General features: G+C 58.8%; 49 protein-coding genes and 1 tRNA gene (2 of these 50 only partly in view). 21 read left to right on the top strand and 29 right to left on the bottom strand.

What is annotated here, in order from left to right:
• The 11 genes from pqqF to rpsU form a co-directional block, all read right to left on the bottom strand.
• Nucleotides 1-2,238 carry the 5' portion of a pyrroloquinoline quinone biosynthesis protein PqqF gene (gene pqqF, locus ACA064_RS29125; RefSeq protein WP_497671183.1) on the bottom strand. Its footprint begins 228 nt before the window's first position, so the window shows 2,238 of its 2,466 coding nt (coding positions 1-2,238); its start codon is at nt 2,236-2,238; its stop codon lies beyond the left edge, outside the window.
• A gap of 48 nt (nt 2,239-2,286) precedes the next feature.
• Nucleotides 2,287-3,081, bottom strand: a complete 795-nt coding sequence (locus ACA064_RS29120) for a carbon-nitrogen hydrolase family protein (RefSeq protein WP_497671182.1) — start codon at nt 3,079-3,081, stop codon at nt 2,287-2,289.
• 13 nt (nt 3,082-3,094) lie between these two features.
• Nucleotides 3,095-4,777 (bottom strand): flavin monoamine oxidase family protein, encoded by a 1,683-nt coding sequence (locus ACA064_RS29115; protein WP_497671181.1) that lies wholly within the window; start codon nt 4,775-4,777, stop codon nt 3,095-3,097.
• A 454-nt stretch (nt 4,778-5,231) separates the two neighbouring features.
• Nucleotides 5,232-5,693: an Lrp/AsnC family transcriptional regulator gene (locus ACA064_RS29110; protein ID WP_497671180.1), complete on the bottom strand. Its 462-nt coding sequence runs from the start codon at nt 5,691-5,693 to the stop codon at nt 5,232-5,234.
• Between the two features lie 230 nt (nt 5,694-5,923).
• Nucleotides 5,924-6,364, bottom strand: coding sequence for a helix-turn-helix domain-containing protein (locus ACA064_RS29105; protein WP_497671179.1), 441 nt, complete (start codon nt 6,362-6,364; stop codon nt 5,924-5,926).
• Nucleotides 6,365-6,369: 5 nt separating this feature from the next.
• Nucleotides 6,370-6,693, bottom strand: a complete 324-nt coding sequence (locus ACA064_RS29100) for a DUF4258 domain-containing protein (protein WP_497671178.1) — start codon at nt 6,691-6,693, stop codon at nt 6,370-6,372.
• Between the two features lie 159 nt (nt 6,694-6,852).
• Nucleotides 6,853-6,929, bottom strand: a tRNA-Ile gene (locus tag ACA064_RS29095).
• Between the two features lie 15 nt (nt 6,930-6,944).
• Nucleotides 6,945-10,688, bottom strand: a complete 3,744-nt coding sequence (locus ACA064_RS29090) for an EAL domain-containing protein (RefSeq protein ID WP_497671177.1) — start codon at nt 10,686-10,688, stop codon at nt 6,945-6,947.
• Between the two features lie 122 nt (nt 10,689-10,810).
• Entirely contained in the window at nt 10,811-12,661 is a 1,851-nt protein-coding gene (gene rpoD, locus ACA064_RS29085; protein ID WP_497671176.1) for an RNA polymerase sigma factor RpoD, read from the bottom strand.
• Between the two features lie 67 nt (nt 12,662-12,728).
• Nucleotides 12,729-14,690 carry a DNA primase gene (gene dnaG / locus ACA064_RS29080; RefSeq protein ID WP_497671175.1) on the bottom strand — a complete coding sequence of 654 codons (1,962 nt, stop codon included), beginning with the start codon at nt 14,688-14,690 and terminating at the stop codon, nt 12,729-12,731.
• Between the two features lie 486 nt (nt 14,691-15,176).
• Nucleotides 15,177-15,392, bottom strand: a complete 216-nt coding sequence (gene rpsU / locus ACA064_RS29075) for a 30S ribosomal protein S21 (protein WP_002551877.1) — start codon at nt 15,390-15,392, stop codon at nt 15,177-15,179.
• 199 nt (nt 15,393-15,591) lie between these two features.
• Between rpsU and tsaD the strand changes: the two genes are divergently transcribed.
• Nucleotides 15,592-16,617: a tRNA (adenosine(37)-N6)-threonylcarbamoyltransferase complex transferase subunit TsaD gene (gene tsaD, locus ACA064_RS29070; protein ID WP_497671174.1), complete on the top strand. Its 1,026-nt coding sequence runs from the start codon at nt 15,592-15,594 to the stop codon at nt 16,615-16,617.
• Nucleotides 16,618-16,672: 55 nt separating this feature from the next.
• Here the strand turns inward: tsaD and plsY are convergent, their stop codons facing one another.
• Nucleotides 16,673-17,242, bottom strand: a complete 570-nt coding sequence (plsY, locus tag ACA064_RS29065; RefSeq protein WP_497671173.1) for a glycerol-3-phosphate 1-O-acyltransferase PlsY — start codon at nt 17,240-17,242, stop codon at nt 16,673-16,675.
• A gap of 74 nt (nt 17,243-17,316) precedes the next feature.
• Between plsY and folB the strand changes: the two genes are divergently transcribed.
• The gene (gene folB, locus ACA064_RS29060; RefSeq protein ID WP_497671172.1) at nt 17,317-17,670 is read left to right on the top strand and encodes a dihydroneopterin aldolase; all 354 of its coding nucleotides are present in this window, start codon (nt 17,317-17,319) and stop codon (nt 17,668-17,670) included.
• Nucleotides 17,661-18,179, top strand: coding sequence for a 2-amino-4-hydroxy-6-hydroxymethyldihydropteridine diphosphokinase (gene folK / locus ACA064_RS29055; RefSeq protein WP_497671171.1), 519 nt, complete (start codon nt 17,661-17,663; stop codon nt 18,177-18,179). The genes folB and folK overlap by 10 nt, the downstream gene beginning before the upstream one ends.
• A gap of 120 nt (nt 18,180-18,299) precedes the next feature.
• Here the strand turns inward: folK and ACA064_RS29050 are convergent, their stop codons facing one another.
• The 11 genes from ACA064_RS29050 to ACA064_RS29000 form a co-directional block, all read right to left on the bottom strand.
• Nucleotides 18,300-19,523, bottom strand: coding sequence for a multifunctional CCA addition/repair protein (locus ACA064_RS29050; protein ID WP_497671170.1), 1,224 nt, complete (start codon nt 19,521-19,523; stop codon nt 18,300-18,302).
• 63 nt (nt 19,524-19,586) lie between these two features.
• Nucleotides 19,587-21,149, bottom strand: coding sequence for a SpoVR family protein (locus tag ACA064_RS29045; protein ID WP_497671169.1), 1,563 nt, complete (start codon nt 21,147-21,149; stop codon nt 19,587-19,589).
• Nucleotides 21,146-22,417, bottom strand: coding sequence for a YeaH/YhbH family protein (locus ACA064_RS29040; protein ID WP_497671168.1), 1,272 nt, complete (start codon nt 22,415-22,417; stop codon nt 21,146-21,148). Before ACA064_RS29040 ends, ACA064_RS29045 begins: the two co-directional genes overlap by 4 nt.
• Nucleotides 22,418-22,538: 121 nt before the next feature.
• Nucleotides 22,539-24,461, bottom strand: coding sequence for a PrkA family serine protein kinase (locus tag ACA064_RS29035; RefSeq protein ID WP_489358024.1), 1,923 nt, complete (start codon nt 24,459-24,461; stop codon nt 22,539-22,541).
• A gap of 298 nt (nt 24,462-24,759) precedes the next feature.
• On the bottom strand, nt 24,760-25,089 hold the full coding sequence (gene glpE / locus ACA064_RS29030) for a thiosulfate sulfurtransferase GlpE (RefSeq protein WP_497671167.1): 330 nt from the start codon (nt 25,087-25,089) through the stop codon (nt 24,760-24,762).
• A gap of 33 nt (nt 25,090-25,122) precedes the next feature.
• Nucleotides 25,123-26,004: a symmetrical bis(5'-nucleosyl)-tetraphosphatase gene (locus ACA064_RS29025; protein ID WP_497671166.1), complete on the bottom strand. Its 882-nt coding sequence runs from the start codon at nt 26,002-26,004 to the stop codon at nt 25,123-25,125.
• Nucleotides 26,004-26,384 (bottom strand): Co2+/Mg2+ efflux facilitator ApaG/CorD, encoded by a 381-nt coding sequence (gene apaG / locus ACA064_RS29020; protein ID WP_497671165.1) that lies wholly within the window; start codon nt 26,382-26,384, stop codon nt 26,004-26,006. Before apaG ends, ACA064_RS29025 begins: the two co-directional genes overlap by 1 nt.
• Nucleotides 26,385-26,506: 122 nt before the next feature.
• A complete protein-coding gene (gene rsmA / locus ACA064_RS29015) occupies nt 26,507-27,325 on the bottom strand; it encodes a 16S rRNA (adenine(1518)-N(6)/adenine(1519)-N(6))-dimethyltransferase RsmA (RefSeq protein ID WP_497671164.1) in 819 nt (272 codons plus the stop codon).
• A complete protein-coding gene (gene pdxA, locus ACA064_RS29010; RefSeq protein WP_497671163.1) occupies nt 27,322-28,311 on the bottom strand; it encodes a 4-hydroxythreonine-4-phosphate dehydrogenase PdxA in 990 nt (329 codons plus the stop codon). The genes rsmA and pdxA overlap by 4 nt, the downstream gene beginning before the upstream one ends.
• Complete coding sequence (gene surA / locus ACA064_RS29005; protein WP_497671162.1) at nt 28,308-29,624, bottom strand: peptidylprolyl isomerase SurA; 1,317 nt, start codon at nt 29,622-29,624, stop codon at nt 28,308-28,310. The genes pdxA and surA overlap by 4 nt, the downstream gene beginning before the upstream one ends.
• Nucleotides 29,605-32,403 (bottom strand): LPS-assembly protein LptD, encoded by a 2,799-nt coding sequence (locus tag ACA064_RS29000; RefSeq protein WP_497671161.1) that lies wholly within the window; start codon nt 32,401-32,403, stop codon nt 29,605-29,607. The genes surA and ACA064_RS29000 overlap by 20 nt, the downstream gene beginning before the upstream one ends.
• 130 nt (nt 32,404-32,533) lie before the next feature.
• Between ACA064_RS29000 and ACA064_RS28995 the strand changes: the two genes are divergently transcribed.
• Genes ACA064_RS28995 through ACA064_RS28985 form a run of 3 tightly spaced genes read left to right on the top strand, consistent with a single transcriptional unit; the run spans nt 32,534 to nt 34,999 of the window.
• Nucleotides 32,534-33,559 carry an aminoglycoside phosphotransferase family protein gene (locus ACA064_RS28995; RefSeq protein ID WP_497671160.1) on the top strand — a complete coding sequence of 342 codons (1,026 nt, stop codon included), beginning with the start codon at nt 32,534-32,536 and terminating at the stop codon, nt 33,557-33,559.
• Nucleotides 33,556-34,230 carry an N-acetylmuramate alpha-1-phosphate uridylyltransferase MurU gene (gene murU / locus ACA064_RS28990; RefSeq protein ID WP_497671159.1) on the top strand — a complete coding sequence of 225 codons (675 nt, stop codon included), beginning with the start codon at nt 33,556-33,558 and terminating at the stop codon, nt 34,228-34,230. The genes ACA064_RS28995 and murU overlap by 4 nt, the downstream gene beginning before the upstream one ends.
• A gap of 1 nt (nt 34,231) precedes the next feature.
• Complete coding sequence (locus tag ACA064_RS28985) at nt 34,232-34,999, top strand: TerB family tellurite resistance protein (RefSeq protein WP_497671158.1); 768 nt, start codon at nt 34,232-34,234, stop codon at nt 34,997-34,999.
• 281 nt (nt 35,000-35,280) lie between these two features.
• Here ACA064_RS28985 and ACA064_RS28980 read toward each other — a convergent pair whose 3' ends face one another.
• The gene (locus ACA064_RS28980; RefSeq protein WP_497671157.1) at nt 35,281-36,279 is read right to left on the bottom strand and encodes an alpha/beta hydrolase family protein; all 999 of its coding nucleotides are present in this window, start codon (nt 36,277-36,279) and stop codon (nt 35,281-35,283) included.
• A gap of 74 nt (nt 36,280-36,353) precedes the next feature.
• Here ACA064_RS28980 and ACA064_RS28975 point away from each other — a divergent pair, with 74 nt between their 5' ends.
• The 9 genes from ACA064_RS28975 to trpE all read left to right on the top strand — a co-directional run bounded on the left by ACA064_RS28975 (nt 36,354) and on the right by trpE (nt 47,463).
• Nucleotides 36,354-38,744, top strand: a complete 2,391-nt coding sequence (locus ACA064_RS28975) for a PAS domain-containing sensor histidine kinase (RefSeq protein WP_497671156.1) — start codon at nt 36,354-36,356, stop codon at nt 38,742-38,744.
• A 9-nt stretch (nt 38,745-38,753) separates the two neighbouring features.
• Nucleotides 38,754-39,383, top strand: a complete 630-nt coding sequence (locus ACA064_RS28970; RefSeq protein ID WP_150640372.1) for a response regulator — start codon at nt 38,754-38,756, stop codon at nt 39,381-39,383.
• A 337-nt stretch (nt 39,384-39,720) separates the two neighbouring features.
• Nucleotides 39,721-40,845 (top strand): ABC transporter ATP-binding protein, encoded by a 1,125-nt coding sequence (locus tag ACA064_RS28965; protein ID WP_497671155.1) that lies wholly within the window; start codon nt 39,721-39,723, stop codon nt 40,843-40,845.
• 50 nt (nt 40,846-40,895) lie between these two features.
• Nucleotides 40,896-41,939, top strand: coding sequence for an ABC transporter substrate-binding protein (locus ACA064_RS28960; protein WP_497671154.1), 1,044 nt, complete (start codon nt 40,896-40,898; stop codon nt 41,937-41,939).
• 179 nt (nt 41,940-42,118) lie between these two features.
• The gene (locus ACA064_RS28955) at nt 42,119-43,366 is read left to right on the top strand and encodes an ABC transporter permease (RefSeq protein ID WP_497671153.1); all 1,248 of its coding nucleotides are present in this window, start codon (nt 42,119-42,121) and stop codon (nt 43,364-43,366) included.
• Between the two features lie 13 nt (nt 43,367-43,379).
• Nucleotides 43,380-44,204, top strand: coding sequence for an ABC transporter permease (locus tag ACA064_RS28950; RefSeq protein ID WP_497671152.1), 825 nt, complete (start codon nt 43,380-43,382; stop codon nt 44,202-44,204).
• 223 nt (nt 44,205-44,427) lie between these two features.
• Nucleotides 44,428-45,102, top strand: a complete 675-nt coding sequence (gene rpe, locus ACA064_RS28945; RefSeq protein WP_497671151.1) for a ribulose-phosphate 3-epimerase — start codon at nt 44,428-44,430, stop codon at nt 45,100-45,102.
• Nucleotides 45,099-45,917: a phosphoglycolate phosphatase gene (locus ACA064_RS28940; protein WP_497671150.1), complete on the top strand. Its 819-nt coding sequence runs from the start codon at nt 45,099-45,101 to the stop codon at nt 45,915-45,917. Before rpe ends, ACA064_RS28940 begins: the two co-directional genes overlap by 4 nt.
• Before the next feature lie 70 nt (nt 45,918-45,987).
• Complete coding sequence (gene trpE, locus ACA064_RS28935) at nt 45,988-47,463, top strand: anthranilate synthase component I (RefSeq protein ID WP_497671149.1); 1,476 nt, start codon at nt 45,988-45,990, stop codon at nt 47,461-47,463.
• Between the two features lie 120 nt (nt 47,464-47,583).
• Here the strand turns inward: trpE and estP are convergent, their stop codons facing one another.
• Nucleotides 47,584-49,491 carry an esterase EstP gene (gene estP, locus ACA064_RS28930; RefSeq protein WP_497671148.1) on the bottom strand — a complete coding sequence of 636 codons (1,908 nt, stop codon included), beginning with the start codon at nt 49,489-49,491 and terminating at the stop codon, nt 47,584-47,586.
• 411 nt (nt 49,492-49,902) lie between these two features.
• Here estP and ACA064_RS28925 point away from each other — a divergent pair, with 411 nt between their 5' ends.
• The 4 genes from ACA064_RS28925 to ACA064_RS28910 all read left to right on the top strand — a co-directional run bounded on the left by ACA064_RS28925 (nt 49,903) and on the right by ACA064_RS28910 (nt 53,159).
• The gene (locus ACA064_RS28925; RefSeq protein ID WP_497671147.1) at nt 49,903-50,496 is read left to right on the top strand and encodes an aminodeoxychorismate/anthranilate synthase component II; all 594 of its coding nucleotides are present in this window, start codon (nt 49,903-49,905) and stop codon (nt 50,494-50,496) included.
• Between the two features lie 9 nt (nt 50,497-50,505).
• Complete coding sequence (gene trpD / locus ACA064_RS28920) at nt 50,506-51,555, top strand: anthranilate phosphoribosyltransferase (RefSeq protein WP_497671146.1); 1,050 nt, start codon at nt 50,506-50,508, stop codon at nt 51,553-51,555.
• Nucleotides 51,552-52,388 carry an indole-3-glycerol phosphate synthase TrpC gene (gene trpC, locus ACA064_RS28915; RefSeq protein ID WP_497671145.1) on the top strand — a complete coding sequence of 279 codons (837 nt, stop codon included), beginning with the start codon at nt 51,552-51,554 and terminating at the stop codon, nt 52,386-52,388. The genes trpD and trpC overlap by 4 nt, the downstream gene beginning before the upstream one ends.
• Nucleotides 52,389-52,457: 69 nt before the next feature.
• Nucleotides 52,458-53,159, top strand: coding sequence for a lipoate--protein ligase family protein (locus tag ACA064_RS28910; RefSeq protein ID WP_497671144.1), 702 nt, complete (start codon nt 52,458-52,460; stop codon nt 53,157-53,159).
• On the opposite strand, the gene crp is transcribed toward ACA064_RS28910, so the two are convergent.
• Complete coding sequence (crp, locus tag ACA064_RS28905) at nt 53,156-53,800, bottom strand: cAMP-activated global transcriptional regulator CRP (RefSeq protein ID WP_497671143.1); 645 nt, start codon at nt 53,798-53,800, stop codon at nt 53,156-53,158. The two genes, ACA064_RS28910 and crp, sit on opposite strands and share 4 nt — an antisense overlap.
• Before the next feature lie 236 nt (nt 53,801-54,036).
• Here crp and ACA064_RS28900 point away from each other — a divergent pair, with 236 nt between their 5' ends.
• Nucleotides 54,037-54,459, top strand: a complete 423-nt coding sequence (locus ACA064_RS28900) for an OsmC family protein (protein ID WP_497671142.1) — start codon at nt 54,037-54,039, stop codon at nt 54,457-54,459.
• Between the two features lie 237 nt (nt 54,460-54,696).
• Nucleotides 54,697-55,491, top strand: a complete 795-nt coding sequence (gene speD, locus ACA064_RS28895; RefSeq protein ID WP_497671141.1) for an adenosylmethionine decarboxylase — start codon at nt 54,697-54,699, stop codon at nt 55,489-55,491.
• Nucleotides 55,492-55,608: 117 nt separating this feature from the next.
• On the opposite strand, the gene coq7 is transcribed toward speD, so the two are convergent.
• The 3 genes from coq7 to ACA064_RS28880 form a co-directional block, all read right to left on the bottom strand.
• The gene (coq7, locus tag ACA064_RS28890) at nt 55,609-56,256 is read right to left on the bottom strand and encodes a 2-polyprenyl-3-methyl-6-methoxy-1,4-benzoquinone monooxygenase (RefSeq protein WP_497671140.1); all 648 of its coding nucleotides are present in this window, start codon (nt 56,254-56,256) and stop codon (nt 55,609-55,611) included.
• A 135-nt stretch (nt 56,257-56,391) separates the two neighbouring features.
• The gene (locus tag ACA064_RS28885) at nt 56,392-56,730 is read right to left on the bottom strand and encodes a histidine triad nucleotide-binding protein (RefSeq protein WP_497671139.1); all 339 of its coding nucleotides are present in this window, start codon (nt 56,728-56,730) and stop codon (nt 56,392-56,394) included.
• Nucleotides 56,731-56,810: 80 nt separating this feature from the next.
• Nucleotides 56,811-57,416 carry the 3' portion of an SDR family NAD(P)-dependent oxidoreductase gene (locus ACA064_RS28880; RefSeq protein WP_497671138.1) on the bottom strand. The gene runs 183 nt beyond the window's last position, so the window shows 606 of its 789 coding nt (coding positions 184-789); its start codon lies off the right edge, out of view — the gene reads right to left on this strand; it ends in the stop codon at nt 56,811-56,813.

Below are 57,416 nucleotides of genomic sequence, written 5' to 3'. Positions count from 1 at the left end.
ATTGGCGAGCGCCTGGCATTGGTTGGTCAAAGACGAATCATCGATCCCTGAGATTAGTTCAGGCAGTTGCTCAAGGAATACTTCGATGTGTTCCAGAATGTCTCTCGATGCAACGCTGGGCGACTGTACGCCGAACAGCAGCCCGGTCTGCCCGTTGATCTGCCGCACCCCGCTGAACACCCCGTAGCCAAGTTGTAGCTCGACCCGCAGGCGCTGGTAGAACGCTGATTGACTCAATTGCGCAAGCAAACGCCAGGCAGCTTCGTCGGCAATCTCCTGGGTGGACGTCGGACAAAACAGCAGCAGTGCGTGTTCGCTGGTGTCGGTCGGCACCTGGCTCCACAGGTGCTGTGAACGAATCGACAGCGGCAGTCCCACCTGAGTGTCCGCAATGCCGGGCATTTGGCTCAGGGCACCGGTGATTGCAGCTTGTGCCTTGGCCGGCAGACCGAGCGCCAGTCCGTCCCAGCGGGCGGTTGACCAGAGTAGTTGCAGGTCGGCAGCGCTGACGGGTTGCAACACTGGGGGCTGCAAACAGTCCAGACAATGCTCGGGCAATAACTTCAGTAGTTGCCGAATGGGCATCAGCGGCGCGCTCGGGGTTGGTCCATCGGTTTTTTGCCAGAAGTCGGCGGCAGGTTTTGTCAGGCGCATTAACGCCTGCTCGAGTATCACGGGCATCGGCTCATGAAGGCCGGTCATCTTCAGTAGCCATTGATTACCCACGGCGCTGAAGGAAAACTCGACTCCGGCCTGTAGGGCGTCTTCGCGCAAGTCTTTCAGGCTGCTTTCCAGTTTCGGCTGAAGGCTTGCCTGCACTGCAGAATCCAGGCGCCAGCGCAGATACACCGCGGCTTCGCCGGTATCGTCCGGCAGTTCCTGACTCACCAGCAGGCTCGAACTGTCACGGCGGCCACGCATTCGATCCTGGGCAAAGGTCCGCAGGCCACGGTGAGCACTGGTTTGCCCGCGGATCAAGCCGGTTCGGGCAGGTGCCGCGACCTGGCGCAGAAAGGGGTTGGGGGGCGGCAGTTGCCAGGTGCCTACGGGTTTATCCACAGACAGCTGCTTCAAGAGCGTCTTGAGTGCGCTTACACCTTGTTCGGGCAAGCCTGGTTCTGACTGCTCGCTGTCCAGTCGGGCCAGCTCCAGTGCGCTGCTGACCTGCTGTTTACGCTGTTGCAGCAAGGCGTATTCTTCGCGCAATTGAGGCCAGTCGCGGTTCTCGTTGAAAAAGCTCAGCCAGTCGAAAAACAGCTCTCTAATCAACGAATCCTGGCCTGAGCTGCTGGCGCTGAGTGTGAACTCGATATTCAACAAGGCCTGGCCGGCGAACCGGTAAAGCGGCGCGGCTTTCAGAGAGTCGATCAGCTGGCGGCTTTGTAACTCGGCGAGCAGCCCGCCGGGTTTCGAAGAGCTCAACCAAGTGCATAGAAAATCCAGCGCCTGGGGTGATGAGTCGGGCAGGTGCTCAAAGGCAAGCAATAGATTCAGACGGCGTTCGCCAATCTGTTGATAACTGTTCTCTGCGGTGCACATCAATGACGGCGGAGCGCTCTGCGCCACCTGCTGGCCGACGACAAGATGAGTGCCGAACCCTTGCGCCAGCGCTTTCAGCTCGGCAACGGACTGTGGCCCGGCCAGGCTCAGGGTCATTTGCCCGGTCTGATAATAGCGCTGATAGAAGCCGCTCAATGCCTGTTGGAAAGCCGGCTGCGGTACCAAAAGGCTGTAGCGGTTTCCTGCATGGAAGGCACGCAATGGATGGGCCGCGCTGAGGCCATCGAACAGGCCGAACTGTTGCTGCGCCGATGGATCCCGTGACCAGGCAATAAATTCGGCGTGCAGCACTTCCCGCTCACGGAGCTGGTCGTTCTGGTCCAGACGCGGATGGGCCAGCATGTCGCCCAAGCGCTCGAGCCCGCCGCTAAAGGTGGATGGTGGCAGTTCGAAGAAGAAGTCGGTGGTGCGCTCGCTGGTTCGCGCATTCAGCTGCCCGCCGTGACCTTGCACGTAGGCCATCAACCCCTGGTCTGCGGGAAAACGCTCGGTGCCGAGAAAGAATAGATGTTCGAGGAAGTGCGCCAGCCCGGGCCAGGCGAGTGGCACGTCGTGGCTGCCGGCAGCGACCCGCAACGCAGCGGCGCAGCGCTTCAAACGTGGAGCATGGCGCAGAGAGATCCGTAGCCCGTTGGCCAGGGTCTCAGTGTGGGGATGAGGGTGGTTCAGCGCGGGCATGAGCACTTCCAGAACAGTGAAGTGCTCATGCTAGCGGATAACCACCGATCAGCGCTTGTTCAGGTCGCCATAAAGCTCGGGTCGACGATCATGAAAGTAGCGATTGACGGCGCGCGAATCGATCATCAATTGGCGATCCAGCGTTCCGACGATCAATGCCTCATCCAGGCCGGCCTGGGCGAGGCGGCTGCCGTCCGGTGCGGCAATGCTGCTTTGCCCGCAGTAGTGAATATCGCCTTCACTGCCGCAGTAGTTGGCGTACGCCACATAACACTGGTTTTCGAATGCGCGGGCACGCACGGTGACGTCGGCGATAAAGTCGTAGGGAATCATATTCGCTGTCGGCACCAGAATCAGCTCGGCACCGGCCAGGGCCAGGCGACGGGCATTTTCCGGGAATTCCAGGTCGTAGCAGATCAAGAACCCGAGCTTCCAGCCGTTCAGTTCCACCAGAGGAAACTCGTCAGGGCCGACACTGAACATCGAGTGATCGAGTTCACCGAACAAGTGAGTTTTGCGATAGTTGCACAAGCTTTGACCCTTGGCATCGATCAACTGCACGGCGTTGTAGATCTGCCCGTCGTCGGCGCGCTCCGGGTAACCGTAGAGGATGGCCACTCCCGAAGACTTGGCGATGTTGGCAATGCGTTGCGCCGACTCGCCATCCCGCGCCTCGGCCAGCGCGCCGACCGCCTCGACGCCGATGTTGTACCCGCTGAGGAACATTTCCGGCAGCACCAGCAAATCAGCGCCCCTGGCTTCCATCGCCAGGTGTTGCAGACGCTGCAGATTGCCAGCCACGTCCAGTGGCAGCGGTGGGCATTGGTAGAGGGCGACACGCATAGTGAGCTTCCTTTTACTCGGGCAGGGCAATCGGACCGATTTCGTGGAACACATCACCCGGGCCAGGGTTCTGCGCATGAGTCTCGCCGCCGAAGTGTTTCATGATGCCCCACACCGCGTTCAGCGAAGTTTGAACTGCGCCTTCAACCCAAGCAGGGGTCCATGAGACATCGTCGCCTGCAATGAAAATTCCGCGCTGCTCGGCGGGCATGTCCTGCTGCATGAAGTGTGCATACATGCGCTGGTTGTAGCGATAGTGGCCCGGAAGCGCACCCTTGAAGGCGCCGAGGAAATGCGGGTCGGCTTCCCAGGATACGGTGATTGGGTCGCCGATGATGCGCGCGGCGATATCGACTTTCGGGTAGATCTTCTTCAAGGCGTCCAGCGCCAGCTTCACGCGTTTTTCCACCGGATGCGGGAGCATTTTCAACGCGTCGCTCATCCACGAGTAGGACAGGCAAATGACGCCCGGCTTGTCGTCGCCATTGTCGAAAAGGTAAGTGCCACGGGTCAGGCGATCGGTGAGGGTCATGCTCATCAGGTCGCGACCGGTTTGCGGGTCCTTGTCCTTCCAGAACGGCCGGTCGACCATGACGAAGGTTTTCGACGACTGCATGTAGCGGGTACGGTCCAGGGCCATCCACATTTTTTGCGAAAACAGCGACTCATCGCACTCGATCTGGGTGGTCAGCAGCCAGCTCTGGCAAGTGGTCAGCACTGCTGCGTATTCCCGGGTATCGCCCCAATTGTCGGTGACGGCAAAACGACCGTTGGCCGCGTGGGCGATGCGTTTCACGCCGGTGCGCGGTGCGCCGCTGTGCAGCGAGCTCAGGCTGGTGCCTGCGGGCCAATGGGCACATTGCTCGGGGACATGACGCCAGATGCCCAGCGGCACTTGCTCGACGCCGCCGACCACCAGGTGCTGGTGGTCATCGCAGTTAGTCATCACCACGCGGAAAATTTCCAGCATCGAGTTGGGGAAGTCCGAATCCCAACCGCCGGTGCCGAAGCCAACCTGGCCAAACACTTCGCGGTGATGGAAGGACAACTTGGCGAAGGCTTTCGAGGTCGCGACGAAGTCGTAGAAGGTACGGTCATCCCAAAGCGGAACCAGGGTGTTCCACAGCTCTTTCAAGCGTGGCACGTCGCGGTCGCGGATCGCTTGCTGGATCTCGCCGAAGCGCGAACCGTCCTCCAGCGCATCAGCCCAGGCATCGGCGACTTCCTGGAACAATGCCGGCAGGTCGGCGAGCTTCTGCGCGTAGTGGGTCTGGCCTTCGAGGTCGATGACCGTGCTGCCCGAGGCGGGTGTCAGCGGGTTGGGGAAGGGTTTGGTTTCCAGGCCGAGCTTGTCGACATAGTGATAGAACGCGGTGGACGACACCGGGAAACGCATACCACCGAGCTCGGCGATGATGCCCTCGGCGCCTTCAAAGGCTTGGGAACGCAAACGGCCGCCCATCTTCGAAGCCTCATAAACCACCGGTTTCAGGCCCAGCTTCATCAGCTCGTACGCCGCCACCAGCCCAGCGATCCCGGCACCGACTATCGCCACTTCGGCGCCGTGGTTCTGCACTGGAATACTGCCCAGGCCGGCCGGGTGCTCGATCCAGTCGTCGAACGCGAAGGGGAAGTCCGGGCCGAAAATAGTGACTGGTTTTTTACCGTCTGCAGGATGGCGATTGTTCTTGTTCATGGCTGACCTTGCTGGCGACTCTTGCGGCGGTGACCGCTATGAGTTTGGAAGGGGAAAAGACAGCCGCCATTCTAGGGAGTGTAGAACACGTTAATAAGACGCAAAGTGTCGTCGATATGCACTTAATCTGCGCATTATGACGAGCGCTGTTGTCATAATGATTGCATGCGTCCTATGGGATCAGGCTTGCCCCAATGCCAGTCAGTTAAGAAAAGAGGCGCCGAACGCAAAACCTGTGGCGAGGGAGCTTGCTCCCGCTCGGCGGCGAAGCAGTCGTAAAACCTGCGTATGCGTTCTACCTGAAAAACAGTAGTTGCAGTTTTTAGGGCCGCTTCGCGCCCCAGCGGGAGCGAGCTCCCTCGCCACAGTACATGTTCGCTTCAAAGCCGTTCACCGACTGGCATTGAGGCTCGCCCACGAAAGCGCCCCGTCCCTGAAGATCAGCCACAAACAATCAAACCGGCTGCCCGCGATCGATCTTGCTGCTGAGGATGATCGAGGTAGTGGTTTTCTCTACGCCGTCGACACTGCCGATCTGATCGAGCAACTGATCGAGCTGTTCCGGCGAATCGGTACGCAGCCACGCCACGTAATCAAACTCGCCACTCACCGCACACAACTGCTGCACCTGGGCCATGGTACTGAGCCGGCGCAGCACTTCCTTGCCGGAGCGCGGCTGCACGGTAATCCCGACATACGCCTGCAATCCGCCATCGACCACCCGCTGACCGAGACGCACGCCGTAGCCGGTAATCACTCGAGCCTTCTCCAGCCGCGCCAGGCGTGAGGTGACCGTAGTGCGCGCGATGCCCAGCTGCCGGGCAAGCATGGCCACGCTTTCGCGGGCGTTGATTTGCAACGCAGCAATCAATTGGCGATCGATTTCATCGAGAACGGGAGGGCGGGTGTCAGGCAAGGTCTTCTCCGGCGGCATGCATCAATGGCTGAGCATGTTACAGGCTCGCCGAATCGCAGAAACGCAAAAGCAGCGCAGTGCGCGGCTTTTTGTAGGATTCGAACCTGCGACCAAGGGATCATGAGCCCTGAATAAGCGACCGCATTCATTGGGCTGGACCCATATCATTGGCACTAAGGCGGCTCTAAAACACCCGGCGTTTGGGGCGGGCTTCTAGAGCGTGACGTAGGTCAAGCGCATTGCTTTTCCTTATTGTGCCATTCGCCTTCAAACTCCAGATTCAGTTTGTATAGGTCGTGGTCCAATTTATTGATGGAATTGATAGCCGCCATAAGATCGGCTTCGCCCGTTTTAGCTTCAAGATAAAGTCCCCGTAAGTACCGGTCATTTACGGTTGGGATCTTGTCAGTTTTTTCCCAGATCGCCACAGCCTGACTCGTCAGCCCGACGATATCGGCAAGTCTTTCTTGGGACAGCCCAAGTTCCTTCCTGAGGAACCTGAACTCAGCACCTGTCAACGGTGCTGGTTTTTCGGCGATAGACTTGCCAATTACGTCATGTAGGCCTTTCACATCCGTGATTGCAACAGACTCGCCATAGGCAGTCTCTTTCACCACGAAGCCATTGCTAAGCCATACGTTCGGCAGGCCGCTTTCTACGTAGTGGTACATAAAATTCACCCATTCTTTTGTATCGTGGTCACTATGACGAGAAATGTCCCGTCGTCGTCGACATCGATTGCGCCAACGACTTGGAGAGGCGACCCGGCTCTAAACCAGGAAATGGTAAATCTCCAATCACCGCCGGGCTGCTGGAACGGCCCTTCCGTGATCTGTCCTTTACCCAGGCAGTCCATCACGTCGGGCATGGTCACACCTCGCTCAATCATCCGCCCCTTGGCATGCGGTGAGTAGAAGATGCGTTCCGACATTTCCGAAAGCTCACGGATTATTTCAAGAGCTTTCTTTTTAGGCAGAGGAAAAGGTAGAAGGTCGCTCATGGTTTTCTATAGTATTTATAGGTAACGCCATCCTAAATCTCAAGGATGTTTTGTCAATTCTTATAAAAATTTTTCGACAAGGGTGTGAGCCCCTGCTTCTGCTCGGAAAAAACCGAACAGCCAGAAACACGAAAGCCGCGCAGTGCGCGGCTTTTTGTATGGTGGGCCCAGTAGGACTCGAACCTACGACCAAGGGATTATGAGTCCCCTGCTCTAACCAACTGAGCTATAGGCCCTCAGTAGGCCGCGGATTATAACGATGGTTTCTCTGCTGTGCTATCCGAAAAATCGGAAAGGTTCATACGAAGAAAGGCTACAGCGAATTCGTCGGCGGGGAGAGGGAGGCTGACGATGTAGCCCTGGATCTGTTCGCAGCCCTCCAAGGCGAGGAATTGCTGCTGGGCCTGGGTTTCGACGCCTTCGGCGATGACGGTGAGTTGCATGCTGCGACCCAGGGCAATGATGGCGCGGACAATGGCTGCATCGTGGGGGTCATCGGGCAGGCCGCGGACAAAGGATTGGTCGATTTTCAGGAAGTCCAGGGGCAGGCGTTTGAGGTAGCTCAGGGAGGAGTAGCCGGTGCCGAAATCGTCGATTGCCAACTGCACACCCAGGCGTTTGAGTTGATGCAGCACTTCCAGTGCCTCTTCAGCCTGGCTCATGATGAAGTTTTCGGTGATTTCCAGCTGCAGGAAGCCGGGCATGAGGAGGTTGTCATTGAGTAGCTGCTCGATCCGGTTGAGCAGATTCGGTTGGCGCAATTGAGCCCCGGCCAGGTTAACCGAGAGGGGGCCGAAACTCTCATACTGCAGATTCCACTCGTAGAGCTGCTGGCAGGCTTGCTCCAGCACCCAGTCGCCAATCTGCAGAATCATGCCGTTTTCTTCGGCCAGCGGGATGAAGTGTTCGGGCGGTACGTCGCCGAAGGTTGGATGTCGCCAGCGTAGCAGGGCCTCGGCACCGACCAGGGACTGATCCTTGAGGCTGATTTTCGGCTGGAAGTAGAGCAATAGCTCATTGCGCTCGATCGCCCGGCGCAACTCATGTTCCAGCGCGATCCGTTCGCTGGCCTGGGCGGTGAGGTCGCGGGTGTAGCTTTCGACCCGGTTGCGGCCCTTGGCTTTGGAGCGGTACATGGCCGCGTCGGCATTCTTGACCAGTGTGGCGACGTCGCAGCCGTCCTGGGGGTAGAGGCTGGTGCCAATGCTGGCACTGATGAAGAACTCGTGCTCACCGGCCTGGAAGGGCGCGCCAAAGCAGTTGAGCAGCTTGTTGGCGATGTGTTCGGCGTCGCTGGCTTGCTGCAGGCCCGGCAGCAGGATGATGAATTCATCACCGCCGAGGCGGGCCACGGTGTCGATATCACGCAGTTGCTCTTTCAGGCGCACGGCAATGCCTTTGAGCAGCAGGTCGCCGACCGGATGGCCAAGGCTGTCGTTGATGTGTTTGAAGCGGTCGAGGTCGAGGAACAGTACGGCGCCCTGGCCGCCGTTTTCTTGCTGGCTGTTGAGCGCTGTCAGCAGCCGGCTCTCGAACAGGGTGCGGTTGGGCAGGCCGGTCAGCGGATCGTGGTGAGCCTGGTAGTCGAGGCGCGCCTGGGCGTGCTTCAAACTGGAGATGTCGGCGAATACCGCAACGAAGTGGGTGATGAATTTGTCCCGGTTACGCACGGCACTGATGGTCAGCCAGCTGGGATACAGCTCACCATTTTTACGTCGGTTGGAAATCTCGCCCTGCCAGTGACCTTCGGCGGTCAGTTGATGCCACATGGCGGCGTAGAAGGCGCTGTCGTGCAAACCCGAGGCAAGCAGCCGGGGGGTGTGGCCAAGCGCTTCGGTTTCGCTGTAGCCGGTGATTTCGGTGAAGGCCCGATTGACGGCGCTGATGTGCTGCTGGGTGTCGGTGATCAACACGCCTTCGGCGGTGCTCTCGAACACCGTGGCGGCCTGTTGCAGTTTTTCCTGCATCAGATGGCGCTCGGTGATGTCGCGGGCGATGGTCAGCATGCAATCCTCGCCAGCGATGGGCAATGGGCGACTGGAGACCTCGCACAGGCGAATCTGCCCGTCGTTACGGCGGATGTGGCAGCTGAAGTCGCGGACAAAACCGTCGCGTTGCAGCAGGTCGATCATTTGTTTGCGTTCGTTGAGGTTGACCCAGATACCCAGGTCCAGGGTGGAGCGGTCCACGGACATCGCGCTATTGAAGCCGGTAATCCGGCTGAAACCCTCGTTGACCTCGATCAGCAAGCCATCGCGCTGGCGGCTCAGCAGCAGGCCATCGGGTGACGCATGGAAGGCTTTGGCGAATTTCTCTTCGGAGGTTTGCAGTTGTTGCTGGGTTTCTTTGAGTTGGCTGATATCGCGCACCACCACTACCAGCGCGGGAGTGGTGTCGAGGTCGAAGGGTTCGGCGGAGATCAGCCCGGTGAACAGCTGCCCGTTGTTGCGCCGAAACGGCATCTCCAGGTTGCGAATGCTGCCAGCCTGCAGACGCTGCAAGAGGCCGGGGCCGACGCCAGGCACTCCCCAGATGTTCAGGTCGGTGGCGGTCTGGCCGATGACTTCCTCGGCGCTCAGGCCGATCTGTTCCTCAAAGGCTTCGTTGACCTCCAGCAGGCAGCCGTCGGACAGCCGCGCGATCACCAGAATGTCTGGGCATTGCTGGAATACCGAAGCGAATTTCTGCTCGGATAGACGCAAAGCTTCTTCGGTTCTTTTGGCTTCACTGATGTCGATCATCAGGCCGCGCAGAACCGGCTCATGACCGTGCTCTATCAGGCTGACGATATCGCGCACCCACAGACAGCGACCGTCGGCGGTGATGACGCGGTAGTCGACGCTGTGATCACGGCCCGCCAGTATTTCATGGTCACAAAAGGTCTGGGCGCGAGTCAGGTCGGCGGGATGAATAATGTTGCGCCAAAAGCCCGGGATCAACCAGTTAGGCAAGGGATAGCCGAGCAGGTCTTCGGCATGGGGTGACACGTAGCTGTAGGTGTAGTCGCTTATGCGGGCTTCCCAGGCGATGGCCGAAAGGCTTTCGACCAGGCCGCGGTAGTGGTATTCGCTGCTGCGCAACTCCTGTTCGAGCGCGACCCGACGCGAGATCTCCGAACTGAGCCGGCGATTGATGCGGATGACGACTGCCAGCACCGTAAACAGCAGCAGCACGCCGGGCAGGCCATAAACCAAAAGACCGGACCAGAATGTGCGGTGATCCAGGACATTGCCCACCCAGTGTTCCTGGATGCTGCTGATTTCCTCGGGGCTCAGGTCGGCCAGTACTTTGTCGAGAATACCGACCAGCATTTTGTTTTGTTGCGGTACTCCCATCGCCAATTGATAGCGATAAGGCGTTTCACCGCTGACGTAAAGACCGTCCAGTTTAAGCTGGCGCAGGCTCCAGACGCTGGAGGCGAGATCGCCTACAAAGGCGTCGACCTGGTCCGTCGCCAGAGCCTGGAGGGCTGAGCTGACATTCGGCAGGGCGACCAGGTTAAGGTCGGGATGATGGGAGCGTAACAACTCGTGGGGCGCATAGTTTTCCACGACGGCAATCTTCAGGCCGTACAGATCGTTGAGATTATGCGGTTGTGGCCCGCCCTCGTGGGCCAGGATCACGATCGGGAAGTCCAGGTAGGGGCGAGTGAAGGACAGATAGCTCTGGCGCTCAGGAGTCGACATGATCCCCGGCAGCAGGTCCAGTTTGCCTTGTCTGGCCTGTTCCAGCACCTGGCTCCAACTGATCGGCTCGACGGGGGTCACCTTGATGCTCAGGCGTTCCTGGATCAGGCGAATGTAATCCGCCGCCAGACCCTGGTAACGGCCTTCTTCATCGCGATACTCAAAAGGTGGCCATGACGCATCGACACCCAGACGCAGTTCCGGGTGGGTCGCAAGCCAGCTACGTTCTTCGTCGGTAAGAGTCAGCGCGCCAGCCGTTGCAGTCCAGGTCATCAGCCACAGCAAAAACACAGCCGGCATTCTGGGCATAACGGTCTCGTTATGGCTCGGGGAGTAGGTTCGAGTGTAGACGGGCAATGCGGGCGGGAGGGACGCTTGGAAAATTTAATCTGCACAAAGCAAAACCCCCAGCAAGGCTGGGGGTTTTGTGATCACTCGTCGAGGAAGGAGCGCAAATGCTCGCTTCTCGTCGGGTGGCGCAGCTTGCGCAGCGCCTTGGCTTCGATCTGACGAATCCGCTCACGGGTAACGTCGAACTGTTTCCCGACTTCCTCAAGGGTATGGTCGGTATTCATGTCGATGCCGAAGCGCATGCGCAATACCTTGGCTTCACGGGCTGTGAGGCCGGAGAGTACTTCGCGAGTCGCTTCTTTAAGGCTCTCAACAGTGGCGACATCGATTGGCGACTGCATGGTCGAGTCTTCGATGAAGTCACCCAGGTGGGAGTCTTCGTCATCACCGATCGGGGTTTCCATGGAGATCGGCTCTTTAGCGATCTTCAATACCTTGCGGATCTTGTCCTCAGGCATTTCCATGCGTTCGCCCAGCTCTTCCGGGGTCGGTTCGCGACCCATTTCCTGCAACATCTGCCGGGAAATACGGTTGAGCTTGTTGATCGTCTCGATCATGTGCACCGGAATACGGATGGTGCGGGCCTGGTCGGCGATCGAGCGAGTGATCGCCTGACGGATCCACCAGGTGGCATAAGTCGAGAACTTGTAGCCGCGACGGTATTCGAACTTGTCCACCGCTTTCATCAAGCCGATGTTGCCTTCCTGGATCAGATCGAGGAACTGCAGGCCACGGTTGGTGTACTTCTTGGCGATGGAGATCACTAGACGCAAGTTCGCTTCAACCATCTCTTTCTTCGCGCGGCGGGCCTTGGCCTCACCGATCGACATGCGACGGTTGATGTCCTTGATCTCGGCAATCGTCAGACCGGTTTCGGTCTGCAATGCAGTCAGCTTTTGCTGGCAACGAAGGATGTCCGGTTGCAGGCGACCAATGGCTTCAGCGTATTTGCTTTTGCCTTTGGCCAGTGCATCGGTCCAGCTTTCGTCGACTTCATGGCCCGGAAACTGGCGCAGGAAGTCGGTGCGCGGCATGCGTGCATCACGAACGCAGAGCTGCATGATTGCGCGCTCTTGCTGACGCAGACGATCGAGAGCACTGCGGACACGCTCAACCAGGCCTTCGAATTGCTTCGGAACCAGTTTGATCGGCATGAACAGCTCAGCCAGGAGCACCAGCTCGGCGATTGCCAGCTTGTTGCCACGACCGTGCTTTTTCAGCGCCTTGCGAGTGACTTCCATCTGGTCGGACACGGCGCCGAAACGCTGTGCGGCGATGACCGGATCCGGACCGCTTTCGACTTCATCTTCTTCGTCAGTGGCTGTTTCGGCTTCGTCGTCGTCGGTTTCGTCATCCGCTTTCACGGTTTTCGGATCGACAGGCGGCGGCACTTCGGCAGCAGGCGGCGCAATGCCGTCGTCCGGGTCGATATAACCGCTCAGGACGTCGGACAGGCGGCCACCTTCGGTGGTGACGCGAGTGTACTCGGAGAGAATGTGGTCAACCGTGCCAGGGAAGTGCGCAATTGCGCCCATCACTTCACGGATGCCCTCTTCGATACGCTTGGCGATTTCAATTTCGCCTTCACGTGTGAGGAGCTCTACTGTACCCATTTCACGCATATACATGCGCACGGGGTCAGTGGTGCGGCCAATGTCGGTCTCGACCGCTGCCAACGCTGCAGCCGCTTCTTCAGCGGCTGCCTCGTCGGTATCGGCGTCGGCCAACATAAGGGCGTCCGCATCCGGAGCACTCTCGTGTACGGGAATCCCCATGTCATTAATCATGCGGATGATGTCTTCCACCTGTTCCGGATCTGAAATATCCTCCGGCAGGTGGTCGTTGACCTCTGCGTAAGTCAGATACTTCTGCTCACGACCCAGGGTGATCAACTCTTTGATACGAGACTGCTGTTGCGCTTTTCCGGACATAACACCCTATCCACTGAAGGTCTTGGCGGGCAAAAAACAAGCCGAGGATTATACCTGAGCTATGACCTCACGCGCCAGTTGAGGTCGGGTTTGATGCGGAAACATTGCGACTTAGGAGGTCGCGCAGCTGATTTTTTTCTTCAGCACTCAATTCACTTTGACGCGCTTTCCTGAGTAATTGTTCCAGATTTCGCTCGCGTTGGCGGGCTGACAAGCTAGTAATGGTGTCGAAAAACTGTTGTTCAAGGTTATCGCCCTCAATAAGCCACTCCTTTTCTGCCAGCGCTTTGAGCAGGCGCCCTTGTTCGGTGCCATGCCATCGCGCGATCAGTTGAAATGAGTTTAGCTTAGGATTCTTTTGCACGGCTTCGAGTAGCGCCACCAACAGTTGTGTATTGGTGTGGTCCTCGGCGGCAAAGTGCCCGGCATCTTCAACTTTTTCTGCTAATTGTGGGTGATGCAGCAGCGTGCGCAGTGCTGCCAGCGTCGGCGGCTCTACGGCTGCGGGAATGCGCGGGGCGCGAGGTTGGTCGCGATCGCCCTGGCGCTTACCTTTTTTATCCCAGGGTTTGTTGTCCCATTTCTTGCCGCCGGCTCCGGGTTTTTTCGGTGTCCACTCCTGCTGGGGCGCATACGCCTCTTGAGGCTGGTGGTAATCGGCGTAATCGGGCATGGCGTCGTAATCGATGCCAGGATCGTAGGCGGGCGGGGCCTCTTGGGGTGCGCTGTGCACCAATTGGCTGACCGCCTCGCTGTTGAGGCCGGTGATTTCCGTCAGTCGCTGGCGCATCAGGGTGCGCAGGTTGGCCCCTGGAACCTTGTCGATCAACGGCGCCGCAAGGGTGGCCATATGGGCCTTGCCTTCGAGGGAGCGCGGATCGGACTCCTCGGTCAGTTGCTGGAAAAAGTAATCGGCCAGCGGTTGTGCGTGCTGGTTGATCCTCGCGCGAAACGCGTCGGTGCCTTCGGAACGGACCAGGGTGTCCGGGTCTTCGCCTTCGGGCAGGAACAGAAAGCGCGCACGCCGCCCGTCTTGCAGGCTTGGCAAGGCCGCTTCCAGTGCGCGCCATGCGGCATTGCGCCCGGCCTGATCGCCGTCAAAGCAGAACAAGATGTTGGGGACCACCCGAAACAGTCGTTTCAGGTGTTCTTCGCTGGTGGCGGTGCCGAGTGTCGCGACGGCATTGCGCAGGCCTTGTTGGGCAAGGGCGATGACGTCCATGTAGCCTTCGACGACGATGATTTCGTCGAGGTTACGATTATTCTTGCGCGCTTCAAACAGCCCGTAGAGTTCCTGGCCCTTGTGGAACACCGGGGTTTCCGGGGAGTTCAGGTATTTTGGCTTGTCGTCACCCAGTACTCGGCCGCCGAAAGCGATGATCCGGCCGCGACTGTCGCGGATCGGGAACATCACGCGATCGCGGAAACGGTCGTAGCGTTTGCCGGTTTCGGCATTCTCGACCAGCAGACCGGCATCGATCATGGCTTTCTGCTGCAGGGTGTCGCTGCTCAGGTGCTTGTACAGATTGTCCCAGCCGGGCGGGGCGAATCCGAGGCCGAAATCCCGGGCTATTTCGCCGGTCAGGCCGCGGCCCTTGAGGTAATCGACGGCGGCCTTGCGCGCCGGATGGCTTTTCAGTGCCTGGCGATAGAAATCGGCGGCAGCGGTGAGCAATGGGTAGAGCGGCGAGTCGGTCGGTTGCCGGGGTTTGTGCGGCCGGCCACTTTCCTCTCGGGGTATTTCCATGCCGGCGGCTTTGGCCAGTTCTTCGACAGCCTGGGGGAAATCCAGGTTGTCGTGGTCCATGATGAAGCCGAGGGCATTGCCGCCAGCGCCGCAGCCGAAGCAGTAGTAAAACTGTTTGTCCGGGCTGACGCTGAAGGAAGGGGTTTTCTCTTTGTGAAACGGGCAGCAGGCGGTGTAATTCTTGCCGGCTTTCTTCATTTGCAGGCGCGAGCTGACCACGTCGACGATGTCGGTGCGGTTCAGAAGGTCGTCAATAAAGCTCTGGGGAATTAGCCCGGCCATGGCGTTCTCGTCATCACTGCGCGGAAATTGATCCGTGGCGAAGAGCGGCCGAAGTCTGGTCGTTGTTTAGAGGCGCAACAGTCTGCGTCTCGACCGGATGTCGTCTGCGTGATCGCTGTCGGGAAGTGTATCTGCCGAAAATCCACTGACGTTAGTTCCAATCAGCATTCGACTATTTGAAAGTATTGCTCTGAGTCCGGCAACGGCCAATGGCGGCCTCGGATAGCTCACAAGCGGGCACAGGAGATCGTGCCTTGGGCTGATCGTCTGTTGAGGAATCAGTAAGGTGTGCTCGTCAGTAGCCTTGAAAGGCTCGTCAGAAAAGACGTGCACCGCTGGCAAAAGAGCCAGGTCTGACGTGGTGAAGCAGATTTGTCTCGGTCGCATCGGCGGCTTTGACAGTGAAGCATCAAGCGATTATACGCAAATGCCAATAGCCCGGCTGAGGGCCGGGCTTGGCAGAAGCTTGCTACGAACGTCTGTGTATTAGTACAGACGAACGGCGCGGCGCTGCTCGCGCTGAACTTTCTTCGCGTGACGCTTAACAGCAGCTGCTGCTTTGCGCTTACGCTCAGAAGTCGGCTTCTCGTAAAATTCGCGGCTACGAACTTCAGCCAGTACACCGGCTTTTTCGCAGGAGCGCTTGAAACGACGCAGAGCTACGTCGAAGGGTTCGTTCTCTTTAACTTTGACCGCGGGCATCCAGAGCTACCTTCATTCATTACCGGGGATCAACATCCTCGCGGCATAAATGCACTTGAAGACGTCGGTTTTTAAGGGTTGCGGATGTTAACCCCTCAACGCTCGGAATGCAAAGCCTCTGATCGAAAACCGCTGGTAGGTACCGGAAGTGGCGACTATTATGCGCGCCTTCGATCTAGCCTCTACAAGGCGCAAACCCATGCTAGTACTGGGATTAGAAACCTCCTGCGACGAAACCGGTGTCGCACTTTACGACAGTGAACGCGGCCTGCTGGCCGACGCGCTGTTCAGCCAGATCGACCTGCATCGTGCCTATGGAGGTGTGGTGCCGGAGCTGGCTTCGCGCGATCACGTCAAGCGCATGCTGCCCCTGATTCGCCAGGTTCTGGCCGAGGCCGACTGCGTCCCGACCGAGATCGATGCGATCGCCTACACCGCGGGCCCCGGGCTTGTCGGGGCATTGCTGGTGGGCGCCTCATGTGCTCAGGCACTGGCGTTTGCCTGGGGCATTCCGGCCCTTGGCGTGCATCACATGGAAGGCCATTTGCTGGCGCCGATGCTGGAGGAACAACCTCCGGAGTTTCCGTTCGTCGCTTTGTTGGTTTCCGGTGGGCATACCCAGCTGGTTCGGGTCGATGGGATCGGCCAATACGAGCTATTGGGCGAGACACTCGATGATGCCGCCGGTGAGGCGTTCGATAAGACTGCCAAGATGATGGGCATGAATTATCCGGGCGGTCCGGAAATCGCTCGGCTGGCGGAGCAAGGCGTTGCCGGACGTTTCGTATTCCCTCGTCCAATGTGCGATCGCCCGGGTCTGAGTTTCAGCTTCAGCGGTTTGAAAACCTTTGCCCTGAACACCTGGCAGCACTGCGTCAGCGCTGGGGGCGACAGTGAGCAAACCCGTTGCGACATCTCGCTGGCCTTCCAGCAGGCAGTGGTGGAGACTTTGACCATCAAGTGCAAGCGGGCGCTGAAACAGGCCGGTCTCAAGCGCCTGGTCATCGCTGGCGGCGTGAGCGCGAACAAGGCGCTGCGGGTTTCGCTGGAGAAAATGCTTGGCGACATGAAGGGCGACGTTTACTACGCACGCCCGGAGTTCTGCACCGATAACGGCGCGATGATCGCTTTTGCCGGCTGTCAGCGTTTGCAGGCCGGGCAGCATGAAAGCCTGGCAATCAGTGTGCAGGCACGCTGGCCCATGGAGCAATTGTCGCCGCTATAGGCGGTTGTCCTGTCGTGCACGGCCGATGAACCTGAATGGCACTCATCATCAAGATTTAAAAATGCCGTTCGCGTCCGGCAAACAGGTCGCGTAGATTGCCGCGATGGCGCCAGACGATCAGCGCCGTGAGTGCGCTCATCGGCAGCAAGGCTGCAGGTTCTTGCCAGGCAAGCAGTGGCAGGGTCAGCGGTGTGGCGATCAAAGCGGCCAGTGAGCTGGTGCGGGTGAGGAAGAAGGTCAGTAGCCAGGCGCAGAGTGCCAGGAGTGCGGCAGGCGGGTACAGCCCCAGCAGCATCCCGGCAGCGGTGGCCACGCCTTTGCCGCCGCGGAAGCGAAAGTACAGCGGGAACAGGTGGCCGATTACGGCGCATAAGCCGACCCAGGCCTGTTGCTGCAGTGACAATCCTGCCAGGCCTGCTATCAGGACCGGCAGCAGACCTTTGCAGAGGTCGCCGAGCAAGGTCAGGGTGGCGAGTTTTTTGCCCGCCACGCGCAGCATGTTGGTGGCGCCGGCATTACCCGAGCCACTCATTCGCGGATCGGGGCTACCGGTCAGGCGGCTGAGCAAAATGGCAAAGGACAGAGAGCCAAGCAGGTAGGCGAGGATCGCCAGTAACCAAAACATGCTAACTATTCCGGGCGAGGACGCCCTGATTCTAACGGCGCATTGCGCCCTTGTCGTGCTGCGGAGAAAAGTGCTTGGACAGAGTGTTTATCGAGGGCCTGGAAGTCGACACGGTAATCGGTGCCTACGACTGGGAGCGGGGCATCCGACAATGCCTGCGTCTTGATCTGAGCTTCGGCTGGGATAATCGCCCGGCCGCTGCGGGTGATGACCTGACTCTGGCCCTGGACTATGCCAGCGTATCCTCGCGCATTCAGCTGTTTGCTGAAGAGGCACAGTTCCAACTGGTGGAAACTTTCGCCGAACGTCTGGCCGAGGTGCTGATGAGCGAGTTTCACATCCCCTGGCTGCACCTCAAGCTGACCAAGCCTGGTGCAGTGGCCGCCGCCACAGGTGTGGGCGTGGAGATCGAGCGCGGATGTCGCTAACTCAGGTATTTCTAGGTCTCGGTAGCAATATCGAGCGCAACACTCATGTACAGGCAGGGCTGGATGCTTTGGCCGGTTTTCTGGTGGATGTGCGCTGTTCTGCGGTGTTTGAAAGCCAGCCGGTAGGCATCAAGAGTGGTCCGTTCTTCAATTTGGTGGTGTCGGCTTACACTGACCTGCCGTTGATGGAGCTGGATCGCCGACTGAAATTCATCGAGGCGGACAACGGTCGTTATGCGCCGGATCGCAAGGGCCTGCCGCTGGATATCGATGTGCTGCTCTATGGCGATCTGGTGGGTAATTTCGACGGATTGATCCTGCCTCGCACCGAAATCCTGAAAAATGCCTTTGTATTGTGGCCGTTGTCGTTGATGGCGCCCGACAGATTGCATCCGGGCGTAGGCAAGAGCTTTGCGGTTTTGTGGAGTGAGGCGCAGATTGATCAAGTCTTGGCGCCTGTGGCATTTGAGTGGCGTGGGGTGCAGCTGACTTCCTCGAAACTGCTCTGAGCCGATAATTCTTCGTTGTATTTCGAATAGCCAAGATCGCAGCCTGCGGCAGCTCCTACAGGGGGCGGATGTACACGATTGCGTAGGAGCTGCCGCAGGCTGCGATCTTTTGATCTTGCTTTACTGCTGTTCCTTGTAAGCCTTGAGCGCTTTCAGGCGTTCAGCCTTGAGCGCTTCACCCAACTCCGGTCCTTTGAAACCTTGCTCCAGCAGTGGCTGTACGGCCACGGTTCGCGCTGCGATCGCCGCGCCGCGTAAATACTCTGCCTGTGGGTATCTGCGTTGTTCGAAGCCTTTGCGGCCTCGGGCGTCCATTTCGCAGGCGACGACGAATTCTTCAAAGCGCTGCGGCCGTCGATACACATCAAAGCTTTGCAGCAACTCCAGCAAGGTCGAAGGCTTGAGCTCAAGGGCGCGATGTCCATGAGTGTGATATTGGCCGACCAGCAAGGCCAGTTCCGAACAATCCCTGGGTGCTTTGAAGCGCTCGTTCAGCGCCTTGATCAGGCGCAATCCCTTTTGTTCGTGGGCAATATGCTTCGGCCACTGAGCCTCTGGCGTGAGTCCCTTGCCAAGGTCGTGGAGCAGGCAGGCCCAGCGTACTGTCAGCGGCTGGGCATGCCTGGCCGCCTGTTCCAGGACGCTCAGGGTATGTATTCCACTGTCAATTTCCGGGTGATGGAGTTCCGGTTGTGGCACGCCGAACAGCGCATCAACTTCGGGAAACAAGACTTTCAATGCGCCGCAGTCACGCAGGACCTGGATGAACACTTGAGGCTGATCTTCCATCAGGGCGCGGGAGATTTCTTTCCAGCTGCGCTCCGCTGTCAGCGCCAGGAGTTCGCCTGATTCGCTGAGCTCGCGCATCAATTCCAGGGTCTCGGGAGCGATGCTGAAGCCGAGGCCGGCGTAGCGTGCGGCGAAGCGGGCGACTCGCAGGACCCGAAGGGGATCTTCGGCGAATGAGGGGGAAACGTGACGGAGTATGCGGGCATCGAGATCGCGCTGGCCGTGATAGGGGTCGGTCAGTTGGCCCTGATCGTCCTCGGCCATCGCATTGATCGTCAGATCGCGGCGGATCAAGTCTTCTTCAAGGGTGACTTCGGGGCTTGCGTGGAAAATGAAGCCACCATAGCCGCGGCCACTCTTTCGTTCGGTCCGGGCGAGCGCGTATTCCTCGCCGCTCTGCGGGTGCAGGAATACCGGGAAATCGGCACCTACCGGGCGATAGCCCTTGGCGAGCATTTCTTCTGTGCTGGCGCCGACCACGACCCAGTCGATATCGGTGACAGGCTTGCCCAGCAAGCGATCGCGCACCGCGCCGCCGACTTTATAAATCTGCATGAAAAACCTCCGTTAGCCCGACAGGATAACCCTTGCGCCGAACTTTCGGAGGCATGGCTGCAATCAGAGGTGGATAACGGCCAGGTCCAGGCGGCCGTAATCTCCATCGCTATGTTCGCCTCGTGGGGGAACGTGATGGGTTTTCACTAGCTGATCGCCTTGCAGGGTTTCCAGGTGAATATCGAAGCCCCAGAGCCGGTGCAGGTGCTTGAGCACTTCGTCGGTGGAATCTCCCAGGGGTTTGCGGTCGTGCTGCTGGTGTCGCAGGGTCAGCGAACGGTCTCCGCGCCGGTCGATGCTGTAGATCTGTATGTTGGGTTCGCGATTGCCAAGGTTGTATTGTGCCGCCAGGGTTTCGCGGATGATCCGGTAGCCGTCTTCATCGTGGATCGCCGGAACCAGTAGATCCTCCTTCTGATCGTCATCGAGGATGCTGAACAGCTTCAGATCGCGGATCACCTTGGGTGACAGGTACTGCAGGATGAAGCTTTCGTCCTTGAAGCTGCTCATGGCGAACTTGATGCTGGACAACCAGTCGGTGCCGGCGATTTCCGGGAACCAGCGGTAGTCCTCTTCAGTGGGCGATTCGCACATCCGTCGGATATCGCGGTACATGGCGAAGCCCAGGGTGTAGGGATTGATCCCGTTGTAATAGGGGCTGTCGAAGCCGGGCTGAAACACCACGCTGGTATGGGAGGTCAGAAACTCAATCATGAAACCATCAGTCACCAGGCCTTCGTCGTACAGGTCGTTCATCAAGGTGTAGTGCCAGAAGGTCGCCCAGCCCTCGTTCATTACCTGGGTTTGGCGCTGTGGGTAAAAGTACTGCGCTATCTTGCGCACGATACGTACGATTTCCCGCTGCCAAGGCTCCAGCAACGGTGCGTGTTTTTCGATGAAATAGAGGATGTTTTCCTGAGGTTCGGCGGGGAAGCGCGCATTATCCTTGTCGCTGTACTTGTCCGCGCCCTTGGGAATGGTGCGCCAGAGATCGTTGATCTGCTTTTGCAGGTGCTCTTCCCGGTCTTTCTGCCGCCGCCGTTCTTCCTCCGCGGAGATCGGATAGGGGCGTTTGTAACGGTCTACGCCGTAGTTCATCAGCGCGTGACAGGAGTCCAGCAAGTCTTCTACCGCATCAATCCCGTGGCGTTCTTCGCATTGCATGATGTACTGCTTGGCGAACACCAGGTAGTCGATGATCGAGCTGGCGTCGGTCCAGGTGCGAAACAGATAGTTGCCTTTGAAAAAGCTGTTGTGGCCATAGCAGGCATGGGCCACCACCAGCGCCTGCATGCAAATGGTGTTTTCCTCCATCAAATAGGCGATGCATGGGTCCGAATTGATCACAATTTCGTAGGCCAGCCCCATCTGGCCACGAGTGTAGGACTTTTCGGTACTGAGGAAGTGTTTGCCATAGGACCAATGGTGATAACCCAATGGCATGCCCACGGAGGCGTAGGCATCCATCATCTGCTCGGCGGTAATCACTTCGATCTGGTTGGGATAGGTATCCAGCGCATACCGAGCCGCGAGCCTGCTGATTTCGCGGTCGTAGGCCTGGATCAGCTCGAACGTCCATTCCGAGCCGGTGGATATGGGTAGGCGTTTCTGCTCTCTGGCGGTCATGTCACTAACCTGCGCTGGAAGAGTTCACGGAAGACCGGATAGATATCTCCGGCCGAGACCAATTGTTGCTGGGCGAAAGTGTCGGAAAAAGCTTCGGCGATCCGTTCGTACTCGAACCACAGGGCTTGGTGTTCGCGAGGGGTAATCTCCACATAAGTGTAGTACTGCACAAATGGCATGATCTGGTTGATCAGGATGTCGCGGCAGATCGGTGAGTCATCGTTCCAGTTGTCGCCGTCGGACGCCTGGGCCGCGTAGATATTCCATTCGTTGCTCGGATAGCGTTCCGCCATGATTTCCTGCATCAACTTCAATGCGCTGGAAACGATGGTGCCACCGGTTTCGCGGGAATAGAAAAACTCCTCCTCGTCGACTTCCCGGGCACTGGTGTGGTGGCGAATGAACACCACATCGATCTTGTCGTAGTTACGCTTGAGGAACAGGTACAGCAGGATGAAGAAGCGCTTGGCGATGTCCTTGGTCGCTTGGGTCATGGAGCCCGAGACGTCCATCAGGCAGAACATTACCGCCTTGGAGCTGGGATTAGGCTGTTTGATCAGCAGGTTGTACTTGAGATCGAAGGTGTCGAGAAATGGCACGCGATGGATGCGCGCAATCAATCGTTCGATTTCCGCTTCAATTTCCTGAATATCGCCGAAGTTATCCGGTTCTTCGCGTTTAAGACGCAAGAGCTCGTCCCTGGCATCGCGCAGTTTTGCCCGGCTGCTGCCGGACAGCGCAATCCGTCGGGCATGGGCCGAACGCAAGGTGCGGATGATATTAATCCGCGACGGGTTGCCTTCGTTGCTGATGCCGGCTCGAACGGTTTTAAAGGTATCGGTCCCGGTCAGATTGCGTTTGACCAGATTGGGCAGCTCCAGGTCTTCGAACATGAATTCGAGAAACTCTTCCTGAGTGATCTGGAAGACGAATTCGTCCATGCCTTCGCCGGAGTTGCCGGCCCTGCCAGGGCCTCTGCCGCCACCGCCACCGGGCGGACGAGGGATGTGCTCGCCGCTGGTGAATTCCTTGTTTCCAGGGTGAACCACGGTCTGCTTGCCGCCGCGACCATGATGAAGCACCGGCTCGTCGATATCGCGGCCGGGAATGCTGATTTGTTCGCCGTGCTCCATATCAGTGATGGAGCGACGGCTGACGGCTTCTTCAACAGCTTTCTTGATGTGATCACGGTAGCGCCGCAGAAACCGTTGGCGGTTCACCGTGCTCTTGTTCTTGCCATTGAGACGTCGGTCGATCACATAGCTCATAGGCCCCTCCGGGGAGCTTCAAGTCGTAAGCTTCAAGCCGCAAGCGAGAGCCGTCAAGTCCATAAAATGCGGACTCAGGAGCTTTTCCCTTGCAGCTTGTAGCTAGAAGCTTGCCGCTGCTTCACTGCGATTTCCTGACCCGCAGGTACCACTCGGAGAGCAGTCGTACCTGTTTGTCGGTGTAGCCGCGCTCGACCATCCGTGTAACGAAGTCGTTGTGCTTTTGTTGGTCCTCTTTGCTGGCCTTGGCGTTGAAGCTGATGACCGGCAGCAGATCCTCGGTGTTCGAGAACATTTTTTTCTCGATGACCACCCGCAGTTTCTCGTAGCTGAGCCAGGTCGGGTTTTTACCATTGTTGTTGGCCCGGGCGCGCAACACGAAGTTGACGATTTCGTTGCGGAAATCCTTCGGATTGCTGATACCGGCCGGTTTCTCGATTTTCTCCAGTTCTTCGTTCAGCGCCACGCGGTTGAGGATCTCGCCGGTTTCCGGATCGCGGTATTCCTGATCCTGAATCCAGAAGTCTGCGTAGAGCACGTAACGGTCGAAGATGTTCTGACCGTACTCGCTGTAGGACTCGAGGTAGGCGGTCTGAATTTCCTTGCCGATGAACTCGATATAGCGCGGTGCAAGGTACTCTTTCAGGAAGCGCAGGTAGCGTTCACGAGTTTCCGCCTGGAATTGCTCCTGTTCGATCTGCTGTTCCAATACATAGAGCAGATGCACCGGGTTGGCGGCGATCTCGTGGGGGTCGAAGTTGAAGACTTTCGACAGGATCTTGAAAGCAAACCGGGTCGACAGACCATTCATGCCCTCATCGACACCGGCGTTGTCGCGGTATTCCTGAATCGATTTGGCTTTCGGATCGGTGTCCTTGAGGTTCTCGCCGTCGTACACGCGCATTTTCGAGTAGATATTGGAGTTCTCCGGCTCTTTGAGGCGCGAGAGGACGGTGAACTGTGCAAGCATCTTCAGGGTGTCGGGCGCGCAATGGGCCTTGGCCAGCGAACTGTTGAACAGCAGCTTGTCGTAGATCTTCACTTCGTCGCTGACCCGCAGGCAGTACGGCACTTTGACGATGTAGATCCGGTCGATGAACGCTTCGTTGTTCTTGTTGTTACGGAAGGTGTGCCATTCCGATTCGTTTGAGTGGGCCAGCAAGATCCCGGTAAACGGAATGGCCCCCAGACCTTCGGTACTGTTGTAGTTGCCTTCCTGGGTTGCCGTCAGCAATGGGTGCAGCACCTTGATCGGTGCCTTGAACATTTCGACGAATTCCATCAGGCCCTGGTTGGACCGGCACAGGGCACCCGAGTAGCTGTAGGCGTCTGCGTCGTTCTGCGGGAATTCTTCCAGCTTGCGGATATCGACCTTGCCCACCAGGGCAGAAATATCCTGGTTGTTTTCATCCCCGGGCTCGGTCTTGGCGACCGCAATCTGATTGAGGATCGATGGGTAGAGCTTGACCACCCGGAACTGACTGATGTCACCGCCAAACTCGGCCAGGCGCTTGGTGGCCCAGGGCGACATGATGGTGCTCAGGTAGCGCCGCGGAATACCGAAGTCTTCTTCAAGGATCTGGCCATCTTCCGTGGCGTTGAATAACCCAAGAGGCGACTCGAAAACCGGTGAACCCTTGATGGCGTAAAAGGGCACTTTCTCTATCAGCTGTTTCAGCTTTTCAGCCAGGGACGACTTACCGCCACCCACCGGGCCGAGCAGATAGAGGATCTGTTTCTTCTCTTCCAGGCCTTGGGCCGCATGGCGGAAGTAGGAAACGATCTGATCGATGCATTCCTCCATGCCATGGAAGTCTTCAAAGGCCGGATAACGGCGGATCACCTTGTTGGAGAAGATTCGCGACAAGCGCGAGTTGGCAGAGGTGTCCAGCAGCTCCGGCTCGCCGATTGCCAGTAGCAGGCGTTCGGCTGCAGAGGCGTAGGCGCTGCGATCCGTTTTGCACAGCTCCAGATACTCCTGCAGCGACAGTTCTTCCTGGCGTGTGGACTCGAAACGTTGTTGGAAGTGGCTAAAAATACTCATGACGTCACCTCGCTCGATACGTGGAGCCGACGCCGGATCAAATCAGTCAAGTGCTGGCATGCAACTGAAATCCAGTTGCTGTTTACCCCCCAGAACACTTTCAAAGCAATCTACCTTGAAAGCTAGTACCGATGACCCGCACGCCGGTGTACCGGCTCTCCCCTGTTTTGGATGGCCTGAGGCTAAGGATAGTTCGGAATCGGAGAGATCAAGGCGCAATGAGCAATTAGTTGCGACTGACCGTTCGTCAGCCACCGCGCTAGCCCGCGGGGGACGTGGGCTAGAGCGTTAGAAAAAATTATTCGGAAACGTTTTTCGCGGTTTCCGACGGATAAGTCGCACGCCAGAGTTCAAAGCCGCCGTCCAGGCTGTAGACGTCGGAAAAGCCTTGGCTGATCAGGTAGGCAGCAGCGCTTTGGCTGGAGTTGCCGTGGTAGCAGACCACCACCAGCGGCGCATCCAGGTCGGCGTTACGGATAAAGTCGGGAATGGAGTGGTTATCCAGATGCTGCGAGCCGCTGATGTGATTGGCGGCATACGTCTGCGGGTCACGAATGTCGACCACGACTGCACCCTGTTCACGCAGGGCATGGGCTTGTTCGGGAGGGATGCGTTTGAATTCGCTCATGGCGGGCTCCTGTGGCCTGGCTGAAAGCGCCGCTCAGCGCTTCGCGGTGGCCGGCGATTGTTCGGGGGTAGGGTGGGCGACGTTCGGTTTGGCGTGGCCTTGGGTGTCGCACTTGCACTGCAAGCGCTCACCGGTGTCGATATTCAGCAGCGTCAGGGCGCCGCCCCAGACACAGCCGGTGTCGAGGGCAAAGATGCCCGGTTCATTGCAGCGGCCTTCAAGGGCTGCCCAGTGACCAAAGATGATCTTCAGGCCCTTGGTCTTGCGCTCCTTGTGGCGAAACCAGGGGGCATAACCTGGCGGCGCGGTATCCGGGCCTTCCTTGCTCTTGAGGTCAAGTTTGCCATCGCTGGAGCAGAAGCGCATGCGAGTGAAATAATTGGTGATCATTCGCAGGCGGGCAGCGCCTTTGAGGTCGCTATCCCATTTCACCGGCTCGTTGCCGTACATGCCATCCAGATAAGGTGCAAAGAGGATGTCGTCGTGCAGGGCCTGCTCGACTTCCGCCGCATATTTCAGCGCTTTGCGCAGCGACCATTGAGGCGGTATGCCGGCGTGGACCAGTACCATGTCGCGCTGTTCGTCGTAGTGCAGCAGTTTTTGCTGGCGCAACCACTCCAGCAGCTCCTGGCGATCAGGCGCTTCGAGAATCTCGCGCAGAGTGTCGGCTTTTTTCAGGCGCTCGATATTTTGTCCGACGGCCAGCAGGTGCAGGTCATGGTTGCCCAGTACGCACACCAGCGATTCGCGGATGCTGTAAAGAAAGCGCAGGGTTTCCAGCGACTGCGGGCCGCGGTTGACCAGATCGCCAACCAGCCAGAGGCGGTCATTGACGGGGTCGAAGGCGACGCGTTTGAGCAGGCACTGCAGCGGTTCAAGGCAGCCTTGCAGGTCGCCGACGGCATACACCGCCATTAGTGCAGGGCTCCGGGCACCGCGAGTCTAAATGGCGCGATGATAGCGTCAAAGTGTTTACCGTCTTCGGCGAGCATCTGGTAACTGCCCTGCATGGTACCTACGCGGCTGGTCATCACCGTGCCGCTGCTGTAGGTATGGCTTTCGCCAGCCCCGATCAACGGTTGCTGACCGACCACGCCCGCACCGCGGACCTCTTCGACATGCCCGTCGCCATCGGTGATGACCCAGTGCCGTGAGAGCAACTTGGCCGGTATCTGGCCGTTGTTCTTGATGGTAATGGTGTAGGCGAAGGCAAAGCGATTTTGCTCGGGTAACGATTGTTCTGCCAGAAAGCGGGTGACGACGCTGACGTCGACCTGATAACGAGGATCGGACATGCAAAAGGCCTTTAAAGCAAAGCGGAGCGCGGGACATAACTGATGAGATCAGTCTAGGCCAAGTATCGGGTAGTAAACCAGACATGACGCCTGGTGTCTTACCCGAAAACGATTATGGCATGTCAGCTGAGGCTGGGCGTCTCGGCGACTTGCTCGCCCAGCTTGTCGGCCAGGCGGACAAAGGCGGCCAGGTCGAGCTGTTCCGGGCGCAGGCTGCCATCGACGCCGGCGGCTTCGATCTCGGCATTGCTGAGCAAGGCTTTGAGGGTGTTGCGCAGGGTTTTGCGACGCTGGTTGAAGGCTTCGCGAACAACCCGCTCGAGCAGGCGATGATCCTTGGCCGGGTGCGGCAGAACGGCGTGGGGCACCAGGCGGACAATCGCCGAATCGACTTTTGGCGGCGGGTTGAACGCCCCCGGGCCGACATTGAACAGGTGTTCGACCCGGCAATGGTACTGAACCATGATCGACAAACGGCCCCAGTCACCGCCGCCAGGGCCTGCTGCCAGACGCTCGACCACTTCCTTTTGCAGCATGAAGTGCATGTCGCGGATCAGGCTGGCGTTTCGCAGCAGGTGGAAGATCAGCGGGGTGGAGATGTTGTACGGCAGGTTGCCGACCACTCGCAGGCTGCCGGGCGCGGCATTGAGGCTGGTGAAGTCGAACTTCAGGGCGTCGCCTTGATGCAGGTTGAAATTGCTTTTGCCGGCGAACTGCTGATTGAGGATCGGGATCAGGTCCTTGTCCAACTCAACAACATCCAGCTGTGCGCCGCTGTCGAGCAGGCCTTCGGTCAATGCGCCCTGGCCCGGGCCGATTTCCAGCAGGCGGTCTTCAGGGCGGGCGTGAATGGCGCGCAGAATGCGGTCGATCACTCCGGCATCGTGCAGGAAGTTCTGGCCGAAACGCTTGCGCGCCCGGTGTTGGTAGTGCTCGGTCATAAACGGGTCTCGGCCATCTGGTAGGCGGTTTCCAGGGCGACTTGCAGGCTGCCGGTGTCGATTTTTCCGCTACCGGCCAGATCCAGGGCGGTGCCATGGTCGACTGAGGTGCGGATAATTGGCAGACCGAGGGTCACATTGACTGCGGCACCGAAACCTTTGTATTTCAGTACGGGCAGGCCCTGGTCGTGGTACATCGCCAGCACTGCGTCGCAGTGCTCCAGATATTTGGGGGTAAACAGAGTGTCGGCAGGCAGGGGGCCGCGTAGATCCATGCCCTCACTGCGCAGACGCTCTAGGGTAGGTTCGATGATGTCGATTTCTTCATGGCCCAGATGCCCGCCTTCGCCAGCATGGGGGTTGAGCCCGCAGACCAGGATGCGTGGCTGGGCAATGCCGAACTTTTGTTGCAGGTCGGCGTGCAGGATCCGTGTCACTCGCTCCAGGCGTTCCGGGGTGATTGCATCGGCAATCTGCCGCAAGGGCAGGTGAGTGGTGACCAGGGCCACGCGCAGACCGCGGGTGGCGAGCATCATCACGACTTGCGCAGTGTGGGTCAGGTCGGCAAGGAATTCGGTATGACCCGAGAAAGGTATCCCTGCCTCGTTGATCACGCCTTTATGCACTGGCGCGGTGATCATGCCGGCAAAATGCCCGTCGACACAGCCCTGGGCCGCGCGAGTCAGGGTCTGGAGCACGAACCCGGCGTTGGCCTTGTCCAGTTGTCCGGCAACGACTTTGGCCTGTAGCGGGGTATCCCAGACATACAGGCTGTTGGCCGGAGCCGGTGAGTCCGGCCAGCTGTCTGGAGTCACCGCCAGCAGGTCGACAGCCACACCCAGTTGCGCGGCCCGCTCAAGGAGCAGGTCGCGGCTGGTAATGGCAATCAGGGGATATGGCTGGGGTTGCGAGGCGAGCAGCAGGCACAGGTCAGGACCTATGCCGGCCGGCTCGCCGGGTGTCAGCGCGAAACGCTTGGGGTTCACTGCGGTGCCTGGTCAGCGCCAGGGAGCTTGATTTCAACGTAGGCTTCGTCACGGATCTGACGCAGCCAGGTCTGCAGCTCTTCGTCGTATTTGCGGTTACGCAATACGGTCATCGCTTGCTGTTCACGGGCCTGGGAGGTGCTGTCGGTGGCGCGACGGCCGAGGACTTCCAATACGTGCCAGCCGTAAGGGCTTTTGAACGGTTTCGACAGCTGACCCTGAGGGGTATCGGCCATTACCGCGCGGAATTCAGGCACCAGGGCGTTCGGGTCGATCCAGTTCAGGTCGCCGCCGTTAAGGGCAGAGCCCGGGTCTTCCGAAAAGCTTTTCGCCAGTTCAGCAAAGTCTTCGCCGGATTCAATCCGCTCGTAGAGCTTCTCGGCCAGACGCCTGGTTTCTTCTTCGCTGCGAATTTCGCTGGGTTTGATCAGGATGTGGCGGACATGTACTTCGTCGCGAACCTGAGTCTCGCCACCGCGCTTTTCCAGGATCTTCAGAATGATGAAGCCACCCGGGGTGCGCAGCGGCTCGGTGATGTCACCCACCGCCATCGTGCTGAGCATGCGATCGAACGGAGGTGGCAGTTGTGCGGCTTTACGCCAGCCCATGTCGCCGCCTTCCAGTGCGGTCTCACTGGCGGATTTGGCGATTGCCAGCTGAGCGAAATCAGCGCCTTGCTTGAGTTGCTGATAAACATCGGCAGCCTGACGCCCGGCAGTCTGAATCGCTTCAGAGTTGGCGCTTTCCGGGGTCGGGATCAGGATGTTGGCCAGGCGGAACTCTTCGGATAACTGCATCTTGCCCAGGTCCGAGGCGAGGAAGTTCTTCACTTCCTGCTCCGTTACCTGGACACGCTCAGCCACTCGACGCTGACGGACCCGGCTAATGATCATCTCGCGGCGAACCTGCTCGCGAGCATCTTCGTAAGACAGACCGTCGCGGCTCAGGGCGGTGCGGAACTGTTCCACACTCATGTTGTTGCGTTGGGCAATGGTGCCGATCGCCTGGTTCAGCTCCTCATCGGTGATGCGGATACCGGAACGCTCGCCGATCTGCAGTTGCAGGTTTTCGACGATCAGACGCTCGAGTACCTGCTGATCCAGTACACCAGGTGGCGGCGCGGCAGCACCGCGCTTGGCGATGGTTTGCTGGACTTCATGAACCCGTTGGTCCAGTTGGCTCTGCATGACCACGTCGTTATCGACAATGGCCACGACCTTATCGATGGACTGCACCGCAGCGTTGGCCGCGGTACCCAGTAGTAATGCACCCAGCAGCAGCGGGCGCAGAGAATCAGAAAGCTTGGTCTTCACGTTCACGATAACCTTGAATGCCTTGATCGAGGAAGCTCTCTACTTTGGAGCCAACAACGCCACCAAGCCCCTTCAGAACAATTTGGAGGAAGACGCCATGGTCGCCTTTTTCGTTTTGCGGAGCGTCTTGACTGAACTCGTCATAGTCGATCCAGTAACGGTTGATCAGACGCAGTTTCCAGCAGCAGTTGTCGTACTCGAAACCACCGAAGGCTTCCAGGGTACGGTTGCGGTTGTAGTCATACTGCCAGCGGCTGATGGCCGTCCATTGCGGCACGATCGGCCACATTACCGAGAAGTCGTGCTGTTTGATCTTGTAGTAGTCCTTCACGAAACCCGGCTGGCCTTCAACTCCATAATCGCCGCCGCCAACCTTCCACGTACCGGTGGACTGGTCGTAGCGGATCTGGTCGTTGCGATAACGATAACCGGCGTTGATGACTTTGTTCGGATTGTCTTCCGGCTGGTAGTGGAACATCGCGCTGCCCGAGCGAGGGCTGCCGCTGTCCGGATCCCAGTTGTAGTCAGCGGTGGCGCGCCAGTCGCGGTTGAAGCGGTAGGCGTACTCAAGCGCATAGGGTGAAACGTTGGAGTGTGCATCGTCGCGGGTTTTTGCATCGATGCCTGGCAGTTGAACCTCGCGATCCTTGAAATACAGGGCCTGGCCAACGCTGATGGTTTGACGTTCGAAGCCGTTTTCTTCAATCCAGCGGTTGGTTATGCCCAGCGACAGCTTGTTCTCGTCGCCGACACGGTCGGAGCCGGTGAAACGGTTTTCACGGAACAGCGAGGAGTAGTTGAACGTACTTTCGCTGGTGTCGAATACCGGGATATCGGCCTGGTCTTTCTCGGGTACATAGAGATAGAACAGGCGTGGCTCCAGGGTCTGGCGGTAGTTCTTGCCGAACCACTGGGTGTTGCGGTCGAAATACAGGCCGCTGTCGATGCTGGCAATCGGCACGCCACGGTTTTGATTCTGGCTGAAGGTGCCATTGAGGCGATCAGCTTCGGCACTCTGCGCGGCGACCTGGCTCTTGCCTATTCCGTCAAGGTCAAGATCGTACTGGGTGTACTTGTACTTCAGCGACGGTTTCAGGAAACCATAGGTCCAGTTGAGCGGCAGGCTGACCCCCGGTTCGAGATCGAGACGGGTGCCGTTGGCCCGTGCCAGACCCTGAATGTTTCTATCGAGCCGCGGTGCTGCGACACCATTTTCATCAAAGTAGTCGCCGTTTTTCAGATCTCGATCAAACCGCACGACTTCAGTGTTGTAGGCAAAATTCAGCCCGCCTGGCTGGTATGGCAATGCACCGTTGAAGGTGATTTGCGGCAAGCGGTCATAGGGCGTGATATTCGAGACAGTGGCCAGTTCATAGGCATGTGCGTTGATCCGCGCGGTGTAGCTGTCGCCACGGTAGGTGACGGCACCTTGCTGGTTCACGTATTCGCTGGTTTTGATGCCGATCTGATCGCTTTCCAGATCCTGGAAGTAATACGGATCGCTGATATCGGTGTAGTCGACTTCGGTCAGTACGCGCGAATCCAGCCCGCCCTTGTGCTGCCAGTTGAGCATGTATCGGGTTTTTTCGTAGTCGGACTGCAGTTTGCGGTCGTCATTCTCGTCGTTGAGGTACGCGCCGCCGAACTGACCTTCGCTGCTCTTGGTCAGGTAGCGGAATTCGCCTTCCATCAACAGCCCGCGCTTGCTCATGTAGCGCGGATACAAGGTGGCATCGTAGTTCGGTGCCAGGTTGAAGTAGTACGGGGTCACCAGCAAGAAGCCGGTATCGCTGCCGGTGCCGATAGTCGGCGGCAGGAAGCCGGACTGGCGACGGTCATCGATCGGGAAGTAGATGTACGGGGTGTAGAGCACCGGGATGTCTTTGACCCGCAGGGTCACGTTGGTCGCGGTGCCGAAGCCGGTCGCCGGGTTCAGGGTGATGTTGTTACCCTTGAGCTGCCAGGCGTTGCTGTCCGGTTCGCACGTGGTGTACGTGCCATCCTTGAGGCGAATGATGGCGTTCTCGGCACGTTTGGCGTACAGCGCACTGCCGCGCACACGTGACTTGTGCAGCACGTATTCAGCGTTGTCGACCTTGGCTTCGCCGGTGTCGAGTTGAACATCGGCATGGTCGCCGACCAGCAGCGCGCCGTTGTCGCGAACGCGCACGTTGCCGCTCAGCTCGCCACGGTTTTCCGTCTGGTACAGGCTGGCCTCGTCGGCCTCGGCCTGCATGCTGCCCTGACGCATGACCACGTCACCGGCCAGGGTAGCGACTTGTTTTTCTTGCTCGTAACGCGAGGCTTTCGCGCCGATAAAGGTCGGAGCGTCTTTTTTATCCGTCTTGTCATTCATGCCAGGACGAATGGGTTCGACATAGGAACCAGAGCAATAAGGACCAGTCTCAGCCAATTGCGCAGCGGTGAGATTCTCCCGGGGCACCCAGTCGAGGTGGCTGTAGTCCGCACTGCGGGACTGCAGACCGCGGCCCTTGGCCTCGGTGACCAGTGTGGTCTTGGCAGCGGTTTCGTCGCTGGCGCCGCTGTCCGCCGGGGTCTCGCCCGTCGCAGTGACCGAGTCCGCACCATGCACGGGACGCGGAGGCAATTGAGCGGCGTTGGATTTCGGCGCGCAGTCCCAGGCACCCGAAGCAGAGACTGAGCAGTCATACTGTTCCGCGGCGACCACGAACTGAGTGGCTAGAGGTTGCAGGGCCAGCAGACTGCCGGTAACCAACAACGGAAATTTTTTACGAAACGCGGGGGATTTCAATGCCATCTTATTAGTCCGGGCTTCCTGCGTGCCATCTGCCCGCGGTGGGGGCCGCACGCCTCTCGATGGTCTGAAAAAGATGCTGGATAATAAAGCATGACCCGCTTGACGGCTAGCGCCGTCGGAGACCCTTGCAATGCCTGATCAAGATGTACGCTTGCAACACCTGAAAGTTTGGCTCGATGAGCAGTTGGCAATCCTCTATACCGCACAAGGCTGGGGCTCCGTGCCCCCGGCTACATTGACCGCGGCCAGCAGCGACGCGAGTTTCCGGCGGTACTTTCGCTGGGAGGGGGAGGGGCGCAGTTTCGTCGTGATGGATGCGCCGCCGCCCCAGGAAAACTGCAAGCCCTTCGTGGATATCGCTTTTTTACTGGCGACTTGCGGAATAAATGTGCCGAAAATTTACGCACAAGACCTGCCGCGTGGTTTTCTTTTGCTCAATGACCTGGGCAACAAGACCTATCTGGAGGTGATCGACAGCGAAAATGCCGATAATTTGTTCAAGGATGCGTTGCAGACATTGCTGGCCTTCCAGCAGTTGCCGATGGTCGCTCCTTTACCGAGTTATGACGTGGCATTGCTGCGCCGCGAGCTGGAACTCTTCCCTGAGTGGTACGTGGGGCGTGAGCTTGGAATCCAGTTTGACCAGAAGCAACTGGCGCTTTGGCAGCGGGTCAGCGATCGGCTGATCGACAGTGCCCTGGCCCAGCCCAAGGTGCTGGTGCATCGTGACTACATGCCGCGCAACCTGATGCTCAGCGAGCCAAACCCCGGCGTGCTGGACTTCCAGGACGCGGTCTACGGTCCGGTCACTTACGACGTGACCTGCCTGTTCAAGGATGCATTCCTCAGTTGGCCTGACGCTCGTGTGCAGGGCTGGCTGAAGGACTACTGGCACCAGGCTGCTAGCTTGGGCATCCCGGTGCAGGCGGATTTCGAAGACTTCCTGCGTGCCAGTGACCTGATGGGCGTGCAGCGTCATTTGAAAGTGATCGGGATCTTTGCCCGTATCTGCCATCGTGACGGCAAGCCGCGTTATCTCGGCGATGTACCGCGCTTCTTCGCCTACATCGAGGCCGTCGTGGCACGCCGGCCGGAGTTGGCCGAGTTGGCTGAGCTATTGAGCAGTCTTCGTCAGCCAGTCGAGGCCTCTGTATGAAGGCAATGATTCTGGCGGCAGGCAAGGGCGAGCGCATGCGGCCGCTGACGCTGACCACGCCCAAACCATTGATTCGTGCTGGCGGGGTGCCATTAATCGAGCACCACCTGCGGGCGTTGGCGGCGGCAGGGTTTACCGAGATTGTCATCAACCATGCCTGGCTCGGTCAGCAGATCGAGGACTACCTGGGTGATGGCGCGCAGTTCGGGTTAAGCATCCAGTATTCGCCGGAGGGCGAGCCGCTGGAGACTGGCGGCGGCATTTTTCGCGCGTTGCCACTGCTGGGTGAGGAGCCATTTCTGGTGGTCAACGGCGATATCTGGACCGACTACGATTTCTCGGCGCTGCGCCAACCGATCGCCGGCCTTGCCCATCTGGTAATGGTCGACAACCCGGCGCATCACCCGAACGGGGGCGATTTCTGCCTGCAGGACGGGCAGATTCGCGACGCCGAGCCGGGGGTGCAGTTGCTGACCTATAGCGGTATTTCGGTTCTGCATCCGAAGCTGTTCGCGACCAGCGTTGCCGCCCCTTTCAAGTTGGCGCCGCTGCTGCGCGAAGCCATGGCGCAAGGGCAGGTGACAGGTGAGCACATGCACGGCAGCTGGATCGATGTCGGCACGCTGGAGCGTCTGGCACAGGTCGAACAACTCCTGGAAGAGAGTCGCTGATATGTTATGGCCAGGGACTCTGATCGGAGCCGGAGCGGGCTTTCTTATAGCCAGCATTCCGGGGGCCATGCTCGGTGCATTGTTGGGGCAGGCACTGGACCGGCGTCTGCAGCTGCAGAGCTGGGCGCATCTGCGCGAACATTTGGGTGGGCGTGCGGCGCTGCGTAATGATGAGCTGTTATTTATCTTGTTGGGACGCTTGGCCAAGTGCGATGGGCAGGTGGTCGAGGGGCATATCCAGCAGGCTCGTCAGGAGATGCGTTCGCTGGAAATGAATACGGCTGCGCAGAAGCGTGCAATCGCTGCGTTCAATCGAGGCAAGTCCGGGCGTGATCGGTTGCGTGGCTATTTGCGGCACCTGAGCGCTCAGCCGCATGCGGCAGAGGGTGTGTTGCGCGCTTGTTGGCGGATGGTCTGGGCTGATGGTCGGGCCAGCAGCGCCGAGCGTGATCTGCTCAAACTATGGGGCAAATGGCTGGGCTGGACACCGCAGCAGGTGCAGATGCTGGCGAGTGAGTACGAGCCCCATAGAAAACCACTGGTTAACAGTGGCGGGGCTTATCAGGAGGCTTTGCGAGTGCTGGGCGTCTCGGCCACCAGTGAGCCGTCACAGATCAAGCGTGCTTACCGGCGCCTGCTCAGCCGCCATCACCCGGACAAGATTGCCGGCAGTGGGGCCAACCCGTCTCAGGTGCAGGAAGCGACCGTGAAGACTCGTGAGTTGCACAATGCGTATGCGTTGATTCGGCAGCGGCGGGATTTTCGCTAGCAGGCAAATTTTGCAGTTAAGAAAAGAAGCGCCGAACGCGAAACCTGTGGCGAGGGGGCTTGCCCCCGCTCGGCTGCGCAGCCGTCGTAAAGTCGGGGAGCGCGGTGTGCCTGATACAAGGGGTTTGCAGGTTTTAGGGCCGCTACGCGCCCCAGCGGGGGCAAGCCCCCTCGGCACAAGTGCTCACAAGACTCTAGATTTTCGTAAACTGACTGGCATGGGGGGCAAGCCCGCTCACACAGGGGATGATGCCGCTCTTGTGGGATAGGACCGGGGGGCGATCAGCTGCCGCTGTGCTGCGGGCTCAACCAGCCGCGAATGCGCCGAAACAGCTGCTCTTGTTCGGCAGCGCTGTTTCCGGGCAATGCATTCAAGGATATCTGGGTGAAGTTTGCGCTCTTCAAGCGTTTGCTCGCTTGCAGGCGTTGCAGGGCGGCTTCGCGCGTCGGTGCCTTGTCCTTATAGAAGAAGTCGGCGGTTGCCACTTTCAGGGTCGGCGTCAGTTCCGCCAGTTCCGGTTGGCCATTGAGCGGCTTTAGTGCGGCGACCATCACGAACTTCTCTATCTGCGAGGGTTGCTTCTCGCTCAGGTAGCGTGCCGCCCAATAAGCCCCCGTGCCATGGCCCAGCAGGACGATGCTGCGTGCGTTCTGCTGTTCGGCAAAGGCGATCGCCGCATCAATTCGGGCGAAGATCCGCTCGGCGTCAGCCTTGATTTGCTCTTCGGAAGTTTCGCTGACGGCACGATCCACGACGTCCGTCTCGCCGCCGGCCGCTTGTTCGATGGGTTTAGGCGCGGCAGTGCTGGCATCTTTGCTGCTAGTGTCCACAGGGGCTGGGGCAGGCGGGGCCTGGACAGTCCGTGGCTGGCTGGCGGCGCTTTGCAGGTCAGGCAAGCTAATACTCAGGCTGCCCCAGTTGGCATCCGGCAGTTTTCGCCGCAATGGGCTGATTGCTTGAGGCCAGTCAGCTGTTTCGCCTGCGCCAGGGATGATAATCACCGCACCGCGAGGTTCGCTGGTATTAGCCGGTTTCCAGAGCGCGAGGAAACCGTCGCTGCCGGCCAACAACTGCTGTTGCTCCTGCTGCGGGATCTGTCGCTCGAGAGCTGCGGCCTCTTCCTGGCTGCGCTCAAGCAACGGTTGGCGCTCCAGCGGCTGTTCTTCTGCGGTTTTTTCCGCAGCGGCGGGAGCCGGGTCGGCGGCCTCGACTGAAAACGCACAAGGCAGGATCAGCGACAGGCACAATGCAGGCAGTGCCGAGCGGTAGACAGGGGGCATTGGATTTTCCAGGCCAGAAGTGATTCCGGCAGCCTAATGGGTTGGTCAGTATTTGTCAGTGTGTGAGACTTCAGATGATGCGTTTTCGCTGCCTGTTGGTTATCGGCTGTTTTTGCCTGCCCTTGATGGCATGGGCGGCGCCTGCACCCCCCGTTCCTGTCGCGCAGTTGAATGCCGAACAGCGCCGCTGGCTCGAGCAACACCCCGAATTGCGTGTAGGGCTGGTGCTGCAAGCACCGTACGCCCAGTTCGATCGCCGCTTGCAGCGTTTGTCCGGGGCCAACGTCGAACTGATGCAATGGCTGGCCAAAGCCCTTCAGGTCGAGCTTAGCTGGCGCAACTTTGCCGACCAGGCGCAGTTGGAAGCCGCCGTGCGCAACGGCGAAGTCGACATCGCCCCAGGCCAGACTCAAACCCCTGCGGGGCTTAAGCTCTGGCAGTTTTCCGATCCCTATATGCGGGTTCCGCAATTGATCGTCAGTGCTCAGAAGGAGGCCGGTGCTGTTGAGCTGGAACAGCTCGATAGTCAGACCCGCGTCGCGGTGCGTATGCCCAGTACAGTTGCCGATTATCTGCGCAGTACCTACGGCAATCTCAATCTGCAAGGTGTCCCTCTGGAGCGCCAGGCGCTGCAGCTGCTGTTAAGTCAGCAGGCCCGATACGCGGTGGTTGATGAAGCGCAGCTCGGTCGCTTGTCCGCTGAGCCGGAATTTGCTGACCTGGTGGTGGCCGGTGATATCGGTCTGCCGCAATTGCTGCGGATCGCTACACGACGTGATTGGCCCGAGCTGGCAGGAATCGTTGAAAGGGCGCTGCATGCCATTGCGGCGAAGGATCTGGAGCAACTGCACAATCGCTGGCTGCAACCCAAGTATCCGCGCCTGGTCGAGTCACCGGGCTTTTGGCAGAACCTCTGTCTGTTGCTGGCGGTGTTGTTGTTCAGCTGCATGGCCATCGTCGCCTGGCAGCGTCGCCAGCAAAGCAGTCTTGAGCAGCGGTTGCTGGCAGCCAGAGAAGACATCGCCCAGCGTGAGGCCAGCGAAGAAGCTCTGCGCCTGATGCAGTTTTCCATTGATCAAAGCACGGTGGGCATCCTCTGGGTCAACTGGGATAGTCATGTCCGTTATGCTAATCGGGCCGCCGAAGCGATGCTCGGTTATGCCTCGGGTGGTGTCATTGACCGACCTTTGATCGACTTCGAACCTGGCTTGAACATGGACCGCTGGCTGACCCTGTGGAAGCGCGCCCGCGCCAGCGAGGAAGGACCACAGAGTTTTGAAACCGCCTGCGTTCGGGCCGACGGCAGTATTCTGCCCACCGACGTATCGCTGAGTTTTATGCGCTTTCGCGATGGTGAATATCTGGTGGTCTACCTCAACGATGTCACCGAGCGTCGTCGAGCCCTGGCCGCCTTGCAGGAAAGCGAGGCGCGCCTGCAAGGCATCGCCGCGAATGTCCCGGGGCTGGTGTTTCGTCTGGAACGAGCGCCGGTCACCGGGCAGATCGACTTTGCCTATATCAGTGAAGGCAGTGAAAGTCTGGTGGGGTATTCCCCGGCGACGCTTAGTCAGCGCGACAAAGGTTTGCGCAGCCTGGTCCACCCGGACGACAAGGCCAGTTATCACCAGACCCAGGATCAGGCCCTGGATACCGACAAAGACTGGTCCTGGCAAGGACGAATCGTGACCCGCCAGGGTGAGCAGCGCTGGGCTGAGATCAAAGCAATCACTCGGCGCCTGGAGGACGGCGCGGTGGTCTGGGACGGGATTGTCTGGGATATCAGCGAAAGCAAGCGTATCGAGCTGGAGTTGGCCAGTTCCCGCGAGCAACTGCGCGAGTTGTCCGCTCACCTGGAAAGCGTGCGGGAAGAGGAAAAGGCTCGTATCGCCCGGGAAGTTCACGATGAGCTGGGGCAGATGTTGACTGTGCTCAAGCTGGAAACCTCGATGTGCGAGCTGGCTTACGCGCAGCTTGATCCGGGCTTGAACGAGCGGCTCAACAGCATGAAACGACTGATCGCCCAGTTATTCCAATTGGTGCGCGATGTTGCTACGGCACTGCGTCCACCGATACTTGATGCGGGGATCGCTTCGGCCATCGAGTGGCAGGCGCGACGTTTCGAGGCGCGCACGCAGATCCCGTGCCTGGTACAGGTGCCGGAAAACCTGCCGGCCCTCAGCGACGCCAAGGCCATTGGTTTGTTCCGGATCCTGCAGGAGGCGCTGACCAATGTCATGCGCCATGCTCAGGCGCATACTGTCGAGCTTAGCCTGACCTTGGAAGGCGATGATTTATGCCTGACGGTCAGCGACGACGGTCAGGGCTTCGTCCCGACCACTGGCCGGTCGACTTCGTTTGGCGTGGTCGGCATGCGCGAGCGGGTGTTGATCATGGGCGGCAGTCTGTCGCTGGAAAGTGAACTGGGCGAAGGCACGACGTTGAGCGTGCGAGTGCCGCTGGATTAGGAGAGAGGCGTGATCCGTGTACTGGTAGCTGAAGACCACACCATCGTTCGCGAAGGCATCAAGCAGTTGATCGGTCTGGCCAAGGATTTGTTGGTGGTGGGCGAGGCGAGCAATGGCGAGCAGCTATTGGACGTCTTGCGACATATTCCCTGTGAAGTGGTGTTGCTGGATATCTCCATGCCCGGTGTCAACGGCCTGGAGGCGATCCCGCGGATTCGCGCGCTGAACAATCCTCCGGCGATTCTGGTGCTGTCGATGCACGACGAAGCGCAAATGGCCGCGCGAGCATTGAAGGTCGGCGCCGCCGGTTATGCCACCAAGGACAGCGATCCGGCGCTGCTGTTGACGGCGATCCGTAAAGTCGCGGCCGGGGGGCGTTATATCGACCCGGACCTGGCCGACCGGATGGTCTTCGAAGTCGGTCTGACCGATTCGCGGCCGTTGCACTCCTTGCTCTCGGAGCGTGAATTTTCGGTGTTCGAACGCCTGGCCCAGGGCGCGAACGTCAATGACATCGCCCAGCAACTGGCATTGAGCAGCAAGACCATCAGCACCCACAAAGCGCGACTGATGCAGAAACTCAACATCACGTCCTTGGCCGAATTAGTGAAATACGCGATGGAGCACAAGCTCCTCTGACACAACCCTGGTCCCTGTAGGCGCTGCCGCAGGCTGCGATCTTTTTCCCCCAGGCGCTGCAAAAGCAAGATCAAAAGATCGCAGCCTGCGGCAGCTCCTACGGGGGAAGTGCTGGCATATCCATTTGCGACATACCTGCCTACGCGCTTTGGCCTGTTCTTGAGGCTTGCCGCTTGAAACTTGCCCCTGCTCCTCTCCAATCCCGCCATCCTTGTAGGGCAATCCCTACCCCGAACCTTCCATCCGGCTTAGGCGAATCTCTCATACCTCCCGATTTGCTTGCTCCCCAGCCTCCACTAGGCTTAGTCCACGGCAGTCCAAAACAAAAGGTGTGGGTATGAGCGAGGTCAATTCAAGTGCTGGGGCCAATGATGTTCTGGTCAGCTTTCGTGGGGTACAAAAGAGCTACGACGGCGAGAACCTGATCGTCAAAGACCTCAACCTGGAGATTCGCAAAGGCGAATTCCTCACCCTGCTCGGGCCTTCCGGCTCCGGCAAGACCACCAGCCTGATGATGCTGGCGGGTTTCGAGACTCCGACTGCCGGCGAAATCCAGCTGGCCGGGCGCTCGATCAACAACGTACCGCCACACAAGCGTGACATCGGCATGGTGTTCCAGAACTATGCGCTGTTCCCGCACATGACTGTCTCCGAGAACCTGGCGTTCCCGTTGTCGGTGCGCGGCCTGAACAAGACCGACATCAGCGATCGGGTCAAGCGCGTGCTGAGCATGGTTCAGCTCGACGCCTTCGCCCAGCGTTATCCGGCCCAGCTTTCCGGTGGTCAGCAACAGCGTGTGGCCCTTGCCCGGGCGCTGGTGTTCGAACCGCAACTGGTGCTGATGGATGAACCCCTCGGTGCCCTCGATAAACAGCTGCGTGAACACATGCAGATGGAGATCAAGCACCTGCATCAACGCCTGGGTTTGACGGTGGTCTACGTGACCCATGACCAGGGCGAAGCGCTGACCATGTCCGACCGGGTGGCGGTGTTCCATCAGGGCGAGATCCAGCAGATCGCCGCTCCGCGCACCCTCTACGAAGAACCGAAGAACACCTTCGTCGCCAACTTCATCGGCGAGAACAACCGTCTCAACGGGCGCTTGCACAGTCACACCGGCGACCGCTGCGTGGTCGAGTTGGGCCGGGGCGAGAAGGTCGAGGCATTGGCGGTGAATGTCGGCAAGACCGGCGAGCCGGTGACCCTGTCCATCCGTCCTGAGCGGGTGAGTCTTAACGGTTCCAGCGAATCCTGCGTTAACCGCTTCTCGGGCCGCGTGGAGGAGTTCATCTATCTGGGCGACCACGTCCGCGTCCGTATGGAAGTCTGCGGCAAAACCGATTTCTTTGTGAAACAACCGATCGCCGAGCTGGATCCGGCTCTGGCAGTCGGTGATGTGGTACCGCTTGGCTGGCAGGTCGAACACGTTCGCGCGCTCGACCCACTTCTAGAGGCGCATTGATCGCCCCCTTGCTTCACCAACACCAACCCTGCACGTGGAGAGAACAATAAATGTTGAGATCCCTGAAATTCACCGCTTTGACTCTGGGCCTGATGGGGGCGGCGCACGCGATGGCGGCGGGCCCGGACCTGACGGTGGTGTCCTTTGGCGGGGCGAACAAGGCGGCTCAGGTCAAAGCCTTCTACGCACCATGGGAAGCGGCGGGCAACGGCAAGATCGTCGCCGGTGAATACAACGGCGAGATGGCCAAGGTCAAAGCCATGGTCGACACCAAGAGCGTGTCCTGGGACCTGGTGGAAGTGGAATCGCCAGAACTCTCTCGCGGCTGTGACGAAGACATGTTCGAGCAACTCGACCCGGCCCTGTTCGGCAAATCCGAGGACTACGTCAAAGGCGCTATCCAGCCTTGCGGCGTGGGCTTCTTCGTGTGGTCGACCGTGCTGGCCTACAACGCCGACAAGCTGAAAAGCGCACCGGCCGGTTGGGTGGATTTCTGGGATACCAAGAAATTCCCGGGTAAACGTGGCCTGCGTAAAGGCGCCAAGTACACCCTGGAATTCGCCTTGATGGCTGACGGCGTTGCGCCAAAAGACGTTTACAAAGTGCTGGCCGGCAAGGACGGCCAGGATCGCGCCTTCAAGAAACTCGATGAGCTCAAGCCAAGCATTCAATGGTGGGAAGCGGGCGCTCAACCGCCGCAGTATCTGGCTTCCGGCGACGTCGTGATGAGCTCGGCCTACAACGGCCGGATCGCTGCCGTGCAAAAAGAAAGCAACCTGAAGGTCGTGTGGAACGGCGGTATCTACGACTTCGATGCCTGGGCAATTCCAAGAGGCCTGGATAAAGCCCGCGCCGAAGCTGCGAAGAAATTCATCGCCTTCTCGGTTATGCCGCAGCAGCAGAAAACCTATTCGGAAAACATCGCTTACGGCCCGGCTAACACCCAAGCCGTTCCGCTGTTGACCAAAGAGGTTCTCAAAGACATGCCGACCACTCCGGAAAACATCGCCAACCAGGTGCAGATCGACGTCAGCTTCTGGGCTGACAACGGCGAGCAACTGGAGCAGCGCTTCAACTCGTGGGCGGCCAAGTAGGAGCTGCCGAAGGCTGCGATCTTTTGATCTTGCTTTAGATCCTCGGCGCTCACAAGGCCGTCAAAAGATCGCAGGCTACGCCAGCTCCTACGGGATGTGTGTTTTAAACATAAACAGAGGCGGCCTTCCGGTTATGGGATGCCGCCCTCTGTAACGATCAAAGATTTCCGGAGTTCGCTATGGCCATCACCGTTCCCTTGAACGAGGTCACCAGCCCCACCTTGAAGCAGCGACTGGCGCACGCCGAGCGGCTCAACCGCTGGAAGGCACAAGCCTTGATCGCGCCCTTGGTGCTGTTTCTGTTGCTGGTGTTCCTGGTGCCGATCGTGGCGCTGCTCTACAAAAGCGTCTCTAACCCGGAAGTGGTCGGCGGCATGCCGCGTACCGTTGCAGCTGTAGCTGCCTGGGATGGTCGAGGCCTGCCGGGCGAGCCGGTGTACAAGGCCGCCAGCGAAGACCTGGCCGAAGCCCGCAAGAATCAAACCTTGGGCGATCTGTCCAAGCGCCTGAACATGGAGTTGGCCGGCTATCGCAGCCTGCTGACCAAAACCGCACGAGCGCTGCCGTTCCAGACCGAACCAGCCTCATATAAAGAAGCGATGGAGAGTCTCGATGAGCGTTGGGGCGACCCGGCGTACTGGCAGGTGATCCGCCGCAACACCAGCAACCTGACCCCCTATTACCTGCTGGCAGCCGTGGACCACCGTATCGACGACCTGGGTGAAATCGCCCCGGCCACGCCCGACCAGGCAATTTACCTCGATATTTTCGCCCGCACTTTTTGGATGGGCCTGATCATCACCGCGATTTGCCTGGTGCTGGCTTATCCGTTGGCGTATCTGCTGGCCAACCTGCCGTCTCGGCAAAGTAACCTGCTGATGATTCTGGTGCTGCTGCCGTTCTGGACCTCGATTCTGGTGCGGGTGGCTGCGTGGATTGTCTTGCTGCAATCGGGCGGCTTGATCAACAGCGGCCTGATGGCCATGGGCATCATTGATAAACCGCTGGAGCTGGTGTTCAACCGGGCCGGGGTCTACATCTCGATGGTGCACATCCTCCTGCCGTTCATGATTCTGCCGATCTACAGCGTGATGAAAGGTATCTCGCCGACTTATATGCGGGCGGCGATTTCCCTCGGTTGCCATCCGTTTGCCAGCTTCTGGCGGGTGTACTTCCCGCAGACCTACGCCGGTGTCGGCGCCGGTTGCCTGTTGGTGTTCATTCTGGCAATCGGTTACTACATCACCCCGGCGCTGCTCGGCAGCCCGAACGATCAGATGGTCAGTTACTTCGTCGCCTTCTACACCAACACCAGTATCAACTGGGGTATGGCGACTGCGCTCGGTGGGCTGCTGCTGTTGGCGACCGTTGTGCTCTATCTGATTTACAACTGGCTGGTGGGCGCCAGCCGTCTGCGCTTGAGCTAAGGAGAGAATCGAAATGCTGAGCCCTTACATGTCGCCCGTTGAGCGGGTCTGGTTCTACAGCTTGCGTATTCTCTGCGGGCTGGTCCTGTTGTTCCTGATCCTGCCGGTGCTGGTGATCATTCCGTTGTCGTTCAACTCCGGCAGCTTCCTGGTCTACCCGCTGCAAGGTTTCTCGCTGCATTGGTACCAGGATTTCTTCGCCTCGGCGGAGTGGATGCGTGCCCTGAAGAACAGCATCATCGTCGCTCCGGCGGCGACCGTGCTGGCCATGGTGTTCGGCACGCTGGCGGCCATCGGCCTGACTCGTGGCGATTTCCGGGGCAAAGCGCTGGTGATGGCCTTGGTGATTTCGCCGATGGTGGTGCCGGTGGTGATCATTGGTGTGGCCAGCTACCTATTCTTCGCCCCGCTGGGGCTGGGCAACAGCTTCTTCTCGCTGATTGTGGTGCACGCCGTGCTGGGTGTGCCCTTCGTGATCATTACCGTGTCGGCAACCTTGCAGGGCTTCAACTACAACCTGGTGCGCGCGGCTGCCAGCCTTGGCGCATCGCCGCTGACCGCCTTCCGCCGGGTGACCTTGCCGTTGATCGCTCCAGGGGTGATCAGTGGTGCGCTGTTTGCTTTCGCGACCTCGTTCGATGAGGTGGTGGTCACGCTATTCCTCGCGGGCCCCGAACAAGCGACCTTGCCTCGGCAGATGTTCAGCGGTATCCGCGAGAACCTCAGCCCGACCATCGCCGCCGCCGCGACCCTGCTGATTGCCTTTTCGGTAATCCTGCTGCTGACCCTGGAATGGTTGCGTGGGCGTAGCGAGAAGCTGCGTACGGCGCAGGTCTGACGCGTAACGCAACACCTGTAGGAGCTGCCGGAGGCTGCGATCTTTTGATCTTTCGCTTGAAGTTCAAGTGAGTTCAAGAATAAAGATCGCAGCCTGCGGCAGCTCCTACGGTGTCCAGCCTCGCGCAGCCAATTAGAGTCCAATCATCGAGGTCTCAGTGCGCGCTGGAAAGCATGCGGTATACAATGCGCGCCATCGTGATTCTGCTCAAAAAAGGTGCGTCATGCAGCCCTTCGCTATTGCTCCGTCGATTCTCTCCGCCGACTTCGCCCGTCTGGGGGAGGAAGTGGACAACGTTCTCGCCGCTGGCGCCGATATCGTGCACTTCGATGTCATGGACAACCACTACGTGCCGAACCTGACCATCGGGCCGATGGTCTGCTCTGCGCTGCGCAAATACGGGATTACCGCGCCAATCGACGCGCACCTGATGGTCAGCCCGGTGGATCGCATCATCGGCGACTTCATTGAGGCCGGGGCGACGTACATCACCTTCCACCCGGAAGCCACGCTGCACGTCGACCGCTCCCTGCAAATGATTCGCGAAGGCGGTTGCAAGGCCGGTCTGGTGTTCAACCCGGCGACCCCGCTGGACGTGCTCAAGTATGTGATGGACAAAGTCGACATGATCCTGCTGATGAGCGTCAACCCGGGTTTTGGCGGGCAGAAATTCATCCCCGGGACCCTCGACAAACTGCGCGAAGTACGGGCGATGATCGATGCATCAGGACGCGATATTCGCCTGGAGATCGACGGAGGGGTCAACGTGAACAACATTCGTGAAATCGCTGCAGCAGGTGCTGACACCTTCGTCGCCGGCTCGGCGATCTTCAATGCGCCGAATTATAAAGAAGTGATTGAAAAGATGCGTTCCGAACTGGCGCTGGGTCGCCCATGAGTGGCTTTGAGCAGTTGTTCCCCGGGTGTCTGCCGCGGCTGGTAATGTTCGATCTGGATGGCACACTGGTCGATTCGGTCCCTGATCTGGCGGTGGCCGTGGATAACATGCTGCTCAAGCTCGGACGCCGGACCGCCGGTATTGAATCGGTGCGTGAATGGGTCGGCAACGGCGCGCCGGTGCTGGTTCGCCGCGCGCTGGCTGAAAACCTCGATCATTCCGGCGTAAACGATGCCGAAGCCGAGCAGGCTTTGGAGATCTTCATGGAAGCCTATGCGCAGAGCCATGGACTGACCGTGGTCTATCCCGGGGTGCGCGACACGCTGAAATGGTTGCACAAGCAGGGTGTGGAAATGGCCCTGATCACCAACAAACCCGAGCGGTTTGTCGCGCCCTTGCTGGATCAGATGAAGATCGGCCGTTATTTCCGCTGGATCATCGGCGGTGACACCCTGCCGCAGAAGAAACCCGATCCGGCAGCGCTGTTTTTCGTGATGAAAATGGCCAATGTGCCGGCATCCCAGTCGTTGTTCGTCGGCGATTCGCGCAGCGATGTGCTGGCGGCGAAAGCGGCGGGGGTGAAGTGTGTGGCACTCAGTTATGGCTACAACCACGGCCGACCGATAGCCGAAGAGTCGCCGGCCCTGGTTATCGATGACCTGCGCGCTCTAATTCCCGGTTGCCTGGATCTTGCCGCTGGGATAACGTTGGCCGACGTTGCTCAACCCCCTCCTAGAGATTCCATCGTGGTGGTCACTCGCAAGCTCTGGATGAAAGTCATCAAGGCCCTGGCCCGCTGGCGTTGGCGCGCCTGACTTGATTCTGGCCGGTTATCCGGCGCGTTTGCACAACTGACCGTTAGACCCTCAAGCCACGAGGCTACCCATGATCCGTGAAGAATTCCTGCGTTTGGCCGCTGCCGGCTACAACCGCATTCCGCTTGCCTGTGAAACCCTTGCTGACTTCGACACGCCGTTGTCGATCTACCTGAAGCTGGCCGATCAACCGAACTCCTATCTGCTGGAGTCGGTACAGGGGGGTGAGAAGTGGGGCCGTTATTCGATCATCGGCCTGCCGTGCCGGACCGTGTTGCGTGTCCATGATCATCAGGTCAGCGTGACCCACGATGGTGTGGAGATCGAAAGCCACCAGGTCGAAGACCCGCTGGCGTTCGTCGAAGCATTCAAGGCGCGCTACAACGTGCCGACCATCGCCGGATTGCCGCGCTTCAACGGTGGGCTGGTGGGTTACTTCGGCTATGACTGCGTGCGTTATGTGGAGAAGCGACTGGGCAAATGCCCGAATCCGGATCCGCTGGGCGTGCCGGACATTCTGCTGATGGTTTCCGATGCAGTGGTGGTATTCGACAACCTCGCCGGCAAGATGCATGCGATTGTCCTGGCCGATCCTTCCCAGGAAAACGCCTACGAGAATGGCCTGGCGCAACTGGAAGCGTTGCTGGAAAAACTCCGTCAGCCGATCACCCCGCGTCGCGGTCTGGACTTCAGCAAGCAACAGGCCGCTGATCCGGTGTTCCGTTCGAGTTTCACCCAGGACGACTACGAGCGGGCGGTGGACACCATCAAGGAGTACATCCTCGCCGGTGATTGCATGCAGGTGGTGCCGTCGCAACGGATGTCCATCGATTTCAAGGCCGCGCCGATCGATCTGTACCGTGCGCTGCGCTGTTTCAACCCGACGCCTTATATGTATTTCTTCAACTTTGGCGACTTCCATGTCGTCGGCAGTTCGCCGGAAGTGCTGGTGCGGGTCGAAGACAATCTGATCACCGTGCGGCCAATCGCCGGTACCCGCCCGCGCGGGGCCACTGAAGAGGCCGATCTGGCGCTGGAAGTAGACCTGCTGTCCGATCACAAAGAAATCGCCGAGCACCTGATGCTGATTGACCTGGGTCGCAACGATACCGGTCGGGTGTCGGAGATCGGCTCGGTGAAACTTACCGAGAAAATGGTCATCGAGCGCTATTCCAACGTGATGCACATCGTCTCCAACGTCACCGGCCAATTGAAAGCCGGCCTGACGGCCATGGACGCACTGCGGGCGATTCTGCCGGCGGGCACCTTGTCTGGCGCACCGAAAATCCGCGCGATGGAAATCATCGACGAACTGGAGCCAGTCAAGCGCGGCGTCTATGGTGGCGCCGTGGGCTATTTCGCCTGGAACGGCAACATGGATACCGCGATTGCGATCCGCACGGCGGTGATCAAGAACGGGGAATTGCATGTACAGGCCGGTGGCGGCATCGTCGCGGACTCAGTGCCAGCCCTGGAATGGGAAGAGACGCTGAACAAGCGCCGCGCCATGTTCCGCGCCGTTGCCCTGGCCGAACAAACGCCTTGACGCTACCCCGATAAAAAAAACGCTGCCCCCCCATAAAGAGGCAGCGTTTTTTTTTGTCACAACCGTGAAACGTAGGAGCTGCCGCAGGCTGCGATCTTTTGATCTTTTGGATCGCCAGACCTAGAAATCCAGGCTAACTCCAAGGCTCACACCCTGCTGGGTAAAGTCGTCGTCCTTGCGAATGCTATAACCGCCGCGTAACGCCAGGTCGGCCGTCAGCTTGTGGCTGACCCCCAGGCTCACGCGATTCAGATGGCTTTGCGGGGTGTAGCCCTCCAGGGTGAAATCGTTATCAGGCAGACTGTTGAGTGCGATGTTCAGGTGCTGAGTGTCGTCTTCATACTCCCGTTCGTAAGCGTATTCGCCGAACACCTGGGTTTGTCGGGTGATCTGGTATTTACCCTGCAAGCCCGCGCCGAGACGCTTGGATGTACGCGACTGGTCGTCGTAGGTCAGCGAAGTTGCGTTGGCGCCTTTCTCTGAGTAACCGTCGACTTCAACCCGCGCGTAATCAGCGCTGATAAAGGGCGACAAATGCCACTCGCTGCCCGGTTGCGCGAGGTCGTAACCCAAGCGGGTGCTGAAAGCCCAGAGATCACCATCGGTATCGCCTTTCTCGGCGCCTTCGCTGACACCCAGGGCGAACTTGCGTTTGAGATTGTCGTAGTCCAGATGGCCGCCGGTCAGCGCCGCATCAGCCCACCAGCTATTCTGTTGGTACTGGGCGAAAACGGTGCCCAGATAGCTGTTGAGTTTGTAGTCCGAATCGCGGTCTCCTGCTTCAAGGTCCTGGCGGTAGAAACCCGTCGCGACACCCAGGCGCCATGCATCGGTGAGCCGGTAGCTGCCGCCGACCGTCAGGTTATAGCCGGTACCATCGGCACTGGCGGCACTGTTTTGCTCGTCGATATCCAGGCGTTGACCGCCGCCCGCAACAATGGCCCGCCATTGGCCGACACCCTGCCAGTTTTCCCAATCGGTCAGCCATTGGCTGCGCAGTTCATCCTGATGGGCGCGCAAAGTGCCTTGAGCCATTTCCGGCAGCAGGGTTATTTCCCACGGCGCAGCCAGTAGAGAGTAGGCGTAGTCGGCGATCAGTCGCTGACCCGCCTCGGTGGGGTGGACCGAGTCGTTATAGATCAGCTTGGTCGGATCGGGATTGGCACTGTTGATCCCATAGGTAGCGTTTTGAATACAACCGTTGCCGCTGAAGCAGGTGGCGCTGAGGTTCTGGTCCGCGGCCAGGCCGAATCGGGCGGGGTCGGCGAAGGTGTCCCTCAACAGCAATGGAATGTTAAGCGGGATGACTTCGGCGTTGACCTGAGCCAGTTGCGTGACCAACTGCTGGTTGAACGCTGCGCTGAGCTGGGTGCCGAATGCCTGCCTCGGACCGCCATTAAGGGCCGGTGTCAGGCCCAGGTCGGGAAGCAACCAGACCATTACATACTTGGCACCGGCCTGTTGCAGGACCTGGACGCTAGCCACCAGTCGGTCGGCTGCCGCATTGGCCTGATCGGGGTTGAGAATCCGGCCCTGCAGGAAGTCATTGCCGCCGCCGGAAAGGTAATACAGCGCCTTGGGGTCGGCGCGGAAGTTATTCGCTACCAGATAACCCGGACGACTGCGTTCGCCGGTGTCGGATTCGGTGGTGATCGAGTCGAGAATCTCATCGGTACGATAGCCGCCCACCGCCCAGTTATTGCCATCCGGCAGGCCCTGGCTGGCACGGGCCGCGGAGGTCGAGGCAGCCACCTGGTCAGGTGAAAAGCCCAGTTTTGCGCCGAGCAACTGGGTCGAATTGGCGGAGCGGATTTCACCGCTGCCGTCCAGATAGAGCGGGCCGGTACGGTTGGTAAAGCGTTGAGTCGCACCGGCGGGGCCACCCGGATCAGTGAACTGTCCGGCGTCACTCAGGCTGTCGCCAAACACCACAAAGTTTGAATAAGGGGAGGGGGCGGCTATCGCCTGGGTACAGGCCAGGGAGAGAAGAGCGCCTGCGAGCGGTACGAACAACGTCTGTTTGATCATGAGCAAGCCCGTTTATTTATTGTTGTAGTTAATGAAACGACAGTGGTAAAAAACTTTTGCGCTTGAGCTATGGCTAATGGCCGCATCAGTTCTTTGATCAAGAGCAGGGCCGCGGCATATTGCACCCTCTGCTCAGCTAAGTTACTGTGCCAGGATCTATGAATGAGACCTTCCCCGTGTTCATCGTCAGCAAACTCTTGATGCGAGTTGTCAAGGCCCACGCCCGTTGGCGTTGGCGCGCCTGACATTTCTCTGCCGGCCCGGCCGGACCTGTACCGATTTGCCTTCTTTGCCCTTTGTAAAACACCGCTTGTGCTGGTTCAAGTCCAGCGATAGACCGAGCGGGAGACGCTGCGGGCAAATCATCTGAAGGCCGTATTAAAAGTCAGTGAATTCAAGAGGTTGTAACCCATGTTGCTGATGATCGATAACTACGACTCTTTTACTTATAACGTTGTGCAGTACCTCGGCGAGCTGGGCTCGGACGTGAAGGTGGTGCGCAACGATGAACTCACCATCGCCGAAATCGAAGCCCTCAAGCCTGAGCGCATCGTCGTTTCCCCAGGCCCGTGCACCCCGACAGAAGCCGGTGTTTCCCTGGAAGTCATCAAGCACTTTGCCGGCAAGTTACCTATTCTGGGTGTATGCCTCGGCCATCAGTCTATCGGCCAGGCATTTGGCGGCGACGTGGTACGCGCCCGTCAAGTCATGCACGGTAAGACTAGTCCGGTATTTCACGAGGACAAGGGTGTGTTCGAAGGCTTGAACCATCCGCTGACGGTCACGCGGTATCACTCGCTGATCGTCAAGCGCGAAACCCTGCCCGAATGTCTGGAGCTGACCGCCTGGACACAACTTGAAGACGGCTCGATTGACGAGATCATGGGTCTTCGTCACAAAACGCTGAACATCGAGGGTGTGCAGTTTCACCCCGAGTCGATCCTCACCGAGCAGGGCCACGAGCTGTTGGCCAATTTCCTCAAGCAGAGCGGCGGCACGCGCTAAGGACTTTCCATGGATATCAAGACTGCCCTGAGCCGTATCGTCGGCCACCTGGACCTGAGCACTGATGAAATGCGTGATGTCATGCGCGAAATCATGACCGGGCAATGCACCGACGCGCAGATCGGTGCCTTTATGATGGCCATGCGCATGAAAAGCGAAAGCATTGACGAAATCGTCGGTGCGGTCTCGGTCATGCGTGAGCTGGCGGATAAAGTCGAACTGAAAACCCTCCACGGCGTAGTCGATGTGGTGGGTACCGGCGGTGACGGTGCAAACATTTTCAACGTGTCTACGGCCGCCTCGTTTGTGGTCGCTGCAGCCGGCTGCACCGTGGCCAAGCATGGCAACCGTGCGGTTTCCGGTAAAAGCGGCAGTGCCGATCTGCTGGAGGCGGCCGGCATTTATCTGAACCTGACGCCGGTCCAGGTCGCTCGTTGCATTGATAACGTCGGCATTGGCTTCATGTTCGCGCAGTCCCATCACAGTGCGATGAAGTACGCCGCCGGGCCACGCCGCGAACTGGGCCTGCGCACGCTGTTCAATATGCTTGGCCCGCTTACGAATCCGGCCGGTGTGAAGCATCAGGTGGTGGGCGTGTTCACTCAGGCGCTGTGCCGTCCGTTGGCCGAAGTCTTGCAACGTATGGGCAGCAAGCATGTGTTGGTGGTGCATTCCCAGGATGGTCTGGACGAATTCAGCCTCGCTGCTCCGACCTTCGTAGCGGAGCTCAAAGATGACGCAATAACCGAGTATTGGGTCCAGCCTGAAGATCTCGGTATAAAGAGTCAGAGTCTGTTCGGCCTGGTGGTTGAAAGCCCGGCGGCGTCCCTTGAATTGATTCGCGATGCCTTGGGGCGTCGTAAAACCGAGTACGGCCAGAAAGCCGCGGAAATGATCATGCTCAATGCTGGCGCGGCGCTGTATGCCGCCGATCATGCGAGCAGTCTCAAGGAAGGAGTTGCCTTGGCTCACGATGCGCTGCACACCGGCCTGGCTCGGGAGAAGCTCGAAGAGTTGGGCGCGTTTACCGCGGTATTCAAGGTGGAGAATGAAGGATGAGTGTGCCAACGGTTCTGGAAAAGATTCTTGCGCGCAAGGCTGAGGAAGTAGCCGAGCGTAGTGCTCGCGTAAGCCTGGCGGAATTGCAGCGTCTGGCGGCTTTGGCCGATGCGCCGCGGGGTTTCGCCGAGGCACTGATCAAGCAGGCCAAGCTCAAGCAGCCGGCGGTGATTGCCGAGATTAAAAAGGCCTCGCCAAGCAAAGGCGTGATCCGCGAAAACTTCGTTCCGGCAGATATCGCCAGGAGCTACGAAAAAGGCGGCGCGACCTGTCTGTCGGTGCTGACCGATATCGATTACTTCCAGGGCGCCGATGCTTACCTGCAACAGGCGCGGGCGGCGTGCCAGCTGCCGGTGATCCGCAAGGATTTCATGGTCGATCCCTATCAGATCATTGAAGCCCGAGCGCTGGGTGCCGATTGCGTGCTGTTGATCGTCGCCGCGCTGGATGACGTGAAAATGGCCGAGCTGGCTGCCGTGGCGAAAAGCGTTGGTCTTGATGTGCTGGTTGAAGTGCATGACGGTGACGAACTGGAGCGGGCCTTGAAAACCCTCGACACGCCACTGGTGGGCGTTAACAACCGCAACCTGCATACCTTCGAGGTCAACCTGGAAACCACGCTCGACCTGTTGCCGCGTATCCCTCGTGATCGCCTGGTGATTACCGAGAGTGGCATTCTCAATCGGGCCGATGTCGAGCTGATGGAAATCAGCGAGGTATATTCGTTCCTGGTCGGCGAGGCGTTCATGCGCGCCGAGAGCCCGGGTGCGGAGCTGCAGCGGTTGTTCTTCCCGGAGCGCGGTGTGCCGGTGAGCGGCTCCACTCTCGATTGAACCTGATTTAATGAAGAAGCCGGCGATGCCGGCTTTTTTATAGCCATCGCAAAAAGGATTCGTACTGCCATGACTCAGCCCATTGCCTTGACCGTCGAAGCTGGCCTGCGTGCCGAACAAGACTTGCTGGCCGCCGTTTGCGCGGGCGAACAGGAGTTCGGTCTGTTGTTCTGGCAGCCGAGTGATCGAGCACTGGTCATGCCCAGGCGTTTAAGCCGCTTACCGGGTTTCGAGGCGGCCAGCCAGGCGTCGGCTGCCAGCGGTTGGCCGGTCCTGTTGCGGGAAACGGGCGGTGAGCCGGTGCCGCAGTCTGCTGCGACCATCAATATTGCGCTGGTTTATGCACCGCCGCGCAGTGAAGGCGACCAAGGCCGGATCGAAACCGCCTATCGGCGTCTGTGCGATCCGCTCTGCGAGCTACTCACCGAGCTCGGTGGGAATGCTTCGTTGGGAGAGATAGAGGGCGCGTTCTGCGACGGTCGTTTCAATGTCAATCTTGATGGCCGAAAAATGGTCGGCACCGCCCAGCGCTGGCGTCAAAGCAAGGGTGGCCAGCGCCCGGTGGGGCTGGTGCATGGCGCTCTATTGCTGGATGACGAGCGTGAATCGATGGTTGCGGCGGTCAATCGCTTCAATCAGGTCTGTGGTCTGGATCAGCGTGTCCGTGCCGAGAGCCACATCGCCTTGCACGAAAAATTTGCAGCTCCCCACGCCCTCGAGCGTTTGGACAGCTTGTACCGACAAATGCTGGCGAAGGTGATGAGCGTCTAACGGGTACCGAACACCACCATGGTTTTGCCTTTGACGTTCACCAGGTTGCGTTCTTCCAGATCCTTGAGCACGCGCCCGACCATTTCTCGCGAGCAGCCGACGATCCGTCCGATTTCCTGGCGGGTTACCTTGATTTGCATACCGTCCGGGTGGGTCATGGCATCCGGCTGCTTGCACAGCTCCAGCAGGCACCGGGCTACCCGACCAGTGACGTCGAAAAACGCCAGGTCACCGACCTTGCGCGTGGTGTCGCGCAGGCGCTGGGCGATCTGGCCGCTGAGTACGTAGAGAATATCCGGGTCTTGCCGGGACAGTTCGCGGAACTTGCTGTAACTGATTTCCGCCACTTCACATTCGATCTTGGCTCGCACCCAGGCACTGCGTTGCTGCTCGTGGCCGGCTTGTTCAAACAAGCCCAGCTCACCGAAGAAATCACCGGTGTTGAGGTAGGCGATGACCATTTCCCGGCCATCGTCGTCCTCGATCAGGATGGTGACCGAACCTTTGATGATGAAAAACAGCGTCTCCGAACGATCGCCGGCACAGATGATATTGCTCTTGGCCTGGTAGCGTCGGCGCTGACAGTGCATCAACAGCTTGTCGAGGTTCTTGATCTTGGGTGTGGGGGTAATAGCAACCATGGTTGTATCCCGAAAAGCCTGCAGGGTGTGGAGTCGTTTTACTTTTTGTAGGAGCGAAGCGCTGCAAACAGCTGGCCAAGCGCCATTGATTTGGCGCCAGCTTAACAGACACATTCCGTAGAGATTCGGGAATTTATCTATCGGCGGCAGCTGTCTCTCGCGTGGATGCAAAACGGCGTCTTTTCAGGGCCCTGTGCTAAGCTGGCGACCCTTTTTTTAGCAGTGGAGTCTTGGCGATGAAGGCACGCATCCAATGGGCTGGCGAAGCCATGTTCCTCGGTGAATCTGGCAGCGGTCACGTAGTGGTAATGGATGGCCCGCAAGAAAGCGGTGGTCGCAACCTGGGTGTGCGGCCCATGGAAATGCTCTTGCTCGGTGTGGGTGGTTGCAGCAATTTCGATGTAGTCAGCATCTTGAAGAAGTCCCGCCAGGCGGTGGAAAGCTGCGAGGCCTTTCTCGAGGCCGAGCGTGCTACTGAAGATCCGAAGGTCTTTACCAAGATCCATATGCACTTCGTGGTCAAGGGCCGGGCGCTGAAAGAAGCTCAGGTCAAGCGCGCGATAGAGCTGTCTGCAGAGAAATATTGCTCGGCATCGATCATGCTCGGTGCGGCCGGCGTGGCCATTACTCACGACTACGAAATCATCGAACTCGGTTGAATCGACATTCAACTATCATAAATGCAGTGCAGACTCTGACGATCAACAACTCAGGTCTGCATGATGCGCCACTTTTTTCAGGGCAGTGATCGCTTTCAACGCAGGTCACAGGCCCGAATGACAACCAAAATCGCCATCGCGAAGAGGTGTTAACCGTCCTACGCAGGTGCGTCGTTCGCATCTGACGGGCATGCTTGATCACGCGGCCGGGCCGCATATATAGAGAGTTTTTAAACGGTGAAAAGCAAACTCAAGCTCCATGGGTTCAATAACCTGACAAAGACCTTGAGCTTCAACATCTATGACATCTGCTATGCGGAAACCCCGCAGGACCAACAGGCTTACGTCGAGTACATCAACCAGGTCTACGACGCCGAACGCCTCACGCAGATCCTCACAGAAGTTGTCGATATCATTGGTGCCAACATCCTGAACATTGCCCGTCAGGATTACGATCCACAAGGCGCCAGTGTGACCATTCTGATTTCCGAGCAGCCGGTGACGCCTACCGACAGCCAGATCGAAGAGTCGCCGGGCCCGTTGCCAGAAATCATCCTGGCCCACCTCGACAAGAGCCACATCACGGTGCACACCTATCCGGAAATCCATCCGGTGGACGGTATCGCGACGTTCCGCGTGGACATCGACGTGTCGACCTGCGGAGTCATTTCGCCGCTCAAAGCGCTCAACTACCTGATTCACCAGTTCGAGTCGGACATCGTCACCGTGGATTACCGTGTGCGCGGTTTCACTCGGGATGTTGAAGGCAAGAAGCACTTCATCGACCACGAGATCAACTCGATCCAGAACTACCTCTCCGAGGATACCCGCGACGGTTACCAGATGACCGACGTGAACGTGTACCAGGAAAACCTGTTCCATACCAAGATGCTGCTGAAAAACTTCGAACTGGATAACTACCTGTTCGGCGACGCCACCAGCAACTTGTCAGCTGAACAGCGCGCTCATGTCACTGCGCGGGTGAAGCACGAAATGCTGGAGATCTTCTATGCTCGGAACATGCCGGGCTAAGATCAGCGAGTACAAAAAAAGGCGGCTACCTTAGGGGAGCCGCCTTTTTTATTTCTGTTTGTCTGATGTGCGGTGCGAAGGTTATCGCGAGCAGGCCCCTACAGAACGATGCAACCCTCAGATCCGATAGGTACTCTTGGTCATCACCTTGGCCATCAGACTCATACCGAACTTGACCGGTGCGGGGAAGCGGAAACCACCGGCATCCAGCGCGCTTTCGGCGTGCTGCTCTTCATCGATGCGCATCTGCTCGAGAATCGCCCGGGACTTCTCGTCTTCGGCCGGCAATTGCTCGAGGTGTTCATTCAAATGCTTGCAGACTTGATGTTCGGTCGCGGCCACGAAGCCCAGGCTGACTTTGTCGCTGATCAGTCCGGCAACCGCGCCAATGCCGAACGACATTCCGTAGAACAACGGGTTCAACAGGCTGGTATGGCTTCCCAACTGACGGATGCGTTGCTCGCACCAGACCAGGTGATCGATCTCTTCTTCGGCGGCATGTTCCATGGCGGCACGCACTTGCGGCAGCTTGGCGGTCAGGGCCTGGCCCTGGTAAAGCGCCTGGGCACAGACTTCACCGGTATGGTTGATGCGCATCAGACCGGCGACATGCCGGGTGTCCTCGTCGCTCATCTGCGCGTCCGGTTTTACGATAGCCGGCGAAGGGCGATAAGGCTGGCCGCTGAAGGGCAGCAGGGTGCGCATCGCGGTATCGGCTTGCAACAGCAGACGGTCGATCGGCGAGTAGTGACGTTGGGTAGTCATGCTTACCTCCGGGAAGAATCACGGCGGCCAGTTTACCCCAATCGATGAGGCGAAGCCTGCGCTGGATCAGCGCACCCTTCACCCTTCACCCTGAACGGTGCGCAGGATGTGCTGCAAAGCTCTGTACCAGGGCAATCAGCCCGGTGGCCAGTGCATCTGACGCTGACCGAGCACGTGCATATGAATGTGATAGACGGTCTGTCCACCCAGTTCATTGCAGTTCATGACCACACGAAAGCCGGCTTCGCAGCCAAGCTCGTTGGCCAGGCGCTGGGCGGTGAACAGCATATGTCCGGCCAGCGCCCTGTCGTCCTCGGTGAGGTCGTTAAGGGTGCGGACGGGTTTCTTCGGGATCACCAGAAAATGCACCGGTGCCTGTGGCGCAATATCGTGGAAGGCCAATACCTGGTCGTCCTCGTAGATGATCTTCGCGGGTATTTCTCTGTTGATGATCTTGGTGAACAGAGTATCCACAGCTGTTTCTCCGTTATGTTAGTCCGGACTGAGTGTACTCAGGCGACCTGCCTGCGCCCAGTCTTTTGCATGGTTGCGAGTCAACGTGGGCAATAAGTCTTGTTGATCGCGCCAGCGATTTTTCGGGTCAGCCAGCGCGAGCCGAGACGCGGAATGAAGGCGCGCCAGCGGTTGCGACGGCCGGGAATGATGATTGCGCGGTTCTTCTCCAAAGCGCGCACGGTATAGAGCGCAACTTCCTCGGGGCTCATCAGCAAATTACTGTTTTCCAGTTTGCTGGAGTCGAGCTGAGCGGTGCTGAAGAATGCCGTGCGCGTAGGCCCCGGGCACAATACCGAGACCTTGACCGCGCATTTTTTCAGTTCTTCGCGCAAGCCTTCGGAGAAGTGCAGCACGTAGGCTTTGCTGGCGTAGTAAGTGCTCATCCACGGGCCAGGATGGAAGGCCGCGACCGAGGCGACATTGAGGATCTGCCCGCCGCCCTGCAAGGCCATGCTGTTGCCAACGGCATGGCACAAGCGCGTGAGGGCCAGAATATTCACTTCGATCAGGTCCTGCTCTGTCATCCAGTCCTGGGCCAGAAACGGGCCGCAGGTGCCTATGCCGGCGCAATTGACCAGCAGATCGATCTGCCGGTCACCTTCCTCAAGCTCCAGCAGAAAACCGGAGAGGCGCAGCGGTTCGCC

It is taken from the genome of Pseudomonas sp. LBUM1658 (genome assembly GCF_059716055.1).
Note: the sequence above shows the minus strand (reverse complement) of the source record. Positions and strands in the feature narration are given on the sequence as shown.

Coding starts and splice junctions, on each gene's coding strand:
- ACA064_RS29120 (WP_497671182.1), bottom strand. CDS start 3,081: ATGCGTGTCGCCCTCTACCAATGCCCACCGCTGCCACTGGACGTGGCT.
- ACA064_RS29115 (WP_497671181.1), bottom strand. CDS start 4,777: ATGAACAAGAACAATCGCCATCCTGCAGACGGTAAAAAACCAGTCACT.
- ACA064_RS29105 (WP_497671179.1), bottom strand. CDS start 6,364: ATGTACCACTACGTAGAAAGCGGCCTGCCGAACGTATGGCTTAGCAAT.
- ACA064_RS29100 (WP_497671178.1), bottom strand. CDS start 6,693: ATGAGCGACCTTCTACCTTTTCCTCTGCCTAAAAAGAAAGCTCTTGAA.
- ACA064_RS29090 (WP_497671177.1), bottom strand. CDS start 10,688: ATGCCCAGAATGCCGGCTGTGTTTTTGCTGTGGCTGATGACCTGGACT.
- rpoD (WP_497671176.1), bottom strand. CDS start 12,661: ATGTCCGGAAAAGCGCAACAGCAGTCTCGTATCAAAGAGTTGATCACC.
- dnaG (WP_497671175.1), bottom strand. CDS start 14,690: ATGGCCGGGCTAATTCCCCAGAGCTTTATTGACGACCTTCTGAACCGC.
- rpsU (WP_002551877.1), bottom strand. CDS start 15,392: ATGCCCGCGGTCAAAGTTAAAGAGAACGAACCCTTCGACGTAGCTCTG.
- tsaD (WP_497671174.1), top strand. CDS start 15,592: ATGCTAGTACTGGGATTAGAAACCTCCTGCGACGAAACCGGTGTCGCA.
- plsY (WP_497671173.1), bottom strand. CDS start 17,242: ATGTTTTGGTTACTGGCGATCCTCGCCTACCTGCTTGGCTCTCTGTCC.
- folK (WP_497671171.1), top strand. CDS start 17,661: ATGTCGCTAACTCAGGTATTTCTAGGTCTCGGTAGCAATATCGAGCGC.
- ACA064_RS29050 (WP_497671170.1), bottom strand. CDS start 19,523: ATGCAGATTTATAAAGTCGGCGGCGCGGTGCGCGATCGCTTGCTGGGC.
- ACA064_RS29045 (WP_497671169.1), bottom strand. CDS start 21,149: ATGACCGCCAGAGAGCAGAAACGCCTACCCATATCCACCGGCTCGGAA.
- ACA064_RS29040 (WP_497671168.1), bottom strand. CDS start 22,417: ATGAGCTATGTGATCGACCGACGTCTCAATGGCAAGAACAAGAGCACG.
- ACA064_RS29035 (WP_489358024.1), bottom strand. CDS start 24,461: ATGAGTATTTTTAGCCACTTCCAACAACGTTTCGAGTCCACACGCCAG.
- glpE (WP_497671167.1), bottom strand. CDS start 25,089: ATGAGCGAATTCAAACGCATCCCTCCCGAACAAGCCCATGCCCTGCGT.
- ACA064_RS29025 (WP_497671166.1), bottom strand. CDS start 26,004: ATGGCGGTGTATGCCGTCGGCGACCTGCAAGGCTGCCTTGAACCGCTG.
- apaG (WP_497671165.1), bottom strand. CDS start 26,384: ATGTCCGATCCTCGTTATCAGGTCGACGTCAGCGTCGTCACCCGCTTT.
- rsmA (WP_497671164.1), bottom strand. CDS start 27,325: ATGACCGAGCACTACCAACACCGGGCGCGCAAGCGTTTCGGCCAGAAC.
- ACA064_RS29000 (WP_497671161.1), bottom strand. CDS start 32,403: ATGGCATTGAAATCCCCCGCGTTTCGTAAAAAATTTCCGTTGTTGGTT.
- ACA064_RS28995 (WP_497671160.1), top strand. CDS start 32,534: ATGCCTGATCAAGATGTACGCTTGCAACACCTGAAAGTTTGGCTCGAT.
- murU (WP_497671159.1), top strand. CDS start 33,556: ATGAAGGCAATGATTCTGGCGGCAGGCAAGGGCGAGCGCATGCGGCCG.
- ACA064_RS28985 (WP_497671158.1), top strand. CDS start 34,232: ATGTTATGGCCAGGGACTCTGATCGGAGCCGGAGCGGGCTTTCTTATA.
- ACA064_RS28980 (WP_497671157.1), bottom strand. CDS start 36,279: ATGCCCCCTGTCTACCGCTCGGCACTGCCTGCATTGTGCCTGTCGCTG.
- ACA064_RS28975 (WP_497671156.1), top strand. CDS start 36,354: ATGATGCGTTTTCGCTGCCTGTTGGTTATCGGCTGTTTTTGCCTGCCC.
- ACA064_RS28965 (WP_497671155.1), top strand. CDS start 39,721: ATGAGCGAGGTCAATTCAAGTGCTGGGGCCAATGATGTTCTGGTCAGC.
- ACA064_RS28960 (WP_497671154.1), top strand. CDS start 40,896: ATGTTGAGATCCCTGAAATTCACCGCTTTGACTCTGGGCCTGATGGGG.
- ACA064_RS28955 (WP_497671153.1), top strand. CDS start 42,119: ATGGCCATCACCGTTCCCTTGAACGAGGTCACCAGCCCCACCTTGAAG.
- ACA064_RS28950 (WP_497671152.1), top strand. CDS start 43,380: ATGCTGAGCCCTTACATGTCGCCCGTTGAGCGGGTCTGGTTCTACAGC.
- rpe (WP_497671151.1), top strand. CDS start 44,428: ATGCAGCCCTTCGCTATTGCTCCGTCGATTCTCTCCGCCGACTTCGCC.
- ACA064_RS28940 (WP_497671150.1), top strand. CDS start 45,099: ATGAGTGGCTTTGAGCAGTTGTTCCCCGGGTGTCTGCCGCGGCTGGTA.
- trpE (WP_497671149.1), top strand. CDS start 45,988: ATGATCCGTGAAGAATTCCTGCGTTTGGCCGCTGCCGGCTACAACCGC.
- estP (WP_497671148.1), bottom strand. CDS start 49,491: ATGATCAAACAGACGTTGTTCGTACCGCTCGCAGGCGCTCTTCTCTCC.
- ACA064_RS28925 (WP_497671147.1), top strand. CDS start 49,903: ATGTTGCTGATGATCGATAACTACGACTCTTTTACTTATAACGTTGTG.
- trpD (WP_497671146.1), top strand. CDS start 50,506: ATGGATATCAAGACTGCCCTGAGCCGTATCGTCGGCCACCTGGACCTG.
- trpC (WP_497671145.1), top strand. CDS start 51,552: ATGAGTGTGCCAACGGTTCTGGAAAAGATTCTTGCGCGCAAGGCTGAG.
- ACA064_RS28910 (WP_497671144.1), top strand. CDS start 52,458: ATGACTCAGCCCATTGCCTTGACCGTCGAAGCTGGCCTGCGTGCCGAA.
- crp (WP_497671143.1), bottom strand. CDS start 53,800: ATGGTTGCTATTACCCCCACACCCAAGATCAAGAACCTCGACAAGCTG.
- ACA064_RS28900 (WP_497671142.1), top strand. CDS start 54,037: ATGAAGGCACGCATCCAATGGGCTGGCGAAGCCATGTTCCTCGGTGAA.
- coq7 (WP_497671140.1), bottom strand. CDS start 56,256: ATGACTACCCAACGTCACTACTCGCCGATCGACCGTCTGCTGTTGCAA.